Annotated in this window: 53 protein-coding genes and 1 pseudogene (2 of these 54 running past the window's edge); 6 read left to right on the top strand and 48 right to left on the bottom strand. The window is 68.0% G+C overall.

All coding sequences use genetic code 11. The features are described from left to right. From DDV73_RS17070 to DDV73_RS17015, 12 genes are all read right to left on the bottom strand, one after another. A protein-coding gene (locus DDV73_RS17070) for an amino acid ABC transporter permease (RefSeq protein ID WP_109508467.1) crosses the window boundary here: on the bottom strand, window positions 1-398 show its 5' portion. Its footprint begins 268 nt before the window's first position; 398 of the gene's 666 nt are visible here — the first part of the coding sequence; its start codon is at window positions 396-398; its stop codon lies off the left edge, out of view. Next, entirely contained in the window at window positions 398-1225 is an 828-nt protein-coding gene (locus DDV73_RS17065) for an amino acid ABC transporter substrate-binding protein (protein WP_109508466.1), read from the bottom strand. Before DDV73_RS17065 ends, DDV73_RS17070 begins: the two co-directional genes overlap by 1 nt. A gap of 183 nt (window positions 1226-1408) precedes the next feature. Next, complete coding sequence (rplQ, locus tag DDV73_RS29615; protein ID WP_109508465.1) at window positions 1409-2098, bottom strand: 50S ribosomal protein L17, sunset domain variant; 690 nt, start codon at window positions 2096-2098, stop codon at window positions 1409-1411. 96 nt (window positions 2099-2194) lie between these two features. Further along, on the bottom strand, window positions 2195-3211 hold the full coding sequence (locus DDV73_RS17055) for a DNA-directed RNA polymerase subunit alpha (protein WP_109508464.1): 1017 nt from the start codon (window positions 3209-3211) through the stop codon (window positions 2195-2197). 97 nt (window positions 3212-3308) lie between these two features. Further along, window positions 3309-3917, bottom strand: coding sequence for a 30S ribosomal protein S4 (gene rpsD, locus DDV73_RS17050; protein ID WP_109508463.1), 609 nt, complete (start codon window positions 3915-3917; stop codon window positions 3309-3311). A 26-nt stretch (window positions 3918-3943) separates the two neighbouring features. Continuing rightward, the gene (gene rpsK / locus DDV73_RS17045) at window positions 3944-4348 is read right to left on the bottom strand and encodes a 30S ribosomal protein S11 (protein ID WP_109508462.1); all 405 of its coding nucleotides are present in this window, start codon (window positions 4346-4348) and stop codon (window positions 3944-3946) included. Window positions 4349-4460: 112 nt separating this feature from the next. Beyond that, window positions 4461-4835 carry a 30S ribosomal protein S13 gene (gene rpsM, locus DDV73_RS17040; protein WP_109508461.1) on the bottom strand — a complete coding sequence of 125 codons (375 nt, stop codon included), beginning with the start codon at window positions 4833-4835 and terminating at the stop codon, window positions 4461-4463. Between the two features lie 160 nt (window positions 4836-4995). After that, window positions 4996-5109 carry a 50S ribosomal protein L36 gene (gene rpmJ / locus DDV73_RS17035; RefSeq protein WP_004008316.1) on the bottom strand — a complete coding sequence of 38 codons (114 nt, stop codon included), beginning with the start codon at window positions 5107-5109 and terminating at the stop codon, window positions 4996-4998. Window positions 5110-5138: 29 nt separating this feature from the next. Beyond that, the gene (gene infA, locus DDV73_RS17030) at window positions 5139-5360 is read right to left on the bottom strand and encodes a translation initiation factor IF-1 (protein ID WP_011757309.1); all 222 of its coding nucleotides are present in this window, start codon (window positions 5358-5360) and stop codon (window positions 5139-5141) included. Between the two features lie 386 nt (window positions 5361-5746). Next, window positions 5747-6142 carry a type II toxin-antitoxin system VapC family toxin gene (locus DDV73_RS17025; RefSeq protein WP_109508460.1) on the bottom strand — a complete coding sequence of 132 codons (396 nt, stop codon included), beginning with the start codon at window positions 6140-6142 and terminating at the stop codon, window positions 5747-5749. Continuing rightward, complete coding sequence (locus tag DDV73_RS29740; RefSeq protein WP_109508459.1) at window positions 6139-6366, bottom strand: FitA-like ribbon-helix-helix domain-containing protein; 228 nt, start codon at window positions 6364-6366, stop codon at window positions 6139-6141. The genes DDV73_RS17025 and DDV73_RS29740 overlap by 4 nt, the downstream gene beginning before the upstream one ends. Window positions 6367-6410: 44 nt before the next feature. Continuing rightward, window positions 6411-7352 carry a hypothetical protein gene (locus DDV73_RS17015; protein WP_109508458.1) on the bottom strand — a complete coding sequence of 314 codons (942 nt, stop codon included), beginning with the start codon at window positions 7350-7352 and terminating at the stop codon, window positions 6411-6413. 140 nt (window positions 7353-7492) lie between these two features. Between DDV73_RS17015 and DDV73_RS17010 the strand changes: the two genes are divergently transcribed. Further along, window positions 7493-8728 carry a S8 family peptidase gene (locus tag DDV73_RS17010; protein WP_109508457.1) on the top strand — a complete coding sequence of 412 codons (1236 nt, stop codon included), beginning with the start codon at window positions 7493-7495 and terminating at the stop codon, window positions 8726-8728. A gap of 105 nt (window positions 8729-8833) precedes the next feature. Beyond that, entirely contained in the window at window positions 8834-9355 is a 522-nt protein-coding gene (locus tag DDV73_RS17005; RefSeq protein ID WP_109508456.1) for a hypothetical protein, read from the top strand. A gap of 86 nt (window positions 9356-9441) precedes the next feature. Here DDV73_RS17005 and DDV73_RS17000 read toward each other — a convergent pair whose 3' ends face one another. The 7 genes from DDV73_RS17000 to DDV73_RS16965 all read right to left on the bottom strand — a co-directional run bounded on the left by DDV73_RS17000 (window position 9442) and on the right by DDV73_RS16965 (window position 30702). Continuing rightward, window positions 9442-11697, bottom strand: coding sequence for a transglutaminase-like domain-containing protein (locus DDV73_RS17000; RefSeq protein WP_109508455.1), 2256 nt, complete (start codon window positions 11695-11697; stop codon window positions 9442-9444). Next, a complete protein-coding gene (locus DDV73_RS16995) occupies window positions 11694-12875 on the bottom strand; it encodes a DUF58 domain-containing protein (RefSeq protein WP_109508454.1) in 1182 nt (393 codons plus the stop codon). The genes DDV73_RS17000 and DDV73_RS16995 overlap by 4 nt, the downstream gene beginning before the upstream one ends. Window positions 12876-12882: 7 nt before the next feature. Beyond that, window positions 12883-13851 carry an AAA family ATPase gene (locus tag DDV73_RS16990; RefSeq protein ID WP_109508453.1) on the bottom strand — a complete coding sequence of 323 codons (969 nt, stop codon included), beginning with the start codon at window positions 13849-13851 and terminating at the stop codon, window positions 12883-12885. Window positions 13852-13891: 40 nt separating this feature from the next. Further along, a complete protein-coding gene (locus DDV73_RS16985) occupies window positions 13892-20035 on the bottom strand; it encodes an Ig-like domain-containing protein (protein WP_109508452.1) in 6144 nt (2047 codons plus the stop codon). Window positions 20036-20138: 103 nt separating this feature from the next. Continuing rightward, entirely contained in the window at window positions 20139-20555 is a 417-nt protein-coding gene (locus tag DDV73_RS16980) for a hypothetical protein (protein ID WP_109508451.1), read from the bottom strand. A 386-nt stretch (window positions 20556-20941) separates the two neighbouring features. Beyond that, window positions 20942-27109, bottom strand: a complete 6168-nt coding sequence (locus tag DDV73_RS16970) for an RHS repeat-associated core domain-containing protein (protein WP_161962436.1) — start codon at window positions 27107-27109, stop codon at window positions 20942-20944. 212 nt (window positions 27110-27321) lie between these two features. Then, window positions 27322-30702 (bottom strand): LamG domain-containing protein, encoded by a 3381-nt coding sequence (locus DDV73_RS16965; RefSeq protein WP_161962435.1) that lies wholly within the window; start codon window positions 30700-30702, stop codon window positions 27322-27324. 546 nt (window positions 30703-31248) lie between these two features. Between DDV73_RS16965 and DDV73_RS16960 the strand changes: the two genes are divergently transcribed. Continuing rightward, entirely contained in the window at window positions 31249-32577 is a 1329-nt protein-coding gene (locus DDV73_RS16960; RefSeq protein WP_154402791.1) for an FHA domain-containing protein, read from the top strand. Next, complete coding sequence (locus DDV73_RS16955) at window positions 32574-34013, top strand: serine/threonine-protein kinase (protein ID WP_109508446.1); 1440 nt, start codon at window positions 32574-32576, stop codon at window positions 34011-34013. Before DDV73_RS16960 ends, DDV73_RS16955 begins: the two co-directional genes overlap by 4 nt. Window positions 34014-34139: 126 nt before the next feature. Here the strand turns inward: DDV73_RS16955 and DDV73_RS16950 are convergent, their stop codons facing one another. The 6 genes and pseudogenes from DDV73_RS16950 to DDV73_RS16930 form a co-directional block, all read right to left on the bottom strand. Further along, entirely contained in the window at window positions 34140-34910 is a 771-nt protein-coding gene (locus DDV73_RS16950; RefSeq protein ID WP_240617332.1) for a hypothetical protein, read from the bottom strand. A gap of 105 nt (window positions 34911-35015) precedes the next feature. Further along, window positions 35016-35150 (bottom strand): annotated as a pseudogene (locus tag DDV73_RS29735) (type IV toxin-antitoxin system AbiEi family antitoxin domain-containing protein); the annotation flags it as partial. Window positions 35151-35362: 212 nt separating this feature from the next. Next, complete coding sequence (locus DDV73_RS16945) at window positions 35363-37936, bottom strand: FHA domain-containing protein (protein WP_109508444.1); 2574 nt, start codon at window positions 37934-37936, stop codon at window positions 35363-35365. Window positions 37937-38103: 167 nt separating this feature from the next. Next, complete coding sequence (locus DDV73_RS16940; RefSeq protein WP_109508443.1) at window positions 38104-38904, bottom strand: HAD family hydrolase; 801 nt, start codon at window positions 38902-38904, stop codon at window positions 38104-38106. Window positions 38905-38915: 11 nt separating this feature from the next. Next, window positions 38916-41420 (bottom strand): phosphoribosyltransferase, encoded by a 2505-nt coding sequence (locus DDV73_RS16935; protein WP_206050926.1) that lies wholly within the window; start codon window positions 41418-41420, stop codon window positions 38916-38918. Next, entirely contained in the window at window positions 41420-42580 is a 1161-nt protein-coding gene (locus tag DDV73_RS16930; RefSeq protein WP_109508442.1) for an HpcH/HpaI aldolase/citrate lyase family protein, read from the bottom strand. Before DDV73_RS16930 ends, DDV73_RS16935 begins: the two co-directional genes overlap by 1 nt. 130 nt (window positions 42581-42710) lie before the next feature. Here DDV73_RS16930 and DDV73_RS16925 point away from each other — a divergent pair, with 130 nt between their 5' ends. Next, complete coding sequence (locus DDV73_RS16925) at window positions 42711-43286, top strand: TerD family protein (RefSeq protein WP_109508441.1); 576 nt, start codon at window positions 42711-42713, stop codon at window positions 43284-43286. On the opposite strand, the gene DDV73_RS16920 is transcribed toward DDV73_RS16925, so the two are convergent. Continuing rightward, window positions 43283-44521 carry a hypothetical protein gene (locus tag DDV73_RS16920; protein WP_154402790.1) on the bottom strand — a complete coding sequence of 413 codons (1239 nt, stop codon included), beginning with the start codon at window positions 44519-44521 and terminating at the stop codon, window positions 43283-43285. The genes DDV73_RS16925 and DDV73_RS16920 overlap by 4 nt on opposite strands. Window positions 44522-44585: 64 nt before the next feature. On the opposite strand from DDV73_RS16920, the gene DDV73_RS16915 reads away from it, so the two are divergent. Beyond that, window positions 44586-45392, top strand: coding sequence for an SMP-30/gluconolactonase/LRE family protein (locus DDV73_RS16915; RefSeq protein ID WP_109508439.1), 807 nt, complete (start codon window positions 44586-44588; stop codon window positions 45390-45392). A 51-nt stretch (window positions 45393-45443) separates the two neighbouring features. On the opposite strand, the gene DDV73_RS16910 is transcribed toward DDV73_RS16915, so the two are convergent. The 22 genes from DDV73_RS16910 to rplB all read right to left on the bottom strand — a co-directional run. After that, window positions 45444-46565, bottom strand: coding sequence for a DUF475 domain-containing protein (locus DDV73_RS16910; RefSeq protein ID WP_109508438.1), 1122 nt, complete (start codon window positions 46563-46565; stop codon window positions 45444-45446). A 31-nt stretch (window positions 46566-46596) separates the two neighbouring features. Then, window positions 46597-47175 carry a TerD family protein gene (locus tag DDV73_RS16905; protein WP_276310130.1) on the bottom strand — a complete coding sequence of 193 codons (579 nt, stop codon included), beginning with the start codon at window positions 47173-47175 and terminating at the stop codon, window positions 46597-46599. 142 nt (window positions 47176-47317) lie between these two features. Beyond that, window positions 47318-48160 (bottom strand): type I methionyl aminopeptidase, encoded by an 843-nt coding sequence (map, locus tag DDV73_RS16900; RefSeq protein WP_109508436.1) that lies wholly within the window; start codon window positions 48158-48160, stop codon window positions 47318-47320. A gap of 160 nt (window positions 48161-48320) precedes the next feature. Then, window positions 48321-48896: an adenylate kinase gene (locus tag DDV73_RS16895; protein WP_109508435.1), complete on the bottom strand. Its 576-nt coding sequence runs from the start codon at window positions 48894-48896 to the stop codon at window positions 48321-48323. 163 nt (window positions 48897-49059) lie between these two features. Then, window positions 49060-50355 carry a preprotein translocase subunit SecY gene (gene secY / locus DDV73_RS16890; RefSeq protein ID WP_109508434.1) on the bottom strand — a complete coding sequence of 432 codons (1296 nt, stop codon included), beginning with the start codon at window positions 50353-50355 and terminating at the stop codon, window positions 49060-49062. A gap of 316 nt (window positions 50356-50671) precedes the next feature. Then, window positions 50672-51112 carry a 50S ribosomal protein L15 gene (gene rplO, locus DDV73_RS16885; protein ID WP_109508433.1) on the bottom strand — a complete coding sequence of 147 codons (441 nt, stop codon included), beginning with the start codon at window positions 51110-51112 and terminating at the stop codon, window positions 50672-50674. Between the two features lies 1 nt (window position 51113). Beyond that, window positions 51114-51293, bottom strand: coding sequence for a 50S ribosomal protein L30 (gene rpmD, locus DDV73_RS16880; RefSeq protein WP_420818482.1), 180 nt, complete (start codon window positions 51291-51293; stop codon window positions 51114-51116). Further along, window positions 51293-51904 (bottom strand): 30S ribosomal protein S5, encoded by a 612-nt coding sequence (gene rpsE / locus DDV73_RS16875; protein ID WP_109508432.1) that lies wholly within the window; start codon window positions 51902-51904, stop codon window positions 51293-51295. Before rpsE ends, rpmD begins: the two co-directional genes overlap by 1 nt. 35 nt (window positions 51905-51939) lie before the next feature. Then, window positions 51940-52323 (bottom strand): 50S ribosomal protein L18, encoded by a 384-nt coding sequence (gene rplR, locus DDV73_RS16870; RefSeq protein WP_109508431.1) that lies wholly within the window; start codon window positions 52321-52323, stop codon window positions 51940-51942. A 3-nt stretch (window positions 52324-52326) separates the two neighbouring features. Continuing rightward, window positions 52327-52869: a 50S ribosomal protein L6 gene (gene rplF, locus DDV73_RS16865; protein WP_109508430.1), complete on the bottom strand. Its 543-nt coding sequence runs from the start codon at window positions 52867-52869 to the stop codon at window positions 52327-52329. 40 nt (window positions 52870-52909) lie between these two features. Beyond that, window positions 52910-53329, bottom strand: coding sequence for a 30S ribosomal protein S8 (rpsH, locus tag DDV73_RS16860; RefSeq protein ID WP_109508429.1), 420 nt, complete (start codon window positions 53327-53329; stop codon window positions 52910-52912). Between the two features lie 80 nt (window positions 53330-53409). Further along, window positions 53410-53595 carry a type Z 30S ribosomal protein S14 gene (locus tag DDV73_RS16855; RefSeq protein ID WP_011757321.1) on the bottom strand — a complete coding sequence of 62 codons (186 nt, stop codon included), beginning with the start codon at window positions 53593-53595 and terminating at the stop codon, window positions 53410-53412. A 16-nt stretch (window positions 53596-53611) separates the two neighbouring features. Next, a complete protein-coding gene (gene rplE, locus DDV73_RS16850) occupies window positions 53612-54202 on the bottom strand; it encodes a 50S ribosomal protein L5 (protein ID WP_109508428.1) in 591 nt (196 codons plus the stop codon). Then, window positions 54202-54552, bottom strand: a complete 351-nt coding sequence (rplX, locus tag DDV73_RS16845) for a 50S ribosomal protein L24 (RefSeq protein ID WP_154402789.1) — start codon at window positions 54550-54552, stop codon at window positions 54202-54204. The genes rplE and rplX overlap by 1 nt, the downstream gene beginning before the upstream one ends. 26 nt (window positions 54553-54578) lie before the next feature. After that, window positions 54579-54947 carry a 50S ribosomal protein L14 gene (gene rplN / locus DDV73_RS16840; protein WP_109508426.1) on the bottom strand — a complete coding sequence of 123 codons (369 nt, stop codon included), beginning with the start codon at window positions 54945-54947 and terminating at the stop codon, window positions 54579-54581. A 70-nt stretch (window positions 54948-55017) separates the two neighbouring features. Next, window positions 55018-55290 carry a 30S ribosomal protein S17 gene (gene rpsQ, locus DDV73_RS16835; RefSeq protein WP_109508425.1) on the bottom strand — a complete coding sequence of 91 codons (273 nt, stop codon included), beginning with the start codon at window positions 55288-55290 and terminating at the stop codon, window positions 55018-55020. Beyond that, complete coding sequence (gene rpmC, locus DDV73_RS16830; protein ID WP_109508424.1) at window positions 55287-55556, bottom strand: 50S ribosomal protein L29; 270 nt, start codon at window positions 55554-55556, stop codon at window positions 55287-55289. Before rpmC ends, rpsQ begins: the two co-directional genes overlap by 4 nt. Then, complete coding sequence (gene rplP / locus DDV73_RS16825; protein WP_109508423.1) at window positions 55556-55975, bottom strand: 50S ribosomal protein L16; 420 nt, start codon at window positions 55973-55975, stop codon at window positions 55556-55558. Before rplP ends, rpmC begins: the two co-directional genes overlap by 1 nt. 5 nt (window positions 55976-55980) lie before the next feature. Next, window positions 55981-56853: a 30S ribosomal protein S3 gene (gene rpsC, locus DDV73_RS16820; RefSeq protein ID WP_109508422.1), complete on the bottom strand. Its 873-nt coding sequence runs from the start codon at window positions 56851-56853 to the stop codon at window positions 55981-55983. A gap of 1 nt (window position 56854) precedes the next feature. Continuing rightward, window positions 56855-57298 carry a 50S ribosomal protein L22 gene (rplV, locus tag DDV73_RS16815; protein ID WP_109508421.1) on the bottom strand — a complete coding sequence of 148 codons (444 nt, stop codon included), beginning with the start codon at window positions 57296-57298 and terminating at the stop codon, window positions 56855-56857. Next, window positions 57295-57576, bottom strand: coding sequence for a 30S ribosomal protein S19 (gene rpsS / locus DDV73_RS16810; RefSeq protein ID WP_109508420.1), 282 nt, complete (start codon window positions 57574-57576; stop codon window positions 57295-57297). The genes rplV and rpsS overlap by 4 nt, the downstream gene beginning before the upstream one ends. 14 nt (window positions 57577-57590) lie before the next feature. After that, a protein-coding gene (rplB, locus tag DDV73_RS16805) for a 50S ribosomal protein L2 (RefSeq protein ID WP_109508419.1) crosses the window boundary here: on the bottom strand, window positions 57591-57671 show its end. It continues 753 nt past the right edge of the window; only the last 81 of its 834 coding nucleotides appear in the window; its start codon lies off the right edge, out of view — the gene reads right to left on this strand; the stop codon is at window positions 57591-57593.

Genomic DNA, 57671 nt, shown 5'->3' with positions numbered 1-57671 from the left:
GCGAGCCAGCGCGACATGCCGATCATGTACGCCGCCTCCGACTGCCCGCGCGGCACCGAGAGGATGGCGGCGCGAATGATTTCGGCGGCGTACCCACCGACATTCATGGAGAACGCCACGACCGCGCAGGGCCACGGGTCCCACAAGAGACCGATCTCGGGCAGCCCGTAGAAGATCACGAACAGTTGCACCAGCAGCGGCGTACCCCTGATCACTGAGACGTAGCCGCGGGCCAGGCCGGCCAGGATCGGGTTGCCGCTGATCCGCATCAGCGCCACCGCGAGCGCGATCACCAAGCCAAGCGCGAAGCAGATCAACGCGAGCGGGATGGTCCCGATCAGACCCCACTTGAGAATCGGCCAGAAGGCGCGCTGCACCAGGTCCCAGTCGAGGTCCACTACTTCGTGACGTCCTCGCCGAAGTATTTCTCCGAGATCTTCGCCAGCGTGCCGTCGGCGGCAAGGTCGGCCAACGCCTTGTTGACGGCCTCGACCAGGTCATCGCCGCCCTGGCGGAAGGTGAACGCGTTCTCCGCAACCTCATCGGACTCGACGGCGATCTTGATGCTGTCGTCGGTCTCCGTCTTCTGCCAGTCCAAGAACGTAAGAACGTCGTTGACCGTCGCGTCGATGCGTCCCTGCTTGAGCAGGGTCACCGCCTGCGCCCAGCCCTCGACGGCCTCGACCTTGGCACCCTCGTTCTTGGCCATCTCGTACCAGTTGCTGGTCAGCGACTGCGCGGTGCGCTTGCCCTTGAGGTCGGCGAATGACTTGATCGAGTCGTCGTCCGACCTCACCACGATCACGCCGGGGCTGATCGTGTACGGCGTGGAGAAGGCGTACTTCTCCTTCCGCTCGTCGTTGATGGTGACCTGGTTGGCGATCATGTCGAAGCGACCGGAGTCCAGGCCGGCGAAGATCGCGTCCCACTGGGTCTCGAAGAACTCCGCCTTCACCCCGAGCTCGCCGGCCACGGCCTCGGCAACCTCGACGTCGAAGCCGGTCAGCTCACCCGTGCCGTCGTCGGCGTGGAAGGTGAACGGCTTATAGGTGCCCTCGGTGCCGATCTTCAGGACCCCGGCGTCCTGGATCTCCTTGAGCGAGGCGGCGTCCTCAGTCTTGGTGTCCTTGCCTGCCTCTTCGCGGGTGGTGCCCTCACCGCAGGCGGCGAGGCTGAACGTGAGGAGTACGGCGATGCCGGCTGCCGCGGCGCGTCCGAGATTCATCGTGGTGGACCTCTTCAAAGTCGAGTGGATTGATAGACAAAACTTACCAAGCCTCCGCACAACGTCGGCTGGTCCCCCTACCATTCCACCGAACGGCGACGCTGTGGCCGGTCGCACACGCCGAAAACAAGACGAGGCCCGCCACCCCAGGCGGGGTAGCGGGCCTCGAGAGGACGAGATTCGTCAGCCGGCCTTGACGAAGCCAGCGGCCTCGGCGGCCTCCTCGGTGCGGAACCACACCTCGGCGACGGTCTGGTCGTACCACTGCGACGCCGGCGTGTGGAACTTGCCGGAGTCCTTGTTGCCCTTGATCTCGAAGCCCTCGGGAGCGGAACCGTCCTCGAGCGGCTCGGCGACGTCGTCGCCGAACTCGATGTCCGCGATGCCCTTGGCCTCGGTGACCTCGGCAGCGCCCTCGTCGACCTTCGCCTCCTCGGCCGGAGCCTCGTCGACCTTCTCGGCCTTCGGGGCAGCCTTGGTGTCGGCCTTCTTCTTGGCGGCCGCCTTCGGCTTGTACGCCTCGGTCACCAGCTCGATGACCGCCATCGGGGCGTTGTCGCCCTTCCGGGGACCGATCTTGGTGATCCGGGTGTAGCCGCCCGGACGCTCGGCGAACGTGGGCGCGATCTCGGTGAACAGGGTGTGCACGACCGACTTGTCGCGGATGGTCTTGAGGACCTCGCGACGGTTGTGCAGGTCGCCCTTCTTGGCCTTGGTGATCAGCTTCTCCGCGTGCGGACGCAGCACCCGGGCCTTGGCCTCGGTGGTGGTGATGCGGCCGTGCTCGAACAGCTGGGTCGCCAGGTTGGCCAGGATCAGCCGCTGGTGCGCCGGGCTACCGCCGAGGCGGGGACCCTTCTTGGGGGTTGGCATTGCTCTCTCGTTTCTCTCCGGCCGTATCAGGTACCGGAGTAGATGGGGTGGTCTCGATACGGTCGCTGCGCGACCTACGCAGACCTTCCGAGTTACTTAGTACTGCTCGTCCTCGACGAAGGCGTCGTCGTCGTCATCGCCGTACGCCGCCAGGGCGGTGGCCGGGTCGAAGCCCGGGGCGCTGTCCTTGAGCGACAGACCCATCTCGTGCAGCTTCGCCTTGACCTCGTCGATGGACTTGGCGCCGAAGTTGCGGATGTCGAGCAGGTCCTGCTCCGAGCGCGAGATCAGCTCACCCACGGTGTGGATGCCCTCACGCTTGAGGCAGTTGTACGAACGCACGGTCAGCTGCAGGTCCTCGACCGGGAGGGCGAGGTCGGCGGCCAGCTGCTCGTCGACGGGCGACGGGCCGATGTCGATGCCCTCGGCCTCGACGTTCAGCTCGCGCGCCAGGCCGAACAGCTCGACCAGGGTCTTGCCGGCCGAGGCGATCGCGTCGCGGGGACGGATCGACGGCTTGGTCTCGACGTCGATGACCAGCTTGTCGAAGTCCGTGCGCTGCTCGACACGGGTCGCCTCGACCTTGTAGGTCACCTTGAGCACGGGCGAGTAGATCGAGTCCACCGGCATCCGGCCGATCTCGTTGTCCGCGCCCTTGTTCTGGACCGCCGAGACGTAGCCGCGGCCACGCTCAACGACGAGCTCCATCTCGAGCTTGCCCTTGTCGGACAGGGTCGCGATCTTGAGCTCGGGGTTGTGCACCTCGACACCGGCCGGCGGCGCGATGTCGGCAGCGGTGACGTCACCGGCACCCTGCTTGCGGAGGTACATCGTGACGGGCTCGTCGTGCTCGGAGGAGACGACGAGACCCTTCAGGTTGAGGATGACCTCGGTGACGTCTTCCTTGACACCCTCGATGGTCGAGAACTCGTGGAGAACGTTGTCGATCTTGATGCTGGTGACCGACGCTCCGGGGATCGAGCTGAGGAGCGTACGGCGCAGCGAGTTGCCGAGCGTGTAGCCGAAGCCGGGCTCCAGCGGCTCAATAACGAACCGGGACCGGAACTCGTCGATGGCATCTTCCGACAGGGTCGGGCGCTGAGCGATGAGCACTGAATCTTTCCTTTCCGAAGCCGCCCACTATTTGACGGCCACGAACTAAGTAGCGAAGGAAGGTATGAAGTTGTGTGGCAGGTGTGCCGCCGGGCTACTACTTCTTGGAGTAGTACTCGACGATGAGCTGCTCCTGGACCGGGATGTCGATCTGCGCCCGGACCGGCAGCTGGTGGACGAGGACTCGCATGCGGTTCGGCAGCGCCTCGAGCCAGGCAGGGACAACACGCTCGCCGTGGGTCTCACGGGCGACGATGAACGGGGTCATCTCCAGCGACTTCTCGCGCACGTCGATGACGTCGTACGGCGACACCTGGAACGACGGGATGTCGACCTTGCGGCCGTTCACCAGGAAGTGGCCGTGTACGACGAGCTGCCGGGCGTGCCGGCGGGTGCGGGCGAAGCCGGCGCGGTACACGACGTTGTCGAGACGGCACTCCAGCAGCTGAAGCAGGTTCTCACCGGTCTTGCCGTCGCGACGGAAGGCCTCGGTGTAGTAGTTGTGGAACTGCTTCTCGAGGATGCCGTAGGTGAAGCGGGCCTTCTGCTTCTCACGAAGCTGGAGCAGGTACTCGCTCTCCTTGATCCGGCCGCGGCCGTGCTGGCCGGGCGGGTAGGGGCGACGCTCGTAAGCCTGGTCGCCACCGACGAGGTCGACACCGAGACGGCGCGACTTCTTGGTCATGGGTCCGGTGTAACGGGCCATGTCAGTCTCTCTTTCTCAGTCTCGGGTCAGACGCGACGGCGCTTGGGCGGCCGGCATCCGTTGTGCGGGGTGGGGGTCACGTCCTGGATGGTGCCGACCTCGAGGCCGATCGCACCCAGCGAACGGATCGCCGTCTCGCGGCCCGAGCCCGGGCCCTTCACGAAGACGTCGATCTTCTTCATGCCGTGCTCCATCGCCCGGCGACCAGCGGCCTCGGCGGCCATCTGCGCGGCGAACGGGGTGGACTTGCGCGAGCCCTTGAAGCCGACGGTGCCGGCGCTGGCCCACGAGATCACCGCACCGGTCGGGTCGGTGATGGTGACGATGGTGTTGTTGAACGTGCTCTTGATGTGGGCTTCGCCCTGAGCGACGTTCTTCTTCTCCTTGCGGCGCACCTTCTTGGCGCCCGCTGCACGTGCCTTGGGAGGCATTCAGTAACTCCTGTGGTAGCTGGTCTGTGAGATTCGGGAAGGCTTGGTGTCCGGCCTGACCGCTGGTTGAGGAGGTTGCGCTGGCAACCGTCTCGAAACCAAGGTCAACCGATCACTTGGCCTTCTTCTTGCCGGCAACGGTGCGCTTCGGACCCTTGCGGGTACGAGCGTTGGTCTTGGTGCGCTGACCGCGGACCGGGAGGCCCTGGCGGTGGCGGCGACCTTGGTAGCTGCCGATCTCGATCTTGCGGCGGATGTCGGCCTGAACCTCGCGCCGAAGGTCACCCTCGGTCTTGAAGTTCGCGTCGATCTCGTCGCGGAGCTTGACCAGCTCTTCATCGCCCAGCTGGTGGACCCGCATGTTCGGGTCGACACCGGTCGCAGCGAGCAGCTGCTGGGCGCGGGTACGGCCAATGCCGTAGATGTAGGTGAGTGCGATCTCGACGCGCTTGTCACGCGGCAGGTCCACACCAACGAGGCGTGCCATCAGGTGGCGTTCCTTTCGAACTGCACAGAGGTTTCTGGTCGTGTCGCGTCCCGGTCCCTCGTGGGCCAGGCTCCGGCCTCTGCGCCGGAGGTGATTCGCGCCGTCGTACGACGGGCTAGCGACTCGATTGAGTGAGTATTCAGTTGTGGAGCGCCGGGGCTCAGCCCTGGCGCTGCTTGTGACGCGGGTTCTCGCAGATCACCATGACGCGGCCGTGGCGACGGATCACCTTGCACTTGTCACAGATCGGCTTGACGCTCGGGTTGACCTTCATGTCAGCCCTTTCTCGCTTGTGTCGGCTGCTTACTTGTAGCGGTAGACGATCCGGCCTCGGGTGAGGTCGTACGGCGAGAGCTCCACCACGACGCGGTCCTCGGGGAGGATTCGGATGTAGTGCTGTCGCATCTTGCCGCTGATGTGGGCGAGGACCTTGTGCCCGTTGCTCAGCTCAACCCGGAACATCGCGTTCGGGAGAGCTTCGACAACCGTGCCCTCGATCTCGATCACGCCTTCTTTCTTCGGCATGCCTTCCCATCTGGTCGTTGTTGCCTACCGGTGGCCCGGGAACCTCTGGCCGTCTGTGACCAGTGGACCTCGTGCAGTCGTCGCGTGGACCTCATCCCGGGCACGCGTCTGACCTGCTCTTTCGAGCGTCAGATGTGTGATCCGGGCAGCCGCGAGGCACCACGAAACAGACCCACGTTGGGCCGACACGCCAGTTTAGTGGCAAAACGCGCGGAATCGCGAATCAGCCCGGATCCACGGATGGGCGCCGTGAGCTGCGCGTCGCCAGGCGGGTGTGATGGCAAGGCGGCGGAGCGAAGGCGGGCCGGAGGCCCGTCGAGTCTTCGCCAACGCAGCCAGCGCGCCCGCATGGCGGCGCGCAGTAGGCGGCCATCCGTGGATCGGGCTCAGGGCTGGACCTGAATCTCGGCCCGGTGACCGACCGCGCCAGCCATTCGCGCATCGCGGGTCATGAGCGGCAGGTCGAGCCCTTCAGCCATGGCCACATAGGTCGCGTCGTACGCCGTGAGGTTGTTCCGCAACTCGAGCACCCGGGCTAAGTACGGGAGGCTCGGATGACGAGTGATCCGCAGCGAGCCAAAGTCGCTCAGCATGGCGACTGCTCGATCAGAGTCGAGCTTTCCACCCAGGAGCAGGCCACGGATCCCACTCGCAACCTCGACATCGATCAGGTGCGGAGCATGAAGACTGCGGGCAGTCGCCAGGCGCTTTCGCAGCACCTCGTCTGCCTGACGGTTGGCAAGCAGGGCAATGACGACCGACGCGTCGACGACAAACGTCACCGGCGACCCTCGTGCACAGCCGTGACAATCTCGTCGTCGGTCAGCTCGACGGCCGGGCGAGCGGCGATCCGCTTGACGGCCTCGTCCAACGTCGGCTGCCGAGCGTCGTCAGTGAGCAGGTCGCGGACATAGGACGACAACGAGACACCCCGATCGGAGGCTCGTTCCCGCAGGAGATGCAAGACGTCGTCTGGGACATCTCGCACCTGAATGATCGAACCCATGAACCAACCTTAGCATTCTTCATGAAGACTGCATGCATGGAGCACTACTGCGCGCCCATGCCGCCGCTGCCGACGGCGTAACGGAGGAGCTCGGTGACGGCCTTCTCCAGGTCGATGTCGGCGAAGGACACCGTAGCTTGGAACACCTGGTCGCCCTTCATCGCGACCGCAGTCGCAGTCGGGGCCGCTCCGGTCTCGTGTACCAGCCGCGCCGCGTCGGCCCCTGGTACGTCGATGTCACGCGGCTCGGCCTTCTTGTTGAGGACGATCACGTTCTCGGCCCAGTACTGGTCCAGGTCGCTGCCGGCGCCACGGCTGCTGACCAGGCTCGCCGACAACGGCGCCTCGCCGGCGGTGTACTCGCAGATCGTTGCGGCCGGGTAGTCCGCGCTCGCCTTGGCGGTCACCTGCGCGCCAAGGATCTTGCTGGCGGCCGGCGCGTCCGGAGCCTGGCAGGGCTTGTCGAGCGGGGCGCCCGCGGCGGCCACAACCGGCTCGCCGAGCACCCGCGCCATCAGGTGTACGGCGGTCGCACGGTCGCCGTTGAGCATCACGGAGTAGCCCTTGCCGTCGGCGACCGCGTAGACCGCCGTCGCGGCGAAGTTCGGCTGCAGCCAGGTCATCAGCGTGGCCTCGTCGGCGCCGGGCACCTCGAGCTTCTCCTGCTCGGCCTCGGAACCGGCGGCGGCGTTGCCGACCTTGACCAGGCCGTCGAGGGTCGCCTCCTGCCCGCCGCTGACCACCAGCCGGAACGGCATCGTGACCGGCTGTTGCTGGTAGGTACAGGCATTGAGCTCGGCCGCACCCTCCGGACCTACGGTCGCGCCGTAAGTGATGCCGACGATCGTGGACGCGTCCTCGATGGTCAGGAACGAGCACGGGTCCGGTCCCTCCTTGGCGCTGCTCGACGGCTCCTTCTCTTCTTCTCCGCAGGCGGTCAGGGCGAGGGCCAGGGCCAGCAGCAGCGCGGGCGCGGTCGTTCTCATGCGGAGGTGTTTATCAGAGCTTCCTTGTCAATTGTTAAGAGGCAGCGTTCCCTTCCGCCTCGCGCGCCGGTCGTGATCACGATGAACGGGCAAGCGCGGCCCCCGCCCGGTGCCGCAACCAACTCGGGAGGAACGTTCAGATGCTCACATCGACGACCAGAAGGCGGCTCGGACTCGCATCCGTGGCCGCGATCGCACTCGGCTCCACGCTGGCGGCCAGCCCGCTCGCCAACGCGGCGCCGGGCCCGGACGCCGTGCCCGGCGCCGAGGTGCGCGGCGCCGACAGCGCGGCCGCGATCGACGGCAGCTACATCGTGGTGATGAAGAAGGACCACGGCGGCGATGCCGCGACCAAGTCCGCCGCGCGGTCGCTCGCCCTGTCCCACGACGCCAAGCTGCGCCGTACCTTCGACACCATCGACGGCTTCTCCGCGGCGATGACCGCCAGCGAGGCCGAGGCGCTCGCCGCCGACCCGCGGGTCGAGTACGTGCAGGCCAACCAGCGCCTCCAGCTCTCGCCCTCGGAGGCGTCGAGTCCCAAGGCCGAGGTGGCCTGGGGCCTGGACCGCAGTGACCAGCGTGACCTGCCGCTGGACGGCAGCTACACCGCGCCCAGCGACGCCGAGGGCGTCAGCGCGTACGTCGTCGACACCGGCATCTACGCCGAGCACAGCGACTTCGAGGGCCGGGCCCAGGTCGGCACCGACACCATCGGTGACGGCGGCGAGGGCGTGGACTGCCACGGGCACGGCAGCCACGTGGCCGGCACCATCGCCGGCGCCACCTGGGGGCTGGCGAAGAAGGCCGACGTGTACGGCGTACGCGTGCTGGACTGCCAGGGCAGCGGCACCACCGAGAGCGTGGTCGCCGGCATCGAGTGGGTGACCGAGAACGCCCAGAAGCCCGCGGTCGCCAACATGAGCCTCGGCGGCCCGCAGGACGACGTACTCGACGCGGCGGTCGCCGAGTCGGTCGCGGCCGGCATCACCTTCGTCGTCGCGGCGGGCAACGAGTCGTCCGACGCCTGCGGCGTCTCACCGGCGCGGGAGCCGTCCGCGATCACCGTCGGCGCAACCGACGCCGACGACGCGCAGGCCGTGTTCTCGAACTACGGCACCTGCCTCGACATCTACGCCCCCGGCGTGGACGTCGAGTCGGTCGGCATCGGCGACCCGTCGGCAACCGACACCATGAGCGGTACGTCGATGGCTTCGCCGCACGCCGCGGGCGGTGCCGTGCTCTACCTGGCCGCGAATCCCGAGGCCACGCCCGACCAGGTCGCCGAGGCGCTGACCACGGCCGCCACACCGGACAAGGTGACCAACCCGGGTGAGGGCTCGCCGAACAAGCTGCTGTACGTCGGCGCGGAGGGCTGACACTCCGCTCCACTCCCGTCCGATGGTCGGCTCCTCCCCCGTGGGAGCCGGCCGTCGGCACATGTCGTGCGATGAGTTGTGGCAGCGAGACCGGTCTACCTGGGCATGGCAACGTTGAAGGAGACCAGCGGCCGGGACCGCGCCGAATGGTTCGAGGTGCTGGACGAGTGGGGCGCGCCCGGGCGGGAGTACGCCGAGATCGCGGCCTGGCTGACCGGTGAGCAGGGCCTGAGCAAGTGGTGGGCCCAGAAGCTGATCGTGGAATATGAGCAGGACCGTGGCCTGCGTGGCCGCGGCGCCCGCCCCGACGGAACCTTCGCCGGCGGCGCGAGCAAGACGCTGGCGGTGCCGGTCTCGGCTGCGTACGACGCCTTCGTCGACCCCGCCCGGCGCGAGCGCTGGCTGCCCGGCGTACAGCTGACCGAGCGGCCGACCACGGCCAGCCGCTCGGCCCGCTTCGACGTCGCCGACGGCACCCGGCTCGCGGCCACCTTCGACGCGACCGGCGACGCCAAGTGCCAGGTCGCCATCACCCAGGAAGGCCTCCCCACTGCCGAGGCCGCCGAGCAGGCCAAGCTCGCTTGGCGCGACCGGCTAGCGGCACTCAAGGCAGACCTCGAGGCCTAGGTTGACGGGCACTCCCTGACGTTGTGGGGCGTTGCAACGGCCAACAACGTCAGGAATCCCCGGTCGGCCGGGGATTCCACCACCCCTCAGCGCCGCCCGAACGAGCGGAGGTTGACGGCGGCGAGGAGGCGGCGGCCGCGGGGGACGACGCTGCTCATGGCGCGGCGTTCGGCGTCGACGGCGGTCCAGAACGAGGTGGCGGCGTTGGGGTCGGGGGCGGCGGGGCCGAAGACGTAGCCGTCGGCGATCCGGGCCAGCTGGGGCGCGGCGGGCGAGACAATCGCGGTGGACTGCTCACGGCGGGTGATGGCGGCGCCCATCGGGATCGGCTGGCCGAGGTCGCGGGCGTGGTCGACCAGCTCCCGCCAGGCCCCGACGAACCTCGCGGACACCTTCGCCGCGCTCAGCCGACGACGCCGCCGGAGCAGCTTCGCGCCGACGACCGCACCGAGCAGCAGCACGACCAGCAGCAGCGGGCCACCGACGTACACCAACAGCGCCTTCGCCCAGGCCGGCAGCGACCACGGGCCCCCGTCGCCGGCGTTGCGCTTGGCCTTGCGCGAGTTCAGCTCGGCGTCGGTCTGCTCGCCGCTGGTCGACGGAGGCGGGATCGGCGCCGGCGGCGGGACGACGGTGCCGCTCATCTCCTGCTCGGTCTGCGGCGGCTGTTCGGCGGGCCGGTCGGTGTCCATGAACTCCGAGGTGGGCAGCGTCCGCCAGGTCCCGTCGGCGAGCTGGAGCTCGACCCAGGCCTGGACCGACGAGCCCTTGACCTCGCCGCCCTCGGGTACGACGGCGCCCATCACCACCCGCGCCGGCACGCCGATCTTGTTGGCCAGCAGCGCCATCACTGCGGCGTACTGCTCGTCGTTGCCGACCATGATCGGCGCGTTGACGAACTCGTCGGACAGCCGCGCGACGTGGTGGCCGGCGTGGTAGATCTTCTCGGCCGCGAGCACGCCGTCGCTGTACTTGCCCTCGCGCTTGAGGTGCTCGGCGACCGCGAAGACCCGCTTCATCGGCTCGCTCTCGCCCTTCGACCACTGCACCGCCTGGGTGTCCAGGAAGGCAGCGGCGATGGCCGCGTCGCCGATCGCGCCCGACGGCAGGTCGGCGTCGGTCACCCCGTCCTTGGGGAGTACGGCGGAGAAGGAGTAGCGGTCGCCCGGGTGGATGCCGGACGGTACGACGGCGGTCGAGGTGGCCAGGTTGTAGCGGAACGCCTCGGCCTTGGCGTCGGGGTCGCCGTCGGTGAAGTCCATCGACTGCAGCGCACCGGCCAACGGCAGCCAGACACCGGAGTAGCCCTCGCCGATCTCCACCTCGACATCGACCTCCTTGCCGTCGACCGGGTTGTCGATGGTCGAGGAGACCCGCTGGTAGGTGTCGTTGGTGGCGCCCGGGATCGCGTCATTGGAGGCGCCCCAGACCACGCCGTCGTAGTGGTCGAGCGTCGCGAACCGGATCCGTGTGTGCTCCGGCAGCCCGTCGACGGTGAACAGCGTCTTGTCGTAGAGGTTGACCGCGTCCGGCTTCGGCATCTTCACGTAGCGACGGAAGGAGGCGAGCGGCGAGGGGTACTGGCCGACGTCGAACGGCGGCTCGACGTAGGTGCGCAGCACGACCCGGTCACCGTCGGCAGCGTCGCCGCCGGTGGCGAGGGTGGCGACGGGTACGGCGAGCGCCCCGGCCACGCCAAGCAGCGCCGCCCCCACGACCAGCCGGGTGGACCGGCCGGCGCCACCGCGGATCGGGCCGCTCGAGCGCTGGGCTCGGATGGCCAGGAACGCTAGCGCGAGTGCGCCGAGCACAGCGCCCTGGACCCACAGCGACTGCGGGTGCCGAACGCCGAGCAGGATCACCATCACCAGCAGGAGCAGGGGTGCGAGCAGCGGCAGCCCGGCGTACTTGAAACGGAGCAGCAGGGTCCCGAGCAGCCCGGCCACCAGCCCGAGCAGCCACGGCAGCACCAGCAGCGGGCCGGACCCGTCGACGGGCGGCAGCGTGGTCAGCAGGTCCTTCCAGCCGTAGAGCGACTGGTCGACCAGCTCGCCGATCGTCCCCGGCAGCGGCAGCATCGCGTCGCCGCCCTCGGACCGCAGGCAGAGCGGGCCGCCGAGCAGCAGGAACGCGACCACGGCGATGAGTACGCCGGCGATCGCCGGCCATCGCAGCACCGTGACCAGTACGCCGATCGCGGTTCCGACCAGCAGCCCGACCCCGCCGACGACGGCAAAGGACCAGCCGGTGAAGGTCGGTGCCAGCCCGAGCAGTGCCGCAGTACAGACCGCGAGCAGCAGCACGATGTCGATGATCCGGTCGCGGAGCGAGACGTCCTTCATCGCACGCTCCAGCGCAGCACCGGGCCGAGATCTTCCTTGCTGGCCAGGTAGAGGACGGGCAGCCCGCCCGCCTCGGTGACCCGGGTCCGGCCGCCGGGCTCGATCACCAGCGCGAACCGGCGTACCTCCGGCGGGAACACCGCCGAGGCGCGCTGGAACGTCTCGAACGACGCACCAGTGCCGGCGAGCAGGAAGAGCAGGCTGGTGTCCGGGGCCAGCTGCGCGGCACGGGTGGCGGCCGTGACCAGGCCGACGCGTCCCGGCGCGGCGCGGCAGATCGTGTCCAGAGTCCGGTTGCCGTCGGCGCCGCTCGCGCCCTGGTCGCCGCAGACGAACGACGTCTCGAACTCGTCGAGCGCGGCCCGGACGATGATCGAGCCGGCCACCGACATGGCGGTCTCGAAGTCGGTGTCGTCGTAACCATCGCCATACGACGAGAGCTGGTCGTCGACGACCAGCGTGGCGTGGCTGCGCCGGGTGTCGAGGTACTGCCGGACGAGCAGTTGGGAGGCCTTCGCCGAGGATCGCCAGTGGACGTGGCGCAGGTCGTCGCCGGGCACGTACTCGCGCAGCGCGTGGAAGGCCAGGTCGCTCTGCGAGATCGCGTCGGTCTCCACGCCCTCCAGGTCGCGGAGCAGGCCCGCGCCGAGTGACTCCAGCGGCACCAGCGGCGGCCGGACCAGAATCTCGGAGACGTCGGTCCACTCCACGTCGCGGCTGAAGATACCGAGCGGGTCACCCCGCCGGGTGGTGGCCGGGCCGACGGCGATCACGCCGCGCTGCTCGGTGCGGACCGTGAACGACTCCTCGTGGGTGTTGCCGGCGCCGAGCGACGGTACGCCGTACCGGTGCACCGCCTCCCCCACCGGCAGCTCCAGCAGGGTCGGCAGCAGCCGCCGCGGCGCGATGTTGGTGACGTGCATCGAGGCCGCGACCGACTGACCCGCGGTCACCCGCTGCGGCTCCAGCACCAGGTCGACCTTCACCTTGGTCCGGCCGAACAGGAACGGCAGCGCAAGGAGGAGCAGCAGCACGCAGGCAGCAGCGAATACGGCGAGCTCCCGCCAGCCGGCCCACGCGGCGACGACCGCCGCGAGTACGCCGACGGCGAGGATCGTCCACCCGACCGGGTTGACGACCTTCAGCGCCTCGCGCACCCGCTCCCACAGCTCCGGCATGCCGACCTCAGGCCACCCGGTCGGTCGGCGGCGCGACGGTGTCGAGCAGGCGGGTGATCACGGTCTCGACCGAGACGCCGCTGAACTGCGCCTCGGCGTCCAGCAGCAGGCGGTGGCACAGCACCGGCTCTGCGAGCATCTTGATGTCGTCGGGGACCACGTGGTCGCGGCCGTCGGCGGCCGCCCAGGTCTTGGCGACCCGGATGAAGGCCAGGCAGCCGCGGGCAGAAAGGCCGAGCTTGACGTGTGGCTGGCGGCGCGACTCCTCGGCCAGCTCGGCGACGTACCCGACCACCGCCGGGTCGACGTACACGTCGTCGGCCAAGCCGCTCATCTGCGCGATCGTCTCCGCGGTGATTATCGGCTTGACCAGCGCGGCGCGGTCGCGGACCCGGGCGTTGACCAGCAGCTCGACGGTGGCGGCGTGGTCGGGGTAGCCGACCGAGGTCTTCATCAGGAACCGGTCGAGCTGCGCCTCGGGAAGCCGGTAGGTGCCGGCCTGCTCGATCGGGTTCTGGGTGGCGATCACCATGAACGGCCGGCCCACGCTGTGCGGCTGTCCGTCGACGGTGACCCGGCCCTCCTCCATCACCTCGAGCAGCGCGGACTGGGTCTTCGGCGAGGCGCGGTTGATCTCGTCGGCGAGCACGATCGTGTGGAAGATCGGGCCGGCGTGGAACTCGAAGGTGCCCTTGTGCTGGTCGTAGACGGTCACGCCGGTGACGTCGGACGGCAGCAGGTCGGGGGTGAACTGGATCCGCGCGTGGCTGCCCTGCACGGTGTTGGCCAGCGCACGGGCGAGCATCGTCTTGCCGGTGCCCGGGAAGTCCTCGAGCAGGAAGTGGCCCTCCGACAGCAGGCAGGTCAGCGCCAGCCGGACGACGTGCCGCTTGCCGAGAACCGCCTTCGAGATGTTGTCGGTCATCTGGTCGAAGGTCTGCTGGAACCAAGCGGCCTGTTCGTGGGAGATCGTCACTTGAGATCCTGTGGTCTAGGAGGGAGGGCGTTGATGCTGCTCATGATGTTGGCCAGTTGATGCGGGGCGACTTGAAGGTCTGGCCCCCCGCACTACACGTGATCTCGATCCAGTTGCCCGGATAGCCGTAGTAGCGGGGGGTGTCGTAGGTGGTGTTGGCGTTGAAGGTGCCGTTGCCCCAGCCGCCGGTGTCCTCCTCGCTGCGAAGCTCGCAGCTCATGTTGCTGCTCGGCACGTCGCTGGAGGAGATGCGGACGTGGCCGCACGACGGGTGGTTGCAAGGCGTGCTGCCACCGCAGTCGGGCGCGCTGGTGGCGTCGTTGCACTTGGCGCCGCGACTGATCGAGACCTTCGGGTTTGGCGGCGGCGTCGTGACCTCGCCACCCTCACGCCGCTCGACCGGGCGCTGGTTGCCCTCGGTCGTCACGGTCAGGTCGCAGTTGAGCCGCTGGCTGCTCCCACTCACCGAGCGGCGGACGTTGACCGTGCCGTCGCCCGGGCCGATGTTCTCGGCCCGGCCGCCGAAGTCGACGGTGACCACTAGGCCGTTCGGGTTGACCGGCCAGGTGCACGACGCCTCGGTCTGGCCCTCGGACTTCTGGACGCTGCCGATGCCGACCGGTCCGAAGGTGCGCAGGTTCTTGGTCCCCGACGTCGTACACCGCTCGTTCTCGTTACAGACCTGCAGGCTGACCTGGTAGTCGCTGCCGTCGGCGGGCATCCGTACCGGCTGGTCGGCGAAGCTCTGCCCGTTCGGCGAAGCCTGCCAGCTCTGGCCGCTGCGGCCGCCGTTGATCAGCAGGTGCACCGTGGAGCTGCTGCCGCGCGAGGCGGGCGCGCTGAACGTCGCCTGGCCCGCGTTGTCCTGGCCGGTCGGGAAGACCGACCAGTCGCCCCACTCCGCCGGCGTACCGGTCGCCTTCCAGGTCGAGGCCGGTCCGGTCGCGGACTTGTTGCCGCCGTTGGTGACCTTGACCTTGTAGCTGTAGGTGGTGCCGTCGTACTTGATGCCGGAGTTGTCGCAGGTTGTCACCGTGATGTTGGTGCAGCTGGCGAGCGCCTGGTCGTTGCGGAAGACCGTGTACGACGCGGGCGCGGGGCCGTTGGGGTCGACCGCCGGCCAGTCCAGCGTGACCGCGCCGTTGTCGCCGGCGGTCTGCTGGTCGGTGATCGTCGGCGCGGCCGGGGTGCCCGGCGTACCGACCGACTGCATCGGCGCCGAGATCCGCCGCTCGCCGACGTCGAAGTTGTTCTCGGCCTGGACGCTGAAGGTGTACTTCTTGTTGTTGTCCAGTCCGGTCGCGGTGTACTGGGTGCCGCGAACCTTCTTGGCGGTCGAGCCCGCCCACGAGACCCAGTAGTGCTTGACGGCCGACGCCTCGGTGGTCGGTTTGGTCCAGCGGAACGTGACCGTCCGGTCGCCGACCCGCACCTGCTCGATCGGGCCGACGATGCCGGGCCGGGTGTCCGGGGTGGCCTTCGCCGACGCGCCGCTCCAGTCGGACCAGCCCACCGCGTTGTGGGCGCGGACCTGGAACGAGTAGGGCTTGCCGTTGGTAAGGCCGGTGAAGTCGCACGACGTCGAGCCACACTTGCGCGTCGTACCGTCGCTGGCCTTGAGCTCGTAGGAGTCGATCGGCGCACCGTTGGCGGCCGGCGCCCTCCAGTTGAGGCTGACCTCCTTGCTGCGCACGGTGTCACCAGGGACCGGTGGCGTCGGCTTGTCGGGGGCGTCCAGGATGGCCAGGTTGATCCGGCCCTCGACCCGGCGCTCGGGTCCGGGGTTGCCGGAGACGTCGCTCATCACGATCCGAAACTCGGCCTTGCCGTCGACCTTGTCGCTGGTGGTGAGGGTGACCTCGCTGCCGGACTTCTCGATCTGTACGTCGAGGCCGGTGACCTGCTCGGCGGTGATGACGGTCGGGTCGGGGTCCTCCACGCCGGCCCGCAGGTAGCGGGCCAGGTCGATGGTCCGGCTCTCGCCGGACTTCATGTCGGCGATCTTGATCGGGGTCAGCGACGGCGGCGGCGTCTTGATCACGGTGAACCGGATCAGGCCGGGCTCGCTGCCGCTGGACTGGACCTTGAGCGTGCCCTGGGTACCAGGCTTGGCGCTGCCTGCGGCCGCGACCTCGATCACCGCGCCCTCGGGCTGGATGATGTTCAGGCCGCTGCCAGGCTTCTCCCAGTCGGCGGCGAACTTCAACGAGTCGGCGTCGTCCGGGTCGGCGGTCCAGACGTGGCACAGCGCCGCGATGTCGAGGTCGACCGACTCACCCTGGGCGATCTCCACCGGCTCGGTCGGGCAGCGCAGGATCGGCGCGGTCTCGCCGACCTGGACGGGTACGGCGAGCACGGCGCGCCTGCCCTTCGCGTCGTCGACCGAGCTGCCGGTGGTCACCTCGAACGTGACCGCGCCGGGACCTTCATAGCCCTTGGCCGCGGTCACCTTGAACGAGTCCTCGCCGGTCACCACGGCGGTGAGCGAGCTCTGCGGGGAGGCCCAGATCCGGTTCTTCAGGGTCAGGATCACCGGTCCGCCGACCGGGTTTGTCACCAGGTCGGAGACCTTCGCGGTGACCGAGCCGCCGGGCTCGACCTCGATCGCCGCACCGGACTTCGTGTACGGCGGCCCGGAGGCGGTCGCGGGCACGAACAGCGACGCCGTCGCCACTCCGCCGTCGGCGTCCTCGACCCGGAACGGCACCACGATCGGCTGCTTTCCGCGGGCCACGGAGATCCTGCTGCCCTCGACGTTCGCGGTCACGCCCTGCGGCGCGAAGACCTCGGCAACCTTCAGCTCATCGCTCGGGCCGTCCGGGTCGTACGCCGTGTCCAGCACGTCGACGGAGACCGTGTCGCCCTCGTCGCGGGGGCCGAACGCGTCGAACACGACCGGCGGGTTGTTGTAGGGCTTGGCGGTGCGCAGCGTGATCGTGCCCTGGGAGGCGTCGATGCCGTTGCCGAGCCGGTAGACCACCTCGACGTTGCGGCCGTCGGCCTTGTCCGGCGCCTGGATGACGACGGGTCCGGTGTCGGACTCCAGGCTGACGCCGTCCGGCGGGTCGACCAGCTCGACGGTGGCCCGGTCGCCGGCGGCCAGCAGGTCGTTGGCGAGCACGTCGACCGTGGCGGTGCGGCCCGGCTCGACGGTGAGCACGTCGGGCACCGCCAGCGGCGGCTGCGGCGCACCCGGGGTCACCACCGCCACCCGGACGGTGCCGAGCGCGACCCCGCCGTACGGGTCGGTCACCTGGTAGGTGAACTCGTCGGTGCCGGCGCTGCCGGGATAGGCCTGGTAGCGCACGGAGTTGGCGCCGAACTTCACCAGCCGGCCCAGCCGCGGGGCGCTGCCGATGCCGAGCAGGGTGACGGCGTCGCCGTCGGGGTCCACCTCGGCGGCCGGCACCTTGAGCTTGACGGTGTCACCGGAGACCACGCGGCCCTCGAGCACCGGCGGCTCCGGAGGCTCGTTGCGGCCCAGCGGCATCACCGTGACCTCCATCCGGCCCGGTGCGGTGTCGCCGTCGGCGTTGGTCGCGAGGTAGCGGACCACGAACCGCTGCGGGTCCTTGAGGCCCGAAGGCGCGACGTACCGGATGAACTTGCCGGCCACGAACGCCTCACCGGTCGGCGCCTTGCGGTCGCCGGGTACCTGCACGGTCAGCCGGCCGGAGCCCTCCTCGGCGACGTGGGAGACCAAGGTGAGCGGGTCGCCGCTGGGGCTGAAGTCGTTGTCGAGGACCGGGACGCTCGCGGTCGATCCGGCCCGGACCGTGACCCGGTCGGTCTCGGTGACCGGGGTGTTGTCGGTGGGCGCGGGGCGCTGGTTGACCACGACCTGGCCCTGGACGCCGCCACGGCTGCCGCTGCTGATCGTGTAGCGGACCAGCATCGGGTTGGGGGTGAGCGCGCCCTGCCTGGCCGCGATCCGGAGCCAGCGGCCGTCGACCACGGCGACGTCGACCTGGTTGGGGGTGGCCGCCTCGGCTCGCTGGACGACGAGCATGTCGCCGGACGGGTCGACGTCGTTGGCGAGCACGTCGACCAGGCTCGGGCTCTGGCCGTAGAGGGTCAGCGTGTCCGGGACCGCGACCGGCGGCTCCTGCTGCGGCGCGCGGACGTCGATCCGGATCTTGCCCCGGGAGAACGGCGCGTTGCCGTACGCCGCGTCGTAGTCGAGGAAGAAGGTCTTGGCCCGGTCGGACCTGAAGGTGATCTCGCCCTCGACCAGGTCGGTCTTGGTGGTGGCGCCGGCGGTCTCGGTGATCTTGCCGGCGAGGCTCAGCGCGGCGTTCGGGGTGATCGGGTCGGAGCCGGGCAGGTCGTTGCCGAGCGGCCGGATCGTGATCGGCTTGCCGACCTCGCCGGAGATCACGTCGGGCTCGGCGGTGGCCGCGATCGCGGTCCGGTCCTTCTTGTCCTGGACCCGGAAGGTGAGCTCGTTGATGATCGGCTCGCCGATGCCATCGGTCACGCCGTACTCGACCTTGCTGATGCCGCCCTTCTGCGGGGCGGTGAACCGGACGCGTCCCGAGGCGGTGACCCGGGCGTCGGCGCCGGAGCCGGCGTTCTTGGCCTCGGCGCTCACCAGGCTGACCGGGTCGCCGTCCTCCTTGTCGCGCCAGTCCGGGAGCACCGGCAGGTCGAGGGTGCCGCCGGCCGGGACGGTCCAGACCTGGTCCTCCTCGAACCCTTCGCGCAGGTGCGGGCTGGCGTTGGAGGTCGACAGGCGGGTCGAGACGTTGACGGTGGCGTGGGCCGAGACGCTGGCCCGGCCGTCGTCGATGTAGTACTCGAAGCTGGTGGTGCCCTTGGCGTTGCCGGGCATCTGCAGCTGGATGCTCTGTCCGTCCGGGCTGATCGTCACCTTGCCGTCGCCGGTGACGTCCTGGACGCTGCGGATCGCGAGGAGGCGGCCGTCGGGGGCGGTGTCGTTGTCGAGCGGGTGGAGGATCGTCGTCCTGCCGGGGCGGGCGCCGAGGTCGTCGTCCTTGGCCTTGGGCGGCCGGCGGTCGCCCTTGTCCTCCTTCTCGTTCTCCTGGTCCTTGTCGTCCTCCTTGACCTTCTGCTTGAAGGCGTCCCAGTTGTCCATCCGGGTGGGCTCGTCGGAGTCGATGTTCCAGACCGCACCCGTCGCACGGTCGTTGAGCAGGATCTCGCCGCGGTTGACGCGGAAGACCAGGTCGGAGGTCGCGGCGTTGAGGTTGGCGACGTTGGTCTCCTGGCCCTCGCAGGCGGTCGCCACCGCGCCCTCGCCGCCCGACCACGCGCCGTACTCACAGGCGCCGAGGCGTACCGGCGGGGTGGGCCTTCCCTGTACGCCGTCGGCAAGCTGCCTGGTCCCGCCGTCGTCGAGGTTGACCGCGATCAGGCCGTCCGGGGTGCCGACGAGTACGTCGTCGGTCTCGGGGCCGGCTTGCTGGAGCGCGGAGCCCGGCGGCAGCTCGGCCTTGGCGCCGCCGATGACCTGCAGCGCGCCGGTCTCGGTGTCGAGGACGACCGCACGGTCGCCGACCGCGGTCACCTGGACCTGCTCGCCGACGTCGATCCCGAGGTCGTCCTCGCTCGCCTTGCCGAGAGCGTCGCCGCTCACCGGGATCCGGGTGATCTCGTCGTCGGCGGCGGAGATCGCGATCACCTCGCCGGACTGGCTGACCGTCATCGCGGTCTGCTTGCCGGTCTTGGCGATCGGCTGTGCCTCGGTGTCCAGGGCGCTGACCGTCGGCGTACCGAGCACGGTGTCCATCCGCTGCGCCCACACCTCGCCGGAGACCGGGTCGGCGGTGGCCAGGGTGCCGCCGGCGAGCGCCACGATCGCGCTGCTCGGGATGCCGGCCTGCTCGTCCTCCGGGTGGGTGACACTCGCCGGGTCGATCGGCGCGATCAGGCCGTCGGACTGGTTGACCGCGACGACCGCCGCACCGTCCTGGACGATGTCGAGGGTGGCGTCGAGCTGGGCGAACACCGCCCCGTCGAGCTGCCCGATCGGCTTGTTCAGCCGGCCGTAGAAGCCGTCGCGGGAGTTGGTGACCCAGATGCCGCCGTCGTTGAGCTGGGTCTCATGAGCCTGGTAGCCGTCGGCGGCCACCGCGTATGCGACGACCCCGCCGGCGGCAAGCGCCAGCGCCACCTGTGACGCGATCGCGGCGCGATGGCGCCGTACGAACGCCCCGAGACTCACTTCTCGAATACCCCCTGCCAGGTGACTCGGCCCCGTAGACACACCTCCGGTGAGCGTATGCAGTCCGGAGGGCACCTACAAGTTTGCCCCAACGGGCACCGGGTCAGCCCGGCTCGGCAGACACCTTCGGCGGAGTCTGCACAACCTCCAAGGTTGCTCGACGACACTCAACCTCGATCCTGCGCTCACCCTCCCACAATGCTTCGAACCGGACCCCGACATCGGAGGAAGCAACGCGGACCAATGCGACTTCACTCAGCCCCCAGCCGATCTCGTCCGGATGCTCAAGCATCCGGGGCGTGAGCCCGCTGCGCAGCGTCAGTTGCTGGACTCCATCAAGGTCAAGGGCAAGCTCAAGCGGGGTTTCCAGCACGCGCCCTGCAGCATCCACGATGACACTGAACGCGATGTGCACCGAGTAGCCAAACTTGTCGAGTCGCAACTCCCGCATCAGGGACTCGGCCAAGCCACCTCCCTGCTCCAGCCAGCGGCTGATCTCCTCGGTGGTGTCGACCTTCATCGTGAGGGCGCCTCGATGCCGTGCGTCAATCCCGCGGTTGCAACGTTGCCACACCAGGCGAGCTCAGGAAACGCGCGAAAGGAAAACCCAGCAGACCCCGTCGGACGGGTGGATCTGACGGTGATCGCGTACCTCGTACGAGGACTCCACATCCACGTCACTTCCGACCAGCGCCCCTAGTTCGCTCACGATGTCGCTCATGTCGGCTTCGTCGTCCTCGGTAGCCTCTGAGAGCTGAAACCGAAGACGGAGACGCGACCCATGTACCTCGACGCCGAAAGCGAGAGTGTGCTCAGGGATTTGACCCCGCGAGGCCTCGACTGTCTGAGCTATGACGTAGTTCTCCCAAATCGGCGCACGACCCGGCTCATCGGGTGTTGGCAGGCTCATGGCGTCCACGCAGGGTTGTAGGGAACGACGCTCGGCGCTCGAGTGCCCTTAATGAAGAACACGTTCGTGGCTTGGCTCGGGAAGCCAGACCTGGGATTGACATTAACACCCGTCACGCCGGGAACGCGCACGACGATGTCGTGGCCCTTCAGCCCAAGCACCTGGGCCGCACCGCTATGGAAGTCGTCCAACACTCGTTGCGCATCATCAGCCGAGTTGAAGTAGCTGCCACCGCCGTATTCGCGCGCCCCCAACACGTGCCTGCCCTGCCGCTGTGCGCTGATCGAGGTGTTGACCGCCAAACGATCGATCGTGGCCCCGGCGCCCGTCGTAATGAACCGAGGAGGTACGTCGTCGGCGTGTTTGATGAGGTCGTAGACCTCGTCAACCTTTGTGACCTTGCTGGCCTTGCCAGGGCCAACGAGGCTGGTAGCCGCCAGCAAGCAGGAGCCACTGGCTCCTGGATTGCTAGCGCAGCCCCCGAAGTCTTCGAGCAACAGAATGTAGGCAATCCGAAGGTACGGGTCCTCTGCCATTGCCTCCATGGCGTCGGCGGCGCCGGACGCCTGCAGTCCGCCAGAGAGCGCCCACATATCCGGTGTTCCGTACTGGTACTCGCAGACCGGGTTGCCGCCGCATACCGCCCAGTTCAGCTGCCTTGCCGTCGCCACGGTCTGCACCACGTCGTTGATGTCGGGCGAACCATCGTCGCCAGAGCCGGAGCCGCCGGTCCCGGAGCCGCCGGTACCAGAACCACCGTTTCCAGAACCGCTGCTATCAGGGTCGGGGTCGCCAGGGTCGCTGCCACCACCGCAACGATCAACGCACTCCAGGCCAGTCGGGTCGGAGTTGTTGACCGGGTCTTGGTCGGCGTAGGTGTAGCCGTTGACCGACAGTGGGTCGGCTGGGTCAAGCAGAGGGTCGACCGACAGGAAGCGGCCGAGGTCGGGGCTGTACTCCCGGGCCGCCACGTGGGTGAAGCCAGTGCCCGCGTCGTGGGGCTTGCCCAGGAACTTCTTGTCGTCGACGAACGTAGCTCCCGGTGTGGTGCGGTCGGCACCGAAGGGTGTGAGGTAGCGCTTCTTCTCAGTGCCCTTCGGGTTCGCAGAATCCCACTGAGCCAGGTTCGACCCGTGGCGGTCCGCCGCCAGCCAGTACAGCTTCGTAGTCGGCGTGCCGACCGTCAGGTCCGCGGCCACGCTCGCCTTCACGTCACGGAGGGCGATCACACCGACCGCACCGTGGCTGTAGTAGCGAAGTCCGCGCACGATGGTCGGCTTGCCGGCCTTCATGGCGACCCGTAGCTCCTGCCCGCCGGGCAGATAGAGGATTGTGCTTCCGTCGCCGTTGGGTCGCTTGATCAGCAGGTCGCCGTCAGCGGTGTAGATGTGCTGGTAGGTCGCACCACCAGTACCGTCACTCTTGGGCTGCTTAGTGAGCGTGTCGAGCTTGCCCTCCGAAGTCCAGGTCAGGTCTTGGCGGGTGCCGTCGGGCGCCTCGGACCTGGTCATGTCGCCGACCTTGTTGGTACAGAAGAAGTCGTTCTCGCTGGTCGTCACGCCGTCGTCGAGGACGGTGGTGCTGGTCTGTCGAAGTGCGTGCGGCGCGACTGGATCGGTCGTGCCGTAGCACGGGTGGCCTGCCGCCCCATCGATGTACTTCGTGGTGATCTTCGACGACCGTGTCGGGGTCGGGTTGTCAACGCGGGTCGCCCGGGTCCCGGACGCTGCGTTGTAGGTGTAGGAGTGCCAGGACGGCGACGACCCACCCAGCTGGTCGGTCTTGCGGTTCGCCGGATCACAATCCGCGACGTTCGGTGTCCACGCCTCGGCCAGCCGGTTGTAGTCGCCGTACGAGAAGCACTGGTTGTCCGGATCGTTCAGCGACTTGTCGAAGACCGAGGTGAGCCCACCGGCGTCGTTGTAGGTGTAGTGCTGGTCGAGCAGCGATGACGGCGACAGGTAGGAGATCGCATCGAAGCGCTCGAGTCGACGCAGCCCGTCGTAGTAGTAGCGCTGCCAGACCCGGTTGTCGTTGTTCGGAGACACCGCGAGTGTGGCCATCGATGGGTCGCCGAACTCGGTGTACGCGGTCTCCAGGGCATAGGCGTCCTTGCCAGTCACAGTCTTCGGCAGACCGAGGCCCGCAGCGTCGTAGCCGTAGGACACGATCTCGCTCGGCAGTTTCCCGATCGCCGGAAGCTCGTCGGCGCCCACGGTGCCGTCGGTGTTGAAGTCGGTCCGGTAGGTCAGCGTCGAGGAGACCATCTTGGTCGCCACCAGGGGATCGGTCGACGGCAGCTTGACGCTGTTCTCAACGGGCCGGCCGAGCTCGTCGTACGCCGTCACCGTGGTTGTGTACGCCTTGCCAGTGGTGCCCGCACCGCCGACGTAGCGGACAGCACTGTGGGGGTGTCCGTCGCCCTTGATGGCATCGTCATAGGTCCAGGCAGCGAGCTTGTTCGCATCGGTCTGCGCGGTGGACTTCCACTTGCCGACTTGCCGCCCGAGTACGTCGTAGCCGTACGACAGCACTTGCTCTTCAGCATCCATAGTCGAATGCACGCGGTCGAAGGCGTCGTAACTGGTGAGAGCGGTGCCTCTGTCAGGGTCGGTCGACTGCGCGACCCGCCCATGCAGGTCGTGGGTGTAGGTCCAGGCCTTCCCATCAGGGCCGGTGAACTTCGCGAGCCGACCGTGCTGGTTGTAGTCGGACTTGTTGGCGAGGTAGCTGGATCCTGTCGGTGACGCCGACGGGTAGGTGCGTTCCTCGACAGTGCGTCCCCACACGTCGGTGACCGTCCGTCGACCCACCCCGCCCGTCGGAGGTGTGACTGCCGTGCTGTCACCGGTGTAGGAGGTGGTTGTCTCCACCGTGCGGTGGGCAAGACCGCCCGACGGAGTGTCCACGCCGTAGGTGACGGCGTTCTTGATGGTCCGCTCGGCACCATCGAAGACTGTCTTGGTCTGAACGTAGCCGCCTTCGGCCGCAACGAACCGCGTGCCGCTCGGAGGAGCCTGGCTGTCCCAGATGTCGGCGAACGACATGTAGGCCAGCCCGCGGTCGTCGTACCGGGTGTCGGTCATCACCCGTCCACCGGCAGGTGAAGGCGCTTGGGTCTGCCGGGGTCGCAGGAGCGAGTCGAAGATCTCGTAGCCAGTGACGTAGGTGTCGGCACTGTCGCCTTTGAGGCGGGATGTGGCCAGCCACGAGCCATCGACGCTGCCGTCGGGATTCTCAGCACCACCGAGGTGGTAGGCGAATTTGATCGACGCACCGTGTCCGTTGATCTCGCTGTTGTCGGGGAGCCAGACACCAGTCACCCGGCCAAGCGCGTCGAACTTCTGAGTGGTGACGTTGTTGTTCGGATCCTCAGTGGCCCGGATAGCCCCCCACGCCGGATCGAAGACGCTAGTGATCGTCTGCTCGAGATCGTTGGTGACCTCGACCCTGGTGGGCACGCCGGCGCCCTCAGGGGTGTACTTAGTGGTGGTTGTTGCACCCTTCGCTGTGACCGCGGTAGGTCGTCCGAGCGCGTCATACACCGATGTCGACAGCCGGTGCACGATCGGCGCGCGGCCGGTGTACCCCTTCGCCCGAAGTACGCCGACCGCCAGGCTCTTGGTCGGTTCTTGGCTGTTCCAGGTGGCGCCCTCGACGTACAAGAACATCTGGTCGCTGACCACGTCCTTCGGCTCGGTTGCATCCGGCGGCAACGGCGCCTGGTCCGCGTCTGCACAGCTCGTGGCGAGCGTCTGCTGCCGCGCGACAAGGCCAACCAGGTTGTCCTCGGGTTTGTCGGGGTTGCGGGCGTACCAGGTGAGGGTGCAGGTGTGATCCGTCGTCGTGCCTGGCGCGTCGTCATTAGGGGTGGCGTACGACACGGTCTTGACCGGCATGCCGTAGCCGTCGTAGTCGGTGACGCGCTGTGTGGTCGAGCGGTCGTAGGTCCCCGCCGTTCCGGTCACACGGGTGCGTTTGGTGGTTCCTCGCTCGCGGACCATGTGGGCGGTGATGGTGACCGGGTCGGCGTCCTTGCCATCGATCTGCCCGCCGGGGAACGTGTATGAGACAAGGTCCTCCTCGTCCCGAGTCCACGGTTCCCAGATCGTGCCCGATACCTGGGCGCCCGGGCTGCCGTTGATCGTGCCGGTATATACGACTTTTTCGCGAGCTCGTCCAGCCCACTCATCGCGATCGGTGATCGAGGACGCGGTGATGCCGCTCACCTGCTCGGACTTTGTGGACCCATCAGCCTGGCGATTCCCATCCATGCCGCGCAGATACACCGTCGTCGACATCGACTGGGTGTCACTGGCGTTGTTGCCACGCAGCGTCGTGACCCTCTCGTAGCCGCGCCACTGCGACCACGTGCGGTGCGCGTTGGGAAGCATCGGGTTGTCGTCGTACCGCCACGCCGCGCCACACGGAGGGGTACGACCGTCCGTGCAGGTCGTACCGTACTTGTAGTGAGTGATGACCGCCTCGTCATTGCCGGTCGGATCGATCTCCATCACCCCGGCGACCACGTACTTGTGGAACCAGTCCTTCTTTGGGTCCGGGCCGAATGCCGCCCACCACACTGGAAAACAACGGCGGGTGTTGGTGGCGGCTGAGGTGGGCAGGTCATCGTGGGCACAATCACGCGTGGAGTAGTCCACAGTCGTGATGCCACCGGTCTCCGAGACAATCGAACCGAGCCGCGGTCGAAGGAACGGGGCGATCCCATCTCCTGTTTTGTCGACCCGGTTGGCCATCGGGTCGCTGGTCGGCATGAGCTTCACCGCGCGCTTCGCGATGGGTGTCGGACCAGCCACGCCCTTGTGCTGGATGACGGTCGGCCAGAGCACCTGGTCTGCCACGTCGCCCGGGCCGGTGGAGACCTCGCCGGGGTTGAACCAGATGTGGTCGAGAGTCCATTCATCGACGTCGCGGTAGCCCGCGCCGTTGTCGACGCCAGTGGTCACTGAGACGAGGCGCTTGCGTGAGAAGAAGGTAGGTGCCGGATCGTCCTCGCAGCGGTCACCGGGCTTGCAGATCGACGCGTAGGGAACGTCCGGCCACTTTGCCTTGGTGGTCCCGTTGAGCTCGGAGCAGTCTGCGGCCAGACAGCGTTCCGCATAGGTCAACCTCACCCGCTGCGGGGCCTGCGCCAGACCGTCTGCGTCGAACAGGCTGCCGCGGCGTAGACCGTAGTCAATCCTGGTCAGATATCCCCCGCGGTCATAGGAAGTGCCATGGTCAGGGTTGCCACCCCTGGCGTACCGGTTCTCCTCGCCGACGTACCAGTACGTGGAGGCGTTGCTGCTCGTGTCGGAGACTAGGTCGAGGTTCCAGCGCCATGCCTGCTGACACCAAGACTCGGCGAAGGGCTCCTTCTTGCAAGCAGTCGCCTGCGCCGGATCGCCATCGCGCGAGAAGACCGGCACGGTCCACACTGACTCTGTAACAGGCTGTCCGGTCGTCCAGCCCGGGAGGCGCTCCATGCCGAAGACGTACTCGGTGCCGTCGGTGGTGACCAGACGCCAGTGCTCGCCGTTGTTGTCGCCGTTCTCGGCATCGAACAGCCGCGTTACCTTCGACCCGTCGTTAGCTCGCAACCTGAACTCGTTCGCCGAGACCGGGATGAGGTCGGTCGCGTTTCCGTTCAGCACGAGCCGGAGGCGCTCTCCACGCCAGCACTGGTCATACTTCTGCTCGACGCCGACGGCCTTGCAGGAGATGAAGCTACGCTCGACGTACGACTCGGTCAGCGAGAATCCCTCACCGATCGGACCCGGTTGATTGTTCGAAGCGAACGTCCGCCCGTCCACCGAGCCGGAATCGTAGTGAACGCCGAGGCTAGGCACCGGTCCTGCGGCGGGCGGTGGCATCCTGAAGTCGTATGACCAGGTGAAGGAACCTGAGGAACCGCCGCCGGTCCACGACGATGACGCCGACAGCGGCGTCGCCGTGTAGTCACCGCCTGGCTTGGCGGCGTCGCCGTCCTCCGTGACGCTGGACTCGCCCTGCATTGCTTCGTCCGCGCGCTCTCCCTCAAGCGCCTTGCTACCGACGCGGTTGGCTGTCTCCTGCGCGAGAAGCGAGCGACGGCCATTCTCCTGCAGCTGCTCCCAGGCTTGGCGCGCCTTCGCCGCCTCGGCGGCTCCCCGCTCCGAAGGCACAGGCTTCACCGTCGATGGGCTCTTTGGTGCTGGTTGAGGCGTCTTCCAGCCCGGCTCAGCCGCTGCGTGCTGGGGCAGAGTGCCACCCGCAAGGATCACGCCGGCCAGCACTGCCAACGTGGTCAACGCGACCACACCTCGAGACCGTGACGCTGAAACGGGATACACCAGGATCTCCCTCACTCGCACGAATTGCCGCACCATCCGCATCGTCAGAACCCCGCCATCTGCTCGCGCGTCGCCGCTCCAGCGAACACCCGAAAACGCCGCAGGTTTCCAGTCATCCAGTCGGTCCAGCCAGCACCCGACGGTGCCTTGCCGACCGCGATCTCGCCCGCGCCTTGAGATGGCGCCGGGAACTGCTCAATGCATCGGAGCTGGGTCGTGCCTAGGTGGAGGCACACCTTCATCTCGTCCGGGTCGGCGAGAAGGTCGGTTTCCGTCGGGCGGTACACCGCGTTCAGCCGCACCTCTCCGACAGGTGGCGGCGCGTCGTGGAACGTCGTCTGCTCCGTCCCATCAGCATCGGTACGCGCTAGCACCCATTCACCGCGCCGATTGCCGAGGGCGTCAACTCCGGCGTACTTGTACCACAGGGCCCAGCTCGACAGGTCGCTTCCAGCGGCGAGGCGCTGGCCCGCCACGCGGACCCGCTGCCCAGGCGAAAGGTTGGCGCTTTCGATGGCGAAGTCCGCCGACAAGGTGAACGGACTCGTCTCGTCTATCACTGGACCTGGCCCGATGAGTGCCTCATCGACGCCACTGAGCCGAACCACGCCTGCCTCGCTGTCAATCTGTGCCACGCGGGTTGGTGTCAACGCTGCCCGCGCGTATGCCGAGCGGTCCGGAAGCGCCGTGGATGTCGGAAGCTGCCAGTCGGCGACCTGGGCCAGATGCGGCTGCGTGGTGGAGTCCGACGCGAAGCCGTCGCCGAACAACGCCTGACGGGTCACCTCGTACTGGCTGATCGAGCGGTCCCAGACCTCGACCTCATCCAACATGCCGCGGAACGTCTGGTCGGTCGGGGTGCCCGTCACCGTGCCCAACTGGAAGGGCCCAGTTTCGTAGGTCGGCTCCTGGGCGACCGTCAGCGCCGCCGGATAAGGCGTGCGCCGACCGTTGACGACCAAGGTCAGTCGGTTGCTGGCGTCGTCGTAAGACACGGCCAAGTGGGTCCACACACGAGTCGTGACCGGCTCCGGTGACTCCAGTGACAACCACCGCTGTGTGCCAGCCTCGTCGTATCCGTGGCTGACCGCCCATTTGCCGGTCGAGGCGCGGTACAGGAGGGCGATTCCCCGCTTGCCGTCTGGGGACCGCTGTGAAAGCACGATCCTGTTGTTGGCTTTGTTGTCCAGCCATGCCCAGGTCGAGAACGTGAACGACCCGCTTGTGTCGACGACTGGATCGCCGTGGAAGGCATGAGCGCCGCCGGTGGCGAACTCCACGGCCTCGTCACGCCAGCCGCCGTCCGTGAAGGTGTACCCGCGCCGTCCAAGCGGTCCGCGGCTGCTGCCGGTCACCGTCGCACCCGACAGCTCCAGTGGACCGGCTACCTCCTCCTCGCCGGGCCGGACCCCCTGTGCGGTGTTCGCCAACGACGCGGTGCTGCCATCACGGGTCACGTGCCACAGCGCAACGCTCGGCTTACCCTTCACGAAGAAGGTGTAGTAGGCGGGGTTCGAACCCCGGTCCCACCTGTCATAGGCATGCACCTTGAGGGTGTGGGGACCGATATCGTCCGGCGTGACCACGCTGCTCTTTTCATACTCGATCAGGCCGGTACCGGCCGGCGCCTGGTCGATACTGGCCACGAAAGGGACCTCCTCACGCAGGTTCGGATCGTTATCACCATCGTCGTGGCGATACTTCAGGTAAGCGGTCATGCCGATACCGCCACCCCAATGCCTCGGCTGACCCTCCACCTCGGGGGGATAGTTCTGGGCCGTGTAGTCGTTCGCAGGCTCGATGATCGGCGGAAGAGGCCGGTCCGGATCAATGCGGAAATAGCACCAGCCCGTCCACCCCGAATACAGCGTCCCCTCACCCCCTTCGTTGTCGTAGTGCGACAACGTGCGGGCCCGCACCCGGTGATGCACCGTCGTCGACAGCTTCTGGTCATCGGTGGGCCAGTAGGTGATCGGGCCGCCGTCCTGACTCCACTGATCTCTGTGGGTTCGGTCGTACTTCAGGTAGTAGCCGGGCTGACCGTCCTCCAAATGAGACTCCACCTGGAACTGCACCTTCAACTCGCGCAGCCAGTTCACGCCAGCGGGGTCGCTCGCGACCGTCTTCGGGGTCGCCGCGACCGGTGGCGTCTGGCTGTTGACGTACCAAGCGTTGGCCGCGTCTGCGCCACAGCCCTTGAACGTGTCGCCGACCTTCAAGCCTGACGGGACGTCCGGTTTCAACGCTGTGTAGACGCTAATCACCGCATCCGGCTCGAATCGCTTCCACGCCAGCTGGTTGGTCTCGTCCGCGGCCTGCAGGCCGATCGTCAGCCGAGGCAGGTCGCCGTTGGTCAGCCGCTGCACCTGCCACCGGAGCGCCTCCGTCGCAACTTCGCGATCCGGATTCGTGCACCCACCCCAGGATGGCGACGCGAGCTCACGCACGAAACCCGACCCTGGCCACGTTGTGGAGGTCGATATCGGGTTCGCCTGGTTCACCAACATCGTGTAGCTCCCGCAAGACGCGTGGTGCGTCTGGTGCACTCGGAACTCCGCCTTCAGCACCTGATGACCATCACCCAGGGCCGAGGTGCCCTTGCCGAACTCGAAGAAGAGTCGCTTCCGGTAGTTGCCGGTGCACTCGGTCGAGTACGACGTGGGGCAGAGCCCGACACCCTCATTCGTCGTGAAGGCCCAGTCCTTCCACTCGGGGCCACCATCGTGCGGCGAGCGGACCATCAAACGCTCCTGATCCGGCAACGCGAAGAACGGGTCGACATACAGCGGGAACACAGTCGCTGGGTCGTTCAACATCGCCGCAACCGGCGTGATGCGTAGCCGGTCATCGGTAACGGCCACACCCATCACTTTCACCCGGTCACCCTCCGAAGGGGCCGCGTGCTCGGCATATCCGCCGTCCGGTCCGAAGGCGTCCTCGACACTCTTCAACGGCATCCGTGGCGTCTTCGTCGGTTCGTCCGACCCGGCAGCCGCAAACGAATCCCACATCACCGCCGAACCAGACGCCAGGCTCTCGTTCCCCTTGTCATCGAGAAATACAGTTGCCGCACCCGGCCGCCCGATCAGACGCCCACCACGAGAGTCCAGAGAGAAGTCAAGCCGCTCCATCACACCCGAGCGAGCCGCCGCACGCGTCCTCACCACGTACACCTGCTGCATGCCTTCCGGTGTCGCAGTCAGCTTCAGATCCACGCCCGGGAAAACATCCCGATAGGTCGCCGTCGCGCCATCGAGGACCGGAGTGGTCAACCTGCCAGGCAGACCCAACTTCAACTCGGCGTCGCCGTCGCGCAAGCGCAAGCGCAAGGAGTCAGTCGTCGTCGATCCGGTGGGGAAGACCACGCCCGTCGCCGTCGCCCGCGGCCTCACCCCGTCCGAGGTCGCCACCAGCGTGGTGTCCACCGGAACCAGTCGACCATCATGGTCGCGCCCATACAGCGGCGCGCTCGACAGATCGTGCCTAGTGGTCCCATCGGGCTCAGCGAACACCCGCGAGTAGATCCCGCGCTGGCCGGCCATCTCAACCGGTTCTCCGGAGGCCGCCGCCTCGGCATATGCATTCGGCTCAGCGGCCGGTGGAGTGTGCGAGGACGCGGTCGCGACCTCTGGTAGATCGCCTGAGACCTGAGTCGCGGTGACGACGACAGGCGCCGCGAGAAGGAGGATGAGCGCGCGTGCAGGAATGGATCTCACAGGTCCCCCGTATGCAGAACGGATCTGAACAACCACGACATCCCGAGAACAAAGCGGGCTGATCTTCACCCAAAGTGCGCGCGGGCACAACTTGGTTGCAGCAAGTTGCAGAATCCTGGGCCTGACCTGCGCGAACGCGGTGCGACTGGTCTAGACCATCATCGCGGGATGCGGTCCTTCTGCACGGCGCGTGGAGGCGCGCAACAATGGGTCTGGGTGCACTGACCGCTGATCCAGGCTCGGGAAGGGGGCTGCGTGAGCGCACGGGCGTGGTACGCCGCTGGGCCAGGGTTGCTGGTCGGGCAGGGCGACCACTGGCTGCTCATCGGCGTCGAGCCGCCGGATGCGCTGGTCGACGCGCTGTGGCAGACGGTCGTCACGGGTGGGCCGGGGACGAGCCGGGCGCTGACCGACATCGTCGCGGGACACTACGGCAACATCGTGCCGCCGCTGGTCATCGTCGACACCTCCCCCGAGGCCGAGCCGCCGGTGCTGCGCAGTGGCGGGCAGATGAGCGGCGACGACGCGGCGTACCACTTGAGCGTGGGGCAGGAGGCGACCGGCGGGCTGCGGCCGTTCGGTGGCGGCGTGGTGCCGGCGGCGCTCGCGGAGATCCGGCCCAGTCGTCAGGCAGCGGCCCCGGCGGCTGAGAAGCCGGTGATCCCCGGGATCATCGACGGCATTCCGCCGGAGATCCTCGCCGCGTCGAGCACCGTCCCGCCGCGCACCGGGTTCCAGCGGCCGGTGTTCACCGCCGACCCTCCTGTCGAGGAGCCGACCCGGGTGGTGGGTGGGTCCGCTGGTTTCGAGACGGTCGCTAGCGCGACCTCCTCAACCGACGGCGCGGAGCAGGCGAGCACTGTACGGCGCGACGACCAGCGCTCCCCTACCGTCGTTCGCCCCGAGCGGCACCAACTCGACCACGACGGCTCGACCGTCGGTCTCCAGGTGCCGGGCGAGGTGGCGGAGGATCACGACGGGATGACCACCCACCTTGTCCGCCCGCAGACAGAGGATGTCGACCACGACGGGATGACGACGCATCGGCCTTCCGCTGGTTTCGAGACGGTTGCAGAGCAACCTCCTCAACCGGCGGAGGACGTCGACCACCTCAGCCACAACACCCGGGAGACGGTGCTGGCGGTGCACTGTCCGCGCGGCCACGTGACGCCGGCGTACACGCCGAACTGCCGCACCTGCAACGCGCCGGTCCCGCCGCAGGAGCCGCAGCGGCTGCCCCGGCCGCGGCTGGGCGGGCTGATCCTGCCGACCGGCGAGACGGTACCGCTGGACCGGGGCGTGGTGTTCGGGCGGAAGCCGGCGCCGATGCCGGGCGGCGAGGAGTGGCCGCACCTGGTGTACCTGCCCCAGGACTCGTCGTACCTGTCCCGGATGCACCTCGCGATCGAGCTCGACGGCTGGCTGGTGATGGCGCAGGACCTCGGCGCCCGCGGGGGTACGACGCTGAAGGTGCCGGGGCGGCCGCCGGAGAAGCTGAGGGCCGGTGAGACGTACGTGTTGGAGGCCGGGCATGCTGTCGACCTGGCAGACGTGTACGAAATCGTGTTCGAGGTAAATGCATGAGTGGACCGCAGATCCCCGGCTTCACCTATCTCGACCATCTCGGCAGCGGCGGGTTCGCGGAGGTTTACCTCTACGAGCAGGAGTGGCCGCGCCAGAAGGTCGCGGTCAAGGTGGTGCGCCCCGACGTACCCCTCAACGAGCGCGAGAAGCAGCTGTTCACCAGCGAGGCCAACGCGATGGCGCGGCTGGCCGACCACCCCTACATCGTCAGCGTGATCACCGCCGGGATGACCGACGAGCCCGGCAGGGCGGCCCGGCCGTACCTGGTGATGCGCTACTGCCCACCGCCGGACCTCGGTGCCCGAGTGCGTACGGCGCCGATGTCGGTGGTGGACGCGATCAGCACTGGCATCAAGCTCGCCAGCGCCATCGAGACCGCGCACCGCTCCGGCATCCTGCACCGCGACATCAAGCCCTCGAACGTCCTGGTCACGACCTACAACGAGCCGGCGCTCACCGACTTCGGCATCGCCGGCCACATGCACGAGGTCGAGAGCGACCACGAGGTGCGGATCTCCTACCCGTGGTCGCCGCCGGAGCTGCTCGACGGCCGCTCCAACGGCTCGGTGGCCTCCGACGTCTACTCGCTCGGGGCCACGATCTGGAACCTGCTGATGGGGCGGTCGCCGTTCGCCGTACCCAACGGCGACAACAGCTCCCGCGGCCTGACCGCCCGGATCCTGCATGCCGCGCCGCCGCCGACCCAGCGCGCCGACGTACCGCCAACGCTGGACCGGCTGCTGCAGCAGGCGATGGCCAAGGACCCGTCACACCGTCCTCAGTCCGCACTCGAGCTGGCGCGGGCGCTGCAGCGGATCGAGGCCCAGCAGAACTACCCGCGTACGGCGATCGCGGTCGAGGGCGACAGCCCCGGACTCGCGCAGTCCGGCGCTCCGCTCGGCGAGCCTGGCGCACCCGACCCGGACGCCACCCACTTCAAGCCGATCTCGGTGGTGCACGCGTCCGGCCCGCGCGGTGGCGCGGTGGCGACCACCGCGCCCCCGGCCACGGCGCCGCCCGAAGCGCCGCCGACACCGGTCCGCACCTCGACCGTGGTCTGGTCGGTCGTCGGCGTGGTCGCGCTCGCGGCGATCGGCGTCGGCGTCTGGCTGACCGCGGGCGGTGACGACGACCCCGGCGACAACCCTTCGCCCGGCCAGAGCAGCCATACCCCGATCGACGTCGCACCCGAGGCGCCCGAGGGACAGCCGGTCGTCACCGGATCCCGGCGCGGCAACAGGGTCACGTTCAAGTGGGGCTGGCCGGACCCGCTCGAGCAGGGCGACGGCTGGCGGTGGCGCCGTACCGACACCGGCGACGACAAGCGGACCTCCAGCAAGAAGCTCACCGTCCGCTCCGACGACCGGGTCTGCATCCAGGTCCAGCTGATCCGCGGCACGTTCGCCTCGGCCTGGACCGAGAAGTGCGTGAGCTAGCCCGGCTCTCGGTGGGCGGCGCCGCCCCATGTAACGCGCAGTTAGGCACACTGCCACGCAGGAATTACTGCGGGTCAGTGGGCCTAACTGCGCGTTACATGGCTCAAGTACGGCGATAGCGGACCACTAGCTCGCGCGACGATGGATGTACGGCGAGAGGTCGTCGATCGACGTGCCGAACCGAGCCACCGTGGCGGCGTACTCGCGTCGTAGCCGCAACTTCGTCCGTTCACGCTCGACACCGAACAGCTCGGACCAGATGATCCGCGACATCCCGAGGTCGTAGCTGCACAGCCAGTCTTGCCGCTTCTTCTCACGCCAGACCACAGCCCCGGGGTCGGCGTCGTCGGCGTAGCCACCCTCCTGACGCCGTTGGTACTTCATACGACCGTCGAACTCGAAGAGGTGCCGGCCCACCCGCAGATCGCACGCTGCCCAGCGGACCCCGTCCCTCAAGGTGAACTGCGTCTGCGGCACGCCGATACCTAGTTCGAGGATCAATAGTCTCGACAGCGATTCCCCGACAGTCTCCGCACCCTCGTCAGCGAGCTCCACCGCCTGGCGGACGGCGCGCACATTCGGCCACGACCACATCGGCTCGTAGGCCCTGATCAGCTCGCTGCGAGTGACGCCCATCTGCATGGCGCTGTCGCACGCGACGACCCCGTGGTGAAGGCCGTGCTCACGAGCGATATCGACGGCGGTCCGAGCTGGGCCGAGCACCGGCAGTCCCGCAGCAAGGACGACCTGTTCGTCTCGAAAGACCGCGCCGTGATGCTTGACGCCAAAGCGCGTTCGCGAGCCGCGCACGTCTGGACGGGTGATGTGCACGGGTTCGTCGTCGCCGGGATGAAGGGTGTCCAGTCCGAGTGCGTACGCCGCCGAGTGATGGCTCATCACATGGTCTTCGACCATCGTGAGGTGGACGGCACGAGCCCGCTGCAGCGGCCGCCCTTGCCAGACGTCGAGTGCTTCCCAGTCCTCACGCCGCGTGAACACTCCGCGCCGTACCGCAACCCACGCGCCACGCCTAAGGTAGCGCCGCACATCATGGCGCGACAGCCCACACGAGACAGCCTGGGCAAGGGTGATCAGACCGTGCCCCTGCTCGAACGCGCCTTGCAACACCGGGTTCATGAACCCAAGGCTTGCCGCAGAATGTTGCGCGTGGCGTCCGTACCGTGCTGCCTGTGGAGAAACGCCGGGGTCGCTGATCTGTGGACGACTCCCGGGCCGTCCGTCCGACTCACCCTCTGTCAGCCCATGTAACGCGCAGTTAGGCCCACTGACCCGCAGGAATTCCTGCGGGTCAGTGGGCCTAACTGCGCGTTACATGGGGCTGGGCGCTCTCAGTACCGCTCCTTGGAGCTGCGGCGTACGAAGATGAACGCCATCACCATGGAGAGGCCGCACAGGACGACGAGGGCGGTCATGTTCGCGACCCACTGGCCAACGGTGTGGGAGTAGAGACCGCTGTACTCGGCGGCCTCGGGCGTCAGGAACAGGTTGAAGTCGACGCTGGTCGCGCTGGCGGCGTACCCCCAACGAGCGGGTGCGAGCCAGGCAAGCTGCTCCAGGACCGGCCGGCCGTCGACCGGCAACAGCGCACCGGACAACACCAGCTGCAGCATCACCAGTCCGACCAGTGTGGGCATGGTCTGCTCCGAGGACGTCACCAGTGCCGAGATTGCCAGGCCGATCACCGCCATGGTGAAGGAGGTGAAGCCGATCGCGACCGCGATCTCGAGCCAGCCGAGGCTGAGCACGCCCTTGTCGTTCGGTCCGGGCAACCCCACCGTCGCCAGGAAGGTGACCAGCACGCCCTGCCAGAAACAGGCAGTACCGAGCACCATCACTTTGCTGAGCAGATACATCCCAGGCGAGAGGCCGACGGCGTACTCGCGTTGGAAGATCGCGCGTTCCTTGACCAGCTCGCGGATGGTCACGGCGGTGCCCATCAGCGCGGCGGCCACGATCAGGATCGTCAGCCGCTGTTTGAGCTCGGTGTAGTCACGACTCGGCAGGGACAGGCCGAGGTCACCGGGAACGACACGGCTCAGGCCGCCGAGCACCAGCGGCATCAGCAGCAGCATCGCGAGCAGCAGCTTGTCGGCGACGGTGATCGAAAGGTCACGCTTCACCAGGGTGGTCAACTGCCGCATCATCGACTGGTGCGGCGGCGGTGCCATGCCGGCGGGCATCGCCGGCAGCGGCCCGGTCTGGCCGGCCTGCTTCGGTGGTGGGATCCGCTGCCACAGGTCGGGGCTGTCGAGTACGTCGAACACCTGCGGGTAGTCGCTCACCCCGAAGTGCGCGAGTACGCCGCTCGGCGGGCCGAAGTACGCCACCTTGCCGCCCGGCGCCATCACGACCACGTTGTTGCAGACATCGAGCGCGAGCACGCTGTGGGTGACCACCATGACCACGCGGCCCTCGTCGGCGAGCTTGCGCAGCTGGTTCATCACGTCGCGGTCCAGGCCCGGGTCGAGACCGGAGGTCGGCTCGTCGAGGAACAGCAGCGGCGGCGCGGTCAGCAGCTCGGTCGCGATCGAGACCCGCTTCTTCTGACCACCCGAGAGCTGGGTGCCGATCCGGTTGTCGATCTGCCGGTGTAGCTGCATCTGGCCGACCACGTGGTCGACCCGCTGCGCCCGCTCCTGCTTCGACGTGTCAGGAGGCAGCCGCAGCATCGAGGCGTAGGAAAGGCCCTGCCGGACGGTGAGCTGCGGGTGCTGGATGTCCTGCTGCGGCACCAGACCGATCTGGAAGCGCAGCTGTTCGTAGTGGGTGTAGAGGTCGTGGCCCTGCCAGATCACGTTGCCGGACGAGGCCGGGTGCAGTCCGGTGACAGCGCCGAGCAGCGTCGACTTGCCGGCACCGGACGGGCCGATCACCGCAGTCAGCGACGACGGCTCCAACTGGAAGGTCACCCCGTCGAGCAGCTTCTTGCGGCCGCTGTCGACCACCTTGGTGATGCCCTCGACGAACAGCGTGAGGTCGTTGCGGGTGGCGCGGACGGTGAGCTGGACGCCGTCCCAGACGAAGGTCTGGTTGCCGAACATGACCTCGGCCCCGGGACCGAGCTTCACCGAGCCCTGGACCCGCTGGCCGTTGACGTAGGTGCCGTTGAAGCTGTTGAGGTCGGTCAGGATCGCAGGGTTGCCGAGCTGCAGGGTGGCGTGCTGCCGCGAGACCAGCGCGTCGTCGATGACCACGTCGTTGGTGCGGGTACGGCCGATGGTGAGGGTGCCGGCCTGCCGGTTGGACGGCAGGATCGTGTGGCCGTGCTCGTACTGTCCGGGCGGCGGCTGTACGGCGTACTGGCCGCGCGGGTCGCTGTACGACTGCGGCGGCGGACCGCCCTGCCAGCCCTGGGGGCCGCCCTGGGGAGCGGGCGGGTAGCCGCCCGGGATCTGGGGCTGCGACGAGTGCATCGGCTGCTGCATCGGCGGCTGGTACGGCGGCGGGGCCTGCACCGGCGGAGTCTGCATCGGCGGGGCCTGGGGCGGCGCCGGCACGTGCGGTGTGTGCGGCTGGGACGGGTAGCCCGGCTGGCCGGAGAACTGCTGCGGCTGAGCGGCGGGCGGCGCCTGCGGCGCGGCCGGCTGACCACCGGAGAGGATCTCGACCTGCACCGGCACGCCCTGCATGCCACCGACCAGCAGCGTCACCGGCTGGCCGGGCTGGATCGCCTCGTGGGTGATCCTCCGCCCGTTGACGAACGTGCCGTTGGTGCTCCCGAGATCGACGAGGAACCATTGGTCCCCGCTGCGCCGGAACTCGAGGTGCCGACGGGAGACGTCGTCGTGGGAGACCACGACGCCTGCGTTGCGATCGCGACCGAGAACCACGGTGTCGTCGTTGAACTCGGACGCTGTTCCCGAGTGAGCGACGCGGAGCCGTGGACGAACTGAACTGCTCATGTCTCCCCAACGGAGTCGGCTACTGGATGCCCGGTCAGGTCGATCCGGGCCGCAGACACGATAACGAAGTCGACGGTGGCCCGTGACGGGGCGTGTGCTGCACGGGACCAGCCTTCCACGAAGTGGCGCGGTCAAACCCTAGTAAATAGGGTTGCTTTCGCAGACCCTCAGGCGGGCGCGGGTACGGCGTCGCGGAACCGCTCGACGATCTCCTCGCCGGCGCGGCCGCCGGACTGCTCGGTCACGATCAGCCCGGGAGTGGTCCAGCCCTGGTCCTCGAGCTCGCCGTGTGCGGGCCGGATCGCGACGTCGGCGGCCTCCAGCAGCCCGCGGTCGAGCAGCGAGTCACCTGCCGCGACAACGGTGCTGGCACCCACCCGACGGACGACCTCGGCCAGCGCGGCCTCCTTGGTCAGGCCGCTCGGGATCGCATAGATCTTCCGGCCCTGCAGCGACAGCACCCAGCCCAGGCCCGCGACGGCCACCTCGAGCTCGCAGAACCAGCCCTTGTTGACCTCGCCGGGCTCGACGACGGCGTACAGGAAGCGGTCCTCGGCGCTGCGCACCTTGGTCACCCACGGCTGCGCCATCACCGCACCCAGGACGTCGCGCGCATCGGCGTACGACGCACAGTCGGCCACCTCGCGATCGACGCTGTCGGCCCAGTCGGCGCACGGCTCGCCGTCGACCAGAATATTCGCGCCGTTGGTGGTGATCGCGTGCCGTGGGGCGAGGCCGGGGATCCGGATCCGGCGGTACTGCTCGACGGTGCGAGTGGTGGATGGGACGAAGTCGACCTGGCCGGCCAGCGCCACCAGGTTCTCGACCGCGACCGGGCTCATGAAGCTGATGTCCTTGCCGTCGTACACCTCGACGCAGACGGGATCGCGCACCGGCTCACCCAGCTGCATGGCGGCGGCGGAGTAGATCAGGGTTCGATCCAGATCGGACGCGATCAGCAGGCCCATGGGGTCACGTCCTATCCGTCGTTCTCAGTGGGGCGGATCAAGCCGACGCAACTGTAGGGCAGTCCCTCGACCGGCACCACGTCTACGCCACGATCGTTTGCAAGAAGCTCGACATGACGCAGGTCGTCGCGACGGTCGGGGTTGACGACCACCATCCACGGCACCCGGCGCAGCAGCACACGCGTGGTCTCGCCGACGCCCGGCTTGACCAGGTTGATGTGCGGAATGCCGTACGCCGCGCGGATCCGCTCCGCCGCCTCCCAGCCGACCCAGGTGGGCCTCCGGTCGGTGGCCAGCAGCTCCTCGGCGCGAGCGACGGCGGCGGCGCCGGTCGCGGCGTACTGGGCGGTGATCGCATCGAGGTAGAGGTTGGACACGTCGCGCTCGGCCAGCTCGGCGTAGAACTTCGCGCCGTGGAAGTCGTGCGGGCCGATCCAGGTGTCGTTGAGGACGGTGCGCGAGACCAGGCCGGACACGGTGGAGTTCAGGCAGGCCGACGGGATCAGGAAGTCGTCGCGGGTGCCGAACAGCTCCACGCACTCCCCCGGGTCGGCCAGCACCGCGAGGTCGGGCCGGAACCCCCGCTCACCCAGCCCGAGCTGCTCGTTGGCGAGCGCGACCGCCTCCGCGAACTCGCGGGTGATCGCGCCCTTGCCGGTCCAGCCGTCGACGAACAGCACCCGCTCCGGCTCGTAGCGCTGGGCGAGGTAGCGCATCGCGATCAGGTCGATGCCCCGGTCCCGGACGATGCTGATGGTGTAGTGCGGCCAGTCCAGGCCGTGCTGGTGCTGCGCCCAGCGGCGCATCAGGATGCCGATCGGGGTGCCGGCCCGGGCGAGGGAGACCAGCACCAGGTCGTCTCTGTTGCGGGTACGGCGGGACAGCTCAGCCACCGCGCCCACCGCGGTCGCCACCCGCGACGCCACCGCCGCCAGCTGCTCGTGGAAGAGCCGCTGGTAGGACTCGTCGGGCTGGTACTCCACCGGCAGCGACTCCGCATAGTGCGCCTCGCCTGCCTGGATCGCCTTCTCCCGGACCGCGATGTCGGCTTCGAGCTCGGCGTGACTGAGATCCTTGAGCAGCCAGGTCACCTCCGCCGCGTCGTACGCGCCGAAGCCGGGGCCGTGCAGCGCCGGCGGCAGACCGTCGGCGACCGGCAGCACGACGGTGTGCACCCGGTCGGCGTACCCGCCCAGCTGGTCCAGCAGCCCGCCCTCGGCCCACAGCGGCTGGGTGTACGACGGCGAGTCGACCACGACGACGATGTCGGACCAGTCACCGTCCGCCACGTTGTAGGCGAACCGCTCGCCGGCGTCGGCCTGGTTGTCGTGGCTGCCGAACGTGAGGCCGGACCGGATGGCATAACTATCGACGTCCAGCACCCGTACCGGCGACCGGGTGGTCGTCGAGAACCGAACCTCGCGATCGTCGGTGCGCAGCGCGTGGGCGATCGCCAGCGGCGCGTACATCAGCTCCTCGGTGCCGAGGACCAGCACCCGCTCCCCGACCTCCAGCCCCTTGGCCACGTCGGCGGCAGCCGCGTCCAGTTGGCTCTCGTCGTCCGGCCAGAACCCGTGCCGCCCGCCGATCCGCACCCCCCACGGCCACGCCCTCGGTGGTTGAGGAGGTTGCTCTGCAACCGTCTCGAAACCTCCGAGAGCGCCTTGGTTTCGAGACGGTCGCTGCGCGACCTCCTCAACCAGCGGCGCGACCCGATCGGCGACGTCGTCCGGTACGACTACTTCACCTGCGGCGAGCGCGACGACGTCGATGGCGACACCGAGCTCGTCGGCGACGGCGGCCATCGCAGCCCGGTCTTCCGGCCGGCGTACGTCGAGCAGGGTGGCGATGACGTAGCGCGCGCGGGGGGCGGTGGCCTGGAACTCACGAATCGTGTTCAGGACGGTGCGGCCGGTGGTCAGCTCGTCGTCCACCAGTACGACGGGACCGGTGCCGCTGAGCAGCGCGGGGTCCTCGGGCAGCACCAGGTGCGTGGTGGCGTGAGAGTGCGACTCCTCGAAGCCGAGCGTCGACTCGAAGCCCGGAACCTGGCGCCGGGTCGAGTGAATCGACGGCATCCGGAGTGCGCGGGCGACAAGGTGGCCGAGCGCGGTGGCGGTCTCGGCGTACCCGAAGACGAGGCCGGGCTGGGCCTCGACAGCGGCGACCCCGGCGTCCACCCGTGCGGCGAACGACGCCGGGTCGGTGCCGGACCGCAGCACCGTGCCCAGTTCCTCGAAGACCTCAGGGTCGACCTTGTCGACCGCACCCAAGAGCTCGGCGACCCGGAGCCCGAGCAGCAGGCCGCTGCCGCGCACCACACGCGGGTCTGTGGGGACGTGCTTGGCGAGGACGGTGGAGACCAGCAGGTGGGGGCGGCGGGGGTTGACCCGCAGCGCCATCCCGAACAGGTCGGTCATCGCCAGCCCGGGCAGCAGGCCGTGGTCGGTGGCGCCGATGCCGGTGTTCTCCGACACCCACGCGCCGCTCCAGGCTGTCTTCGGAGGAGGGGGCATCAGAGATTGACGCTCGCTTCGAGGAAGTCCACGAACGTGACGTCCTCGTCGGCGACGCCGAAGGCACGAGCGCGGAGCATGGTGGCGTTGGCCCAGTTGAGGTGCGGGGAGGCCTCGTTCATCTTGTTGCGGTAGCGCGAGGCCGACACCCCGCCGCCGGTCGAGGCCTGGACGATGTCGAGGGCGTCGACATAGTCCTCGTGGGTGACCACGCTGAGAGCGTGTACGGCGGGCACGTGGCTCGGATGGATGACGGTCTTGCCGAGCAGCCCGTTGGCCTGGTCCAGCGCGACCTCCTTCATCAGCCCGTCCAGGCCCTTCGAGATCAGCGAACGCCGCAGCACGCGGACGGCGTGCGCGGTGAACGGGGTCTCGCGCAGCTGCGGCTTGAAGATCCGCTCGCGGTTGTCGAAGTGCTCCCAGACCGGCCCGGTGACGACGTACCCGCTCCCGTCGCGGCGGCCCAGCATGTTGACGATGTCGCCGATCACCGAGGCGATCGGGGCGACGTCGTACACGGTGATGTCGGGGTGCCGGCGCAGGCCGAGCACCGAGCTCAGGTCGGTCGCGCCGATCCGAACCGCCAGCACCTCGGCGTCGTGGCCGGCGAGGGTGTCACGGATGCCGACCAGCGACTCCACGCGGCTCTCCAGCCGGATCACCTCGGGCGACTCGATCACCGGCATCACCCACATCCGGTGCTCGAGGTGCTTGGACGCGGCGTCGACGGCGTCGAGGAACGGGCGCCCGGTGCTCGCGGTGAACTTGGGTACGACGATCCCGTCCAGGCCGCTCGCGAGCGGACCGAGGCCGGCGACGAGCCGCTCGATCTGACCGGGCTCGCGCACCCGGACGAAGATCAGCGGTCGCATCGAGCCGGAGCTGAAGACGCCGGCGAGCTGGTGCACGAGGTTCTTCTCGGCGTACTCGACGTCGGAGTCGGCGATCGCGTCCTCCAGGCAGAGCACCGAGCAGACGACGCCGCGATGGGCGGCGGTGGCCAGGTCCTGCTCGATCGTCGGACGGGTCGCCGGACTGTAGAGGGTCGCGCCGAGCGCGACGGCGAGCAGGTCCCGCTCGCTGCTGCGGTGGAACTCCTCGGGCAGCCGATGGAAGAGTCGATCGGCCAGCCCATCGTCCAAGAATGCGAAGTGCCTCACGAGCCCCCCTTGAAGTCCTCAGGCTTGCGCCAAAGGATACGGTCCTGATGGTTGATGGCCACTGGTCGCCTGGGGCAATCGGTGGACGCATCGACCACCCTCACTACCCGGGATCAAACTGGAGGAAACCGTGGCTATCTCGCTGTCCAAGGGCGGAAACATCAGCCTGTCGAAGATGGAGCCCACGCTGAACAGCGTGCGGGTCGGGCTCGGGTGGGACGCCCGCTCGACCGACGGCGCGCCCTTCGACCTCGACGCCAGCGTCATGGTGTGCGGCGCGGACGGCCGGGTCCTGTCCAACGAGCACTTCATCTTCTACAACCAGCTGCAGACTCCCGACGGCGCGGTCCGGCACAGCGGCGACGTCCGTGACGGCGAGATCGTCGGCGACGACGAGCAGGTCTTCGTCAACCTGGCCGGCATGGCCGCCGACGTCGACAAGCTGGCCTTCGTCGCCACGATCCACGAGGCCGACTCCCGCGGCCAGAACTTCGGCCAGGTCCGCAACGCCTTCATCCGCGTGGTCAACGAGTCCTCGAAGGAGGAGATGGCCCGCTACGACCTCACCGAGGACGCCTCGATGGAGACCGCGATGGTCTTCGGCGAGCTCTACCGCAACGGTGCCGAGTGGAAGTTCCGCGCTGTCGGCCAGGGCTACGCCTCCGGCCTCGAGGGCATCGCCCGCGACTTCGGCGTCGCGCTCTAGCCCCTGCGGTAGTCGTCGATCAGCTCGCGGACCCGCGCGTCCAGCGCGGTGAGGCGCTGGTGGAGCGACCAGTAGTCGGGGTGGGTGCCCTTCAGCATCGACTCCAGTGAGATCAGCTCGGCGGCGGCACCGTCGATCCGGCCGGCCCACGGCTGTGGCGCGACGGACTGGCCCTTCATGACCAGGTAGCGCGCGTCCCGCAGCCGGAAACGCACCTGCTCGAAGAGCTTCTGCGGCTGCGCCTTGATCCCGCGCAGCAGGTCGAGGCGTTCGCGCGGGCCGTCGATCACCTCGCCCGCGGAGGCGAGGTCGTCCTCGAGCGCGGCGAGCTGGATCAGGGCGCCGGCATGGTCGCCGCCGGCGTTGAGCCGGCGCAGCTCGCGGAGACGGTGCTGGGCGCCCTCCAGCAGCTTGTGTACGTCGGCCTCGCGGTCGGCGATGTCGCGCCAGTTGCCGATCGAGAACTCCCGGCGCAGCGCGCCCATCGCCTCGTGGACCGATTCGGCCCGATGGCCGAGGGCGTCGATCCGGGTCGACAGCGACGGGATCCGGGTGCCGAGGGTGGCGACTCGCTGCGGCAGGTCGGTCGCGAGCGCGAGTGCCTCCGCGGCAAGCTTCTCGACGACCTGGGCGGGCTCGTCGACCTTGTCCGGTGTCAGCTGCTCGGCGATCCCGGCCAGCCGTCGACCCGCGATCCGGGCCCTCGCGAGCGCCTCGTCGGCGTTGGCGAACTCGTACCCCTTCTCCCGCATCGCCCGCCAGGCCGCCTCCGCCCGGTCGACGGCGCCGGAGGCCTCCGCGATCCGCCGCATGACATTTTCCTTGGCCTCACCCAGCCGCGCCAGCTCCGCGCCGTACTGGTCCAGGAAGCGTTCGAAGTCGTCGGCCAGCATGCCGAGCTTGGGGCTCAGCTCCCCGAACGCCGGCGTGGCCTGCTGCAGCGCCGGCAGCACCGACTCCTCCAGCGGGTCGAACCGGTCCAGCAGCGCGATATAGGCGTGAATCAGCTCGTTGGCCCGCTGGTCGAGGGCCTCGAAGCCGGGTACGACGCCGGTGCGGCGGGCACGGTCGGCCAGCACCGCGGCGTACTGACGGACGGTCCCGCCGATGTCTCGCTGAAGCTGGTCGACGCGGTAGAACTGCTCCTGCATCGCGGCCCGAGCTTCCTGAGCCTGCTCCAACGGCTGCGCGCCGCGCCTGCCGCGTTGGCGTCCGGCAGGGCGGTCGAAGCTCATGCTGTTCATCGTACGGAAGGTGCGAACTCCGATGAGTTCCGGTCCTGGGGGCAGTCCACCTGGCATGGACACGATCTATGAAGGCATCAGGTTCGGCGAGTCGGTGCGTTGGCACGACGGCAAGCCGTGGTTCGCAGACTGGGCAGCCGGCCAGGTGATCTCGGTCGCCGGGCCGGGCGACTCGACCATCGAAGCGAGCGTGGAGTCGTTCCCGCTGTGCTTCGACTTCCTTCCCGACGGACGACTGCTGTTGGCCTCCTCGGCCAGCCGCCAGGTACTGCGCCGCGAGGCCGACGGCTCGCTCACCGAGTACGCCGACCTGGCGCCGGTCTCGACGATGCCGTGGAACGAGATCGTGGTCGACCCGCGCGGCAACGCCTACGTCAACAGCATCGGCTTCGAGTTCCCGGAAGGCGAGTACGCGCCCGGCTTCGTGGTCCTGGTGACGCCCGATGGCAAGGTCACCCAGGTCGCCGACGACCTCGCCTTCCCGAACGGGATGGCGGTCACCCCCGACGGCGGCACGCTGATCGTCGCCGAGTCGTACGCCGAGCAGCTGACGGCGTACACGATCGGCGCCGACGGCAGCCTCGGCGATCGCCGGGTCTGGGCAGCCACCCCCGGTGACCACCCGGACGGCATCTGCCTCGACGACGACGGCGCGGTCTGGTACGCCGACGTCGGCAACAAGCACTGTCGCCGGGTCGCCGAGGGCGGCGAGGTGCTCAGCACCGTCGACTTCGCCCGCAGCGCATTCTCGTGCGCGATTGGTGACGGCAACCTCTACGTCGTCGGCCAGGACTTCGGCGGCAACCCCTTCGCCGGTGAGCCGACCGGCCTCCTCGCCGTCGCTCCGCTTCCGCCGAAATGAGGTCGTGGGTCTGAGCGTGCGCCAGGGCGCACGCTCAGGCCCACGACTCACTCAGATATGGATTTCGTGCTTCTCCTCAGGGTGCAAGCGATTCTCCCGGATGCTCCACCACAGCGAGGCGAGGATGAACGCGACACCGATCCCGCCTGTGACGAGTTCGGGGATCTCGTACTTCATCGTCACGAACAGCAGCACCGCCAGGGCACCGATCGCCCAGTGGGCGCCGTGCTCGAGGTAGACGTACTCCGCGAGGGTGCCCTTGCGGACCAGGTAGACGGTGACCGACCGGACGTACATCGCGCCGACACCGAGGCCGATCGCGATGATGATCGGGTCGGAGGTGATCGCGAAGGCGCCGATGACACCGTCGAAGGAGAAACTCGCGTCGAGGACCTCGAGGTAGAGGAACATGAAGAACGCGGCCTTGCCGGTGGCCAGGACCAGCGCACCCGTGCTGCCATTGGCAGCGCCCTCCTCGGCCTCATCGTCGTCCTCCAGGCCCGACGACTTCGCGAAGAGATCCCCGAGGCCCTTGACGACGAGATAGGTGAGCAGGCCGAGGATTCCGGCGGCGAGCACGCTGCCCAGGTCGTCCACGTCGAACCACCAGGCGAGCAGCGTCAGCAGGCCGAGGGACAGGATGACCGCGGCGCCCTCGAGGCGGCCGAGGGTCTCCATCCGGCGCTCGATCGGGTCGAGCCAGTGGTTGTCCTTCTCCTCGTCGAAGAAGAAGTCGAGGAAGATCATCATCAGGAACATGCCGCCGAACGCCGCGATCATCGGGTGCGCCTCGTGCAGGAGGTACGCGTAGCTTCCCTCGTCGTGGGTGTCGCCGCCCTCCATCGCGAGGTCCCAGGCGTCGAACGGGTTGAGGCCGGCGGTCGCCCAGACGACGACGAACGGGAACACCAGCCGCATGCCGAAGACCGCGATCAGGATGCCGACCGTCAGGAACATCTTCTGCCAGAACGGCGACATCTTCCCGAGCACCTTGGCGTTGACCACGGCGTTGTCGAAGGAGAGTGACACCTCCAGCACGATCAGGATGGTGGCGATTGCCACGGCGTGCAGAGCGGCGCCGGTCGAGTCCTTGGAGGAGAACCCGTAGAAGAAGGCTCCGATCAGCCCGAGAATGGTGATCGCGAACGACCAGCCGAAGGTTCTGAGAATCACGAGTCAGTCCTGGTTCTTGAGTGGTTGTAGGTCAGCTGGCGTTGACGCCGAAGTCACGGACGATACCGAGCAGGCCGCTGGCGTAGCCCTGGCCAATCGCCCGGAACTTCCAGTCACCCTCCCGCCGATAGAGCTCGCCGAAGACCATCGCGGTCTCCATCGAGGCGTCCTCGGTGAGGTCGTAGCGGGCAAGCTCCTGCCCGTTCGTGGCATCGACGACCCGGATGAAGGCGTTCATCACCTGGCCGAAGTTCTGCCGGCGTGCGTCGGCGTCGTGGATCGACACCGGGAACACGATCCGGTCGATGTCGGCAGACAGAGTCGAGAGGTTCACCTCGATCACCTCGTCGTCCCCCTCACCCTCACCGGTGAGGTTGTCACCGGTGTGGTGTACGGCGCCGTCCGGCGAGTCGAGGTTGTTGTAGAACACGAAGTGGGCATCGGAGAGCACCTTCCCGGCGGTTCCGACCAGCAGCGCGGACGCGTCGAGGTCGAAGTCGGCACCGGTCGAGCCGCGCACATCCCAGCCGAGCCCGACGGCCAGCCGCGTGAGCACGCCGCCGTCCGACAGCTTCGCCAGCGAGACGTTGCCGCCCTTCTGAAGTGTCACGCCCATGGTCCGATGTCCCCCTTCTCCTCGATGCGTCGGTGTGGTCAGCAGCCTTCTGCCCAGAGGGCTCGTGACCAGAACCTATCGTGACCGCCCAGGCGTGCCACATAGCGACTACCGCTCCTGGGGACAGCAGCCCGGGTCAGGATCCGCCGAAGGGTACGCCGAGCGCGGTGAGCCGCTCCTCGCCGCCGTCGAGCGCGGTCAGCACCCAGGCACCCCGCTGGGTCAGCGTGAACGAGTGCTCGAAGTGCGCGGCCCAGCTGCCGTCGCTGGTCGCGACGGTCCAGTCGTCGTCGTACACGACGGTGTCCTTGGAGCCGAGCGTGATCATCGGCTCGACCGCCAGCGCCATCCCCTGGACCAGCTTGGGGCTGAGCAGCCGGTTGCCGCCGAGGTTGGGTACGTCGGGCGGCTGGTGCATCTCGCTGCCGATTCCGTGGCCGGTGAAGTGCTCGACGATGCCGTAGGGACCCTCGCCGCGGACATAGCTCTCCACCGCCTGCGAGATGTCGGCGACCTTGCCGCCGAGCCGGGCGGCGGCGAGACCGCGCCACAGCGACTCCTCGGTGACCCGCATCAGCTCGGCGACTTCGGCCGGCACCTCGCCGACCGCCACCGTGATCGCGGCGTCGCCGTGCCAGCCTTGCCCAGAATCGTCGAGAGTGATCGCGCCGCAGTCGATCGAGATGATGTCACCGTCGGCAAGCACCCGGGAGCCGGGTACACCATGGACCACCTCGTCGTTCACCGACGCGCAGATGGTGCCGGGGAACGGCGGCTCGCCGTACCCCTTGAACGACGGTACGGCGCCGGCCGAGCGGATGTTGTCCTCGGCGATCGCGTCGAGCTCCTTGGTGGAGATCCCGACACGCACTTCCTTGCGCAGCAGCTCGAGCGTCTGGCCGACCAGCAGGCCGGCGCGCCGCATCGTGGCGATCTGCTCCGGGGTCTTGATCTCGATCCCGCGGTCGCGGAAGCCCACTAGTGGGTACCTCCGGAAGTTCTTCGTGGGTCTGAGTGGTCAGGGTGCGTGCAGCGCAAGGCGTCGGAGGGAGGCGGGCCGGTGGCCCGTCGACCGACGACAACGCAGCGATTTGCGTGCCCTGGCCGCTCAGACCCCGACGAACTTCCGGAGATGCCCACTAGCTCTCGTCGACGGAACCGAGAGCTTCAAGCAGCCGCTCGGTCACCTCGTCGACCTCGCCCATGCCGTTGACCTCGACCAGGACGCCGTGGTCGCGGTAGACCTCGATCAGCGGCGCGGTCTGCTCGTTGTAGACCTCTTGCCGGCGCCGGATGACGTCCTCGGTGTCGTCGGCGCGAGCCTCGACCTCGGCCCGCTGCAGCAGCCGGTTGACCAGCTCGTCGTCGTCGACGGTGAGCACGAGTACGGCGTCGAGCTTGTGCCCGGTGTACTCGATCATCCCGTCGAGCTCCTCGACCTGCGCGAGCGTGCGCGGGTAGCCGTCGAGGAGGAAGCCGGGGTCGGCGTCCGGCTCGTCGATCCGGTTGCGCACCATCAGGTTGGTGACCTCGTCCGGCACGTACTCCCCGTGGTCCATGTACTTCTTCGCCTCGAGGCCCAGCGGCGTACCCGCATCGACGTTGGCCCGGAAAATGTCCCCGGTCGAGATCGCCGGGATGCCGTAGCGGTCGGCGATGATCTTGGCTTGCGTGCCCTTGCCGGCGCCCGGCGGTCCCATGATGAGTAGTCGCATTAGTGCCTCCCGTGGGAAGTCGTCTGGCGGTTGGCGTGCTCCAGGTGCGTGCAGCGCGAGGCGCCGGAGCGATGCCAGACTGGGTTGTCTGTCGAGGGACGGCAACACGGCGATGTGCGTGCCTGGGGTGCGCGAAGCGCTAGAGGGCTTTCCATGGGCGGCACTATCGAAGGAACCCTTCGTAGTTGCGCTGCTGCAACTGGCTCTCGATCTGCTTCACGGTGTCGAGCGCGACGCCGACCATGATCAGGATCGAGGTGCCGCCGAACGGGAAGTTCTGGTTGGCGTTGATGAGCACCAGTGCGATAAGCGGAATGAGCGCGATCAGGCCCAGGTACATGGCACCTGGGAACGTGATCCGCGACAGGACGTACGCAAGGTAGTCCTCGGTCGGACGGCCGGCCCGGATCCCGGGAATGAAGCCGCCGTACTTCTTCATGTTGTCGGCCACCTCTTGCGGGTTGAAGGTGATCGAGACGTAGAAGTACGTGAAGAACACGATCAGGCCGAAGTACAGGGCCATGTAGATCGGGTGGTCGCCGTTGACCAGGTAGTTGTTGATCCAGCGGATCCAGGGCGAGGTGCTGCCCTGGTTGAACTGGACCGCCATCGCCGGCAGGTAGAGCAGCGACGAAGCGAAGATGACCGGGATGATGCCGGCCTGGTTCACCTTGAGCGGGATGTACGTCGAGCTGCCGCCGAACATCTTGCGTCCGACCATCCGCCGGGCGTACTGGACCGGGATCCGGCGCTGCGCCTGCTCGATGAAGATGACCGCGGCCACGATCACCAGACCGATCGCCATCACCAGGCCGAAGATCCACCAGCCCTGGGTCTTCTGGACGCTCCACATGGCGGCCGGGAAGGTCGCGACGACCTGGCAGAAGATCAGGATCGACATACCGTTGCCGACGCCACGCTCGGTGATCTGCTCGCCCATGTACATGATCACCGCGGTGCCGGCGGTCATGGTGACCACCATGACCAGGAAGGTGTTCGTCGAGTCGGAGTGCAGCAGGTCCTCCTGGCAGCCCTGGATCAGCTGCTTGGAGCGCGCCAGCGCCACGATGCCGGTCGCCTGGAGTACGGCGAGCGCCAGCGTCAGGTAGCGGGTGTACTGGGTGATCTTGGTCTGGCCCGCCTGGCCCTCCTTCTTCAGCGCTTCGAGCCGCGGGATGACCACGACGAGCAGCTGCAGGATGATGCTGGCGGTGATGTACGGCATGATGCCCAGCGCGAAGATCGTCAGCTGGAGCAGTGCGCCGCCGGAGAAGAGGTTGATCAGGCCGTAGACGCCCTCGTTCCCGACGTTGTCCACGCAGTTCTGCACGTTGCGTGCGTCGACACCGGGAGCAGGAACCTGGGAGCCGAGCCGGAAGATCACAATGATCGCGAGGACGAACAGCAGCTTGCGCCGCAGGTCCGGTGTCCGGAAGGCGTTGGCGAACGCGCTTAGCACGTGGTCCTCTTTCTCAAGCAGGGGCAGGTACTCGCCACGTCATGGCGAGGACCGGGGAAGCCTAACAGGGAGCAGCAGAGCGCCCATTTCCGACCAACGAAGGGCGCGGCCGGCGAGTGCCGACCGCGCCAACTTCGTTGCTCACGGGTCGGCCGTGTCTCCCCGTCCATCGCCGTCGCGAGCGGTGTTTCGGGCCGATCTGGCAAGGCGGCGGCGCGAAGGCGGGCCGGATGGCCCGTCGAGCGGCGCCGCCGCAGCCAGATCGAGTCCGAAACGCCGCGCAGCGGGCGAGGGATGGGGAGACACGGCCGAAAGCTCAGGCCGTGGCGGTGGAGCCGCCGGCGGCCTCGATCTTCTCCTTGGCGGAAGCGGAGAACGCGTTCGCGCTCACCTGGACCGCCACCGAGATCTCGCCCTGACCGAGCACCTTGACCGGCTGGCCCTTGCGGACCGCGCCCTTGGCGACCAGGTCGTCCACGGTCACGGGGCCACCCTCGGGGAAGAGCTCGTTGATCCGGTCGAGGTTCACGACCTGGAACTCCACCTTGAAGGGGTTCTTGAAGCCCTTCAGCTTGGGCAGCCGCATGTGGATCGGCATCTGGCCACCCTCGAAGGCGACCGGAACCTGGTAGCGGGCCTTGGTGCCCTTGGTGCCTCGACCAGCGGTCTTACCCTTCGAGGCCTCACCGCGACCCACGCGGGTCTTGGCGGTCTTGGCACCGGGGGCAGGACGCAGGTGGTGCAGCTTGAGCGTCATGTCAGTCGACCTCCTCGACCGTCACCAGGTGACGGACGGTCTGGACCATCCCCCGGATCTCCGGACGGTCCTCCTTGACGACCACGTCGCCGATCCGCTTGAGACCGAGCGTGCGCAGGGTCTCGCGCTGGTTCTGCTTGCAGCCGATCGTGCTCTTCTTCTGCTCGACCTTGAGGCGCATCAGGAAGTCACTCCTGTCTCGGCCTCGGCCCGCGCCTTCAGCAGGGCGGCCGGGGCCACCTGCTCGACGGTCAGACCCCGGCGTGCCGCAACGGCCTCCGGCTCCTCGAGCATCTTCAGCGCCGTGACGGTCGCGTGCACGATGTTGATCTGGTTCGACGAACCCAGCGACTTGCTGAGTACGTCGTGGATGCCGGCGCACTCCAGCACCGCACGCACCGGGCCACCCGCGATCACACCGGTACCAGGAGCGGCCGGACGAAGCATCACGACGCCCGCCGCCTTCTCACCCTGGACCGGGTGCGGGATGGTGCCCTGGCTGCGCGGCACCTTGAAGAAGTTCTTCTTGGCTTCCTCGACACCCTTGGCAATGGCCGCCGGGACCTCCCGGGCCTTGCCGTAGCCGACACCGACGAGTCCGTCGCCGTCACCGACGACGACCAGGGCGGTGAAGCTGAAGCGCCGACCACCTTGAACGACCTTGGCGACACGGTTGATCGCGACGACCCGCTCGATGTAGGCGGTCTTGTCGGCCGCCTGGCCACCGCGACGGTCGTCGCGATTGCCCCGACGGTCGCCGCCGGCGCGCTGTCCGCGCTGGGCTCCGCTCATGAGACTGTTCCTTTTCTCTTACGTGGTTGTCGTGATCAGAACGTCAGGCCGCCCTCGCGGGCGCCATCAGCAAGGGCCGCGATCCGGCCGTGGTACTTGTTGCCGGCACGGTCGAAGACCACGCCCTCGACACCGGCTGCCTTGGCACGCTCGGCGACGATCTCGCCGACCTTCTTCGCCTTGGCGGTCTTGTCGCCCTCGAAGCCGCGCAGGTCCCCCTCCATGGTGGAGGCCGAGACCAGCGTCTTGCCGACCAGGTCGTCGACGACCTGGACCGAGATGTGCTTCGCGGAGCGAGTGACCACCATGCGCGGGCGCTCGGCGGTGCCGGAGATCTTCTTCCGGCCGCGGACCTGACGACGCAGACGCGAGCGCGTCCGCGAGGCGGTGTGCTTGTTGTTCTTGAGTGAGATGGCCATGAGTTACTTGCCAGCCTTTCCGACCTTGCGGCGGATGTGCTCACCCGCGTAGCGAACGCCCTTGCCCTTGTACGGCTCGGGCTTGCGCAGCTTGCGAATGTTCGCGGCCACCTCACCGACCAGCTGCTTGTCGATGCCCTGGACGCCGAGCTTGGTCGCGCCTTCGGTGGTGAAGGTGATGCCCTCGGGCGCGTTGAACGTGATCGGGTGCGAGTACCCGAGCTGGAACTCCAGCGTGGTCGGGCCCTTGGGCAGGACCCGGTAGCCGACGCCGACGATCTCGAGCTTCTTCTCGTAGCCGTCGGTGACGCCGATGACCATGTTGGCGATCAGGGTGCGGGTCAGTCCGTGGAGCGCCCGGCTGAGCCGGTCGTCGTCGGGGCGCTTGACCTCGAGTACGCCGTCCTCACCGCGCTCGACGGTGATCGGGGCGGCGACGGTGTGCGACAGGGTGCCCTTCGGGCCCTTGACGGTCACCAGGCTCTGGTCGATCGCGACGTCAACTCCGGACGGGACCGCGATGGGGAGCTTGCCAATGCGCGACATGCTTCTTCCTCTACTTTCCTTGGTCTCGCGGTTCGTCCAGCTACCAGACGTAGGCGAGGACTTCCCCACCTACACCCTTGCGGTTGGCCTGGCGGTCGGTCAGCAGACCCTGGTTCGTCGAAATGATCGCTACGCCGAGTCCACCGAGGACGCGCGGCAGGCCCGTGTGCTTGGCGTACACGCGCAGGCCGGGCTTGCTGATCCGGCGGATGCCGGCGATCGAGCGCTCCCGGTTGCGGCCGTACTTCAGCGTGATCGTGAGCGTCTTGCCCACGGCCGCCTTGCCGTCGTCGGACACGTTGTCCTTCACGTCGTACGACGTGATGTAGCCCTCCTGCTGGAGGAGCTCCGCGACGCCCTGCTTGAGCTTGCTGTACGGCATCTCAACAGCGTCGTGGTACGCCTGGTTGGCGTTGCGCAGACGAGTCAGCATGTCTGCGATCGGGTCAGTCATCGTCATGGCCGGATGGCCCTTTCTCCACCGTGGTTTCGCACCTGCATCTCAGATGCGACCTGCAGCGATCTTTGTTTCGGAGGTGATTACCAGGAGGACTTGGTGACGCCGGGCAGCTCGCCGCGGTGTGCCATCTCCCGGAGGCAGATGCGGCACAGGCCGAACTTGCGGTAGACGGCCTTCGGACGGCCACAGCGCTGGCAGCGGGTGTAGCCGCGGACAGCGAACTTCGGCTTGCGGGCCGCCTTGACCTTCAGTGCAGTCTTCGCCATATCAGTTCTCCTCCCCTCAGCGCTCGGCGAACGGGAACCCGAGCTGCTTCAGCAGCGCCCGGCCCTCGTCGTCGTTGGTCGCAGTCGTCACGACGGTGATGTCCATGCCACGCGACCGGTCGATCTTGTCCTGGTCGATCTCGTGGAACATCACCTGCTCGGTCAGACCGAAGGTGTAGTTGCCGCGCCCGTCGAACTGCTTCGGGCTGAGGCCGCGGAAGTCGCGGATGCGGGGCAGCGCCAGCGACAGCAGCCGGTCGAGGAACTCCCACATCCGGTCGCCGCGGAGCGTCACGTGCGCACCGATCGGCATGCCCTCGCGCAGCTTGAACTGCGCGATCGACTTGCGGGCCTTGGTGACCTGCGGCTTCTGGCCGGTGATCGCGGCGAGGTCCTTGACCGCACCCTCGATCAGCTTCGAGTCGCGAGCCGCCTCGCCGACGCCCATGTTGACCACGATCTTGGTCAGGCCGGGCACCTGCATGATGTTGGCGTGCTTGAACTCGCTCTGCAGCGCGGGGATGATCTCCTCGCGGTAGCGCAGCTTCAGCCGCGGCTGAATCCGCTCCTGGGTCTCTGGAGTCTCGGTCCCAGTGTTCTCGGGCATCAGATTTCCTTGCCAGTCTTGCGGGAAACGCGGACGCTGCGCGTCGAGGTGTACGTCGAACCGTCGGGCCGGCGCTTGGTGACCTCTTCGCGCTTGAAGCCGATCCGGGTCACGCCGTCGCCCTCGACCAGCATCACGTTGGACACGTGGATGGGCGCCTCAGCGGTGACGATGCCACCGGTGTTGCCGGCGCGACCGCCCTGGTTGACGACCTTGGTGTGCTTCTTGACTCGGTTGACGCCCTCGACGATCACGCGGTCCTCGTCACGCAGGACCGAGATGACCTTGCCCTCGGCGCCCTTGTCCTTGCCCGCGATCACCTTGACGGTGTCGCCCTTCTTGATGTTCATTGCGCTGGAATTTCTACTCCGTGCCATCACAGCACCTCCGGGGCAAGCGAGACGATCTTCATGAACTTCTTCTCGCGCAGCTCGCGACCCACGGGGCCGAAGATGCGGGTGCCTCGCGGCTCGCCATCCGCCTTGAGGATCACGGCGGCATTCTCGTCGAAGCGGATGTAGGAACCATCCGGCCGGCGACGCTCCTTGACGGTGCGCACGATCACGGCCTTGACCACGTCACCCTTCTTGACGTTGCCACCGGGGATCGCGTCCTTCACGGTGGCCACGATGACGTCGCCGATCCCGGCGTACCGCCGACCCGAGCCGCCGAGAACACGGATGCAAAGGATCTCCTTCGCACCGGTGTTGTCGGCGACCTTGAGCCGCGACTCCTGCTGAATCATCAGTTTCTCCTGGTTGTCGTGCCGGTTCTCGCGCTCTCATCGGGGCGCGAGCCTGGCCGAACTCGTGGGTTTACTTGGCCTTCTCGAGGATCTCGACGATGCGCCAGCGCTTGGTGGCGGACAGGGGGCGGGTCTCCATGATCCGCACCAGGTCGCCGACGCCGGCCTCGTTCTGCTCGTCGTGGGCCTTCAGGCGCGTGTTACGACGCATGACCTTGTGGTACTTCGCGTGCTTGACGCGGTCCTCGACGGACACGACCACGGTCTTGTCCATCTTGTCGCTGACCACGAGGCCCTCGCGGACCTTGCGTGCGTTGCGCTCAACGGGAGCCGTCTCGCTCATGCCGCTCCATCCTTCTCAGCCGTCTTGGCCTGGTCGATCGTGGCGCCCGGGGTGTCCCGAATGCCGAGCTCGCGCTCGCGCACCACGGTGTAGATCCGGGCGATGTCCTTCTTGACCGTGCGCAGACGGCCGTGGCTCTCGAGCTGCCCGGTGGCGGCCTGGAAACGGAGGTTGAACAGCTCCTCCTTGGCCTCGCGCAGCTTGGCCTCCAGGTCGACGGGGGTCATCTCGTCGAGCTCGTGTGCGGGCACTCCGGTGCCGGCCATCAGAATTCACCTGCCTCGCGGGAGATGAAGCGGCACTTCAGCGGAAGCTTGTGCATCGCGCGGCGCATGGCCTCACGAGCGACTTCCTCGTCCACTCCAGAAAGTTCGAACATCACGCGGCCGGGCTTCACGTTGGCAACCCACCACTCGGGGGAACCCTTACCGGAACCCATGCGGGTCTCAGCAGGCTTCTTGGTCAGCGGACGGTCGGGGTAGATGTTGATCCACACCTTGCCGCCACGCTTGATGTGCCGGGTCATCGCGATACGCGCGGACTCGATCTGCCGGTTGGTGACGTAGCTGCCCTCAAGCGCCTGGATGCCGAAGTCGCCGAAGGCGAGCTTGGTGCCGGCCTTGGGCGCGCCGCGGCGAGCCGGGTGGTGCTGCTTGCGGAACTTGGTACGACGGGGCATCAACATGATGCTCAGCCCTCCTTGCCGGTGGTCGCAGCGGCCTCGGCCGGAGCGGCAGGCTCGGTCGAGGCAGGAGCCTCGGCCGGCGCGCTCTCGGCGGGGGCACCAGAGGCGCCGTCGCGACCAGACCTAGTGGGCCGGTCACCGCGCGAGCCACGGCTCGGACGGTCGCCGCCACGGTTCGGACGGTCACCGCGGCCGCCGCCACGACCGGGCGCACCGGCCCGGGCAGCAGCCTGGGCCTCACGCTCGGCGCGGGTGCCCGCAACCTCGCCCTTGTAGATCCAGACCTTCACGCCGATCCGGCCGAAGGTCGTGCGGGCCTCGTAGAAGCCGTAGTCAATGTCGGCACGCAGCGTGTGCAGCGGCACCCGACCCTCGCGGTAGAACTCGGTCCGCGACATCTCGGCGCCGTTCAGACGACCCGAGCACTGGATCCGGATGCCCTTGGCACCGGAGCGCATCGAGGTCTGGATCGCCTTGCGCATCGCACGCCGGAACTGCACGCGGCCGGACAGCTGCTCGGCAACGCCCTGGGCCACCAGCTGCGCGTCGATCTCGGGGTTCTTGACCTCGAGGATGTTCAGCTGGACCTGCTTGCCGGTGAGCTTCTCGAGCTCGCCGCGGATCCGGTCGGCCTCGGCGCCGCGGCGGCCGATGACGATGCCGGGGCGGGCGGTGTGGATGTCGACGCGGACCCGGTCCCGGGTGCGCTCGATCTCCACCTTCGCGATGCCGGCGCGCTCCATGCCCTTGGACAGCAGCTTGCGGATCGCGACATCCTCGCCGACGTACGCCTTGTAGAGCTTGTCGGCGTACCAGCGGCTCTTGTGGTCGGTCGAGATACCGAGCCGGAACCCGTTCGGGTTGATCTTCTGACCCATGTCAGGCCTTCCGTCCCTTCTTGTTCTCGGCGACACGGCGCTCATCGACATTGGCGGCCGGCTGTACGACGAGCGTGATGTGGCTGGTGCGCTTGTTGATCCGGGTAGCCCGGCCCTGCGCACGCGGACGCCAGCGCTTCATCGTCGGACCCTCGTCGACCTGCGCGACCGACACGACCAGCGACGAGGCGTCGAGCCCCTCGGTGGTCTCGGCGTTCGCGATGGCGCTCTCGAGAACCTTGTAGACGGTCTGCGAAGCGGCCTGCGGCGCGAACTGCAGGGTCGCCAGGGCCTCCTCGACGGGCAGGCCGCGAACCATGTTCACGACCCGACGCGCCTTCATCGGCGTGATCCGCACGAAGCGCGCGCTCGCGAAGGCACCCGGCTCGTCGCCGAGCAGAGTCTCGCGGCGGGCGCTGGTGCGCCTACGTTCTGTGACGCTCATCGACGGCGTCCCTTCCGGTCTTCCTTGACGTGTCCGCGGTAGGTGCGGGTGGGGGCAAACTCGCCGAGCTTGTGGCCGACCATCGCGTCGGTCACGAACACGGGAACGTGCTTACGGCCGTCGTGTACGGCGAGCGTGTGGCCGATCATGGCCGGCACGATCATCGAACGACGCGACCAGGTCTTGATGACGTTGTGGGAGCCCTTGTCGTTCTCCGCCTCCACCTTCTTCATCAGGTGGTCGTCCACGAAGGGACCCTTCTTCAAGCTACGAGGCATCTCTCAGGTCCCTTCTAGCGGTTCTTGCCGGACTTGCGGCGGCGGATGATCTGGGCGTCGCTGGCCTTCTTGCGGCGCGTGCGGACTTCCTTCTT

Origin of the sequence: Nocardioides speluncae (genome assembly GCF_003121585.1) — a bacterium.
In the GTDB taxonomy this organism is placed as follows: Bacteria; Actinomycetota; Actinomycetes; order Propionibacteriales; family Nocardioidaceae; genus Nocardioides; species Nocardioides speluncae.
The sequence above is the reverse complement of the archived record's forward strand: the minus strand, read 5'-3'. Positions and strand labels throughout refer to the sequence as shown.

Coding starts and splice junctions, on each gene's coding strand:
- rpmJ (WP_004008316.1), bottom strand. CDS start 5,109: ATGAAGGTCAACCCGAGCGTCAAGCCGATCTGTGACAAGTGCAAGGTG.
- rpsC (WP_109508422.1), bottom strand. CDS start 56,853: ATGGGTCAGAAGATCAACCCGAACGGGTTCCGGCTCGGTATCTCGACC.
- rplE (WP_109508428.1), bottom strand. CDS start 54,202: ATGCCCGAGAACACTGGGACCGAGACTCCAGAGACCCAGGAGCGGATT.
- DDV73_RS16940 (WP_109508443.1), bottom strand. CDS start 38,904: ATGGGCCTGCTGATCGCGTCCGATCTGGATCGAACCCTGATCTACTCC.
- rplF (WP_109508430.1), bottom strand. CDS start 52,869: ATGTCGCGCATTGGCAAGCTCCCCATCGCGGTCCCGTCCGGAGTTGAC.
- rpsM (WP_109508461.1), bottom strand. CDS start 4,835: ATGGCACGCCTCGTTGGTGTGGACCTGCCGCGTGACAAGCGCGTCGAG.
- rpmC (WP_109508424.1), bottom strand. CDS start 55,556: ATGGCCGGCACCGGAGTGCCCGCACACGAGCTCGACGAGATGACCCCC.
- rpsD (WP_109508463.1), bottom strand. CDS start 3,917: ATGGCCCGTTACACCGGACCCATGACCAAGAAGTCGCGCCGTCTCGGT.
- rpmD (WP_420818482.1), bottom strand. CDS start 51,293: ATGCGCCTCAAGGTCGAGCAGAAGAAGAGCACGATCGGCTGCAAGCAG.
- rplQ (WP_109508465.1), bottom strand. CDS start 2,098: ATGCCAACCCCCAAGAAGGGTCCCCGCCTCGGCGGTAGCCCGGCGCAC.
- DDV73_RS16950 (WP_240617332.1), bottom strand. CDS start 34,910: ATGAGCCATCACTCGGCGGCGTACGCACTCGGACTGGACACCCTTCAT.
- infA (WP_011757309.1), bottom strand. CDS start 5,360: ATGCCGAAGAAAGAAGGCGTGATCGAGATCGAGGGCACGGTTGTCGAA.
- rpsK (WP_109508462.1), bottom strand. CDS start 4,348: ATGCCTCCCAAGGCACGTGCAGCGGGCGCCAAGAAGGTGCGCCGCAAG.
- DDV73_RS16915 (WP_109508439.1), top strand. CDS start 44,586: ATGGACACGATCTATGAAGGCATCAGGTTCGGCGAGTCGGTGCGTTGG.
- DDV73_RS17005 (WP_109508456.1), top strand. CDS start 8,834: ATGGCAACGTTGAAGGAGACCAGCGGCCGGGACCGCGCCGAATGGTTC.
- DDV73_RS17010 (WP_109508457.1), top strand. CDS start 7,493: ATGCTCACATCGACGACCAGAAGGCGGCTCGGACTCGCATCCGTGGCC.
- DDV73_RS16935 (WP_206050926.1), bottom strand. CDS start 41,420: ATGCCCCCTCCTCCGAAGACAGCCTGGAGCGGCGCGTGGGTGTCGGAG.
- rplR (WP_109508431.1), bottom strand. CDS start 52,323: ATGGCCATCTCACTCAAGAACAACAAGCACACCGCCTCGCGGACGCGC.
- rplX (WP_154402789.1), bottom strand. CDS start 54,552: ATGAACATCAAGAAGGGCGACACCGTCAAGGTGATCGCGGGCAAGGAC.
- rplN (WP_109508426.1), bottom strand. CDS start 54,947: ATGATTCAGCAGGAGTCGCGGCTCAAGGTCGCCGACAACACCGGTGCG.
- rpsS (WP_109508420.1), bottom strand. CDS start 57,576: ATGCCTCGTAGCTTGAAGAAGGGTCCCTTCGTGGACGACCACCTGATG.
- DDV73_RS16855 (WP_011757321.1), bottom strand. CDS start 53,595: ATGGCGAAGACTGCACTGAAGGTCAAGGCGGCCCGCAAGCCGAAGTTC.
- DDV73_RS16995 (WP_109508454.1), bottom strand. CDS start 12,875: ATGCCGGAGCTGTGGGAGCGGGTGCGCGAGGCGCTGAAGGTCGTCAAC.
- rplV (WP_109508421.1), bottom strand. CDS start 57,298: ATGAGCGTCACAGAACGTAGGCGCACCAGCGCCCGCCGCGAGACTCTG.
- rpsQ (WP_109508425.1), bottom strand. CDS start 55,290: ATGAGCGAGACGGCTCCCGTTGAGCGCAACGCACGCAAGGTCCGCGAG.
- DDV73_RS16980 (WP_109508451.1), bottom strand. CDS start 20,555: ATGAAGGTCGACACCACCGAGGAGATCAGCCGCTGGCTGGAGCAGGGA.
- rplP (WP_109508423.1), bottom strand. CDS start 55,975: ATGTTGATGCCCCGTCGTACCAAGTTCCGCAAGCAGCACCACCCGGCT.
- rpsH (WP_109508429.1), bottom strand. CDS start 53,329: ATGACGATGACTGACCCGATCGCAGACATGCTGACTCGTCTGCGCAAC.
- DDV73_RS17015 (WP_109508458.1), bottom strand. CDS start 7,352: ATGAGAACGACCGCGCCCGCGCTGCTGCTGGCCCTGGCCCTCGCCCTG.
- DDV73_RS16945 (WP_109508444.1), bottom strand. CDS start 37,936: ATGAGCAGTTCAGTTCGTCCACGGCTCCGCGTCGCTCACTCGGGAACA.
- DDV73_RS16955 (WP_109508446.1), top strand. CDS start 32,574: ATGAGTGGACCGCAGATCCCCGGCTTCACCTATCTCGACCATCTCGGC.
- DDV73_RS16920 (WP_154402790.1), bottom strand. CDS start 44,521: ATGAGCTTCGACCGCCCTGCCGGACGCCAACGCGGCAGGCGCGGCGCG.
- DDV73_RS17065 (WP_109508466.1), bottom strand. CDS start 1,225: ATGAATCTCGGACGCGCCGCGGCAGCCGGCATCGCCGTACTCCTCACG.
- rplO (WP_109508433.1), bottom strand. CDS start 51,112: ATGACGCTCAAGCTGCACCACCTGCGTCCTGCCCCCGGTGCCAAGACC.
- rpsE (WP_109508432.1), bottom strand. CDS start 51,904: ATGAGCGGAGCCCAGCGCGGACAGCGCGCCGGCGGCGACCGTCGGGGC.
- DDV73_RS29740 (WP_109508459.1), bottom strand. CDS start 6,366: ATGGGTTCGATCATTCAGGTGCGAGATGTCCCAGACGACGTCTTGCAT.
- DDV73_RS16895 (WP_109508435.1), bottom strand. CDS start 48,896: ATGCGACTACTCATCATGGGACCGCCGGGCGCCGGCAAGGGCACGCAA.
- DDV73_RS17000 (WP_109508455.1), bottom strand. CDS start 11,697: ATGAAGGACGTCTCGCTCCGCGACCGGATCATCGACATCGTGCTGCTG.